63 protein-coding genes and 1 tRNA gene are annotated in these 57671 nt (G+C 40.0%); 40 read left to right on the top strand and 24 right to left on the bottom strand.

The features are described from left to right. The first annotated feature begins 308 nt into the window (after window positions 1-308). On the top strand, window positions 309-983 hold the full coding sequence (gene mecA, locus P4361_RS15085) for an adaptor protein MecA (protein ID WP_248252375.1): 675 nt from the start codon (window positions 309-311) through the stop codon (window positions 981-983). A 137-nt stretch (window positions 984-1120) separates the two neighbouring features. On the opposite strand, the gene P4361_RS15080 is transcribed toward mecA, so the two are convergent. Beyond that, window positions 1121-1324 (bottom strand): YjzC family protein, encoded by a 204-nt coding sequence (locus P4361_RS15080; protein WP_328089913.1) that lies wholly within the window; start codon window positions 1322-1324, stop codon window positions 1121-1123. Between the two features lie 159 nt (window positions 1325-1483). Here P4361_RS15080 and P4361_RS15075 point away from each other — a divergent pair, with 159 nt between their 5' ends. Together P4361_RS15075 and pepF are read left to right on the top strand one after the other, a co-directional pair. Beyond that, complete coding sequence (locus P4361_RS15075) at window positions 1484-2704, top strand: competence protein CoiA (RefSeq protein ID WP_328089911.1); 1221 nt, start codon at window positions 1484-1486, stop codon at window positions 2702-2704. 34 nt (window positions 2705-2738) lie between these two features. Further along, window positions 2739-4556, top strand: coding sequence for an oligoendopeptidase F (gene pepF, locus P4361_RS15070; RefSeq protein ID WP_328089910.1), 1818 nt, complete (start codon window positions 2739-2741; stop codon window positions 4554-4556). A gap of 311 nt (window positions 4557-4867) precedes the next feature. Here pepF and P4361_RS15065 read toward each other — a convergent pair whose 3' ends face one another. The 4 genes from P4361_RS15065 to P4361_RS15050 form a co-directional block, all read right to left on the bottom strand. Beyond that, window positions 4868-5776 (bottom strand): ClpXP adapter SpxH family protein, encoded by a 909-nt coding sequence (locus P4361_RS15065; protein ID WP_425590264.1) that lies wholly within the window; start codon window positions 5774-5776, stop codon window positions 4868-4870. Then, window positions 5773-6183: a globin gene (locus tag P4361_RS15060; protein ID WP_175501879.1), complete on the bottom strand. Its 411-nt coding sequence runs from the start codon at window positions 6181-6183 to the stop codon at window positions 5773-5775. The genes P4361_RS15065 and P4361_RS15060 overlap by 4 nt, the downstream gene beginning before the upstream one ends. Window positions 6184-6399: 216 nt before the next feature. Continuing rightward, complete coding sequence (locus tag P4361_RS15055) at window positions 6400-7023, bottom strand: lytic transglycosylase domain-containing protein (protein ID WP_328089909.1); 624 nt, start codon at window positions 7021-7023, stop codon at window positions 6400-6402. Window positions 7024-7081: 58 nt separating this feature from the next. After that, window positions 7082-7663, bottom strand: a complete 582-nt coding sequence (locus P4361_RS15050; protein ID WP_328089908.1) for a CYTH domain-containing protein — start codon at window positions 7661-7663, stop codon at window positions 7082-7084. 132 nt (window positions 7664-7795) lie between these two features. On the opposite strand from P4361_RS15050, the gene P4361_RS15045 reads away from it, so the two are divergent. From P4361_RS15045 to P4361_RS15030, 4 genes are read left to right on the top strand one after another with little or no spacing between them, the layout of a single operon-like run. Further along, window positions 7796-8179, top strand: coding sequence for a hypothetical protein (locus P4361_RS15045; protein WP_328089907.1), 384 nt, complete (start codon window positions 7796-7798; stop codon window positions 8177-8179). Between the two features lie 22 nt (window positions 8180-8201). Continuing rightward, a complete protein-coding gene (locus P4361_RS15040; RefSeq protein WP_053354744.1) occupies window positions 8202-8843 on the top strand; it encodes a GTP pyrophosphokinase in 642 nt (213 codons plus the stop codon). A gap of 26 nt (window positions 8844-8869) precedes the next feature. Beyond that, window positions 8870-9664 (top strand): NAD kinase, encoded by a 795-nt coding sequence (locus P4361_RS15035; protein WP_053354743.1) that lies wholly within the window; start codon window positions 8870-8872, stop codon window positions 9662-9664. A gap of 11 nt (window positions 9665-9675) precedes the next feature. After that, entirely contained in the window at window positions 9676-10578 is a 903-nt protein-coding gene (locus P4361_RS15030) for an RluA family pseudouridine synthase (protein ID WP_328089906.1), read from the top strand. A 41-nt stretch (window positions 10579-10619) separates the two neighbouring features. Here the strand turns inward: P4361_RS15030 and prpE are convergent, their stop codons facing one another. Further along, window positions 10620-11357: a bis(5'-nucleosyl)-tetraphosphatase PrpE gene (gene prpE, locus P4361_RS15025; RefSeq protein ID WP_328089905.1), complete on the bottom strand. Its 738-nt coding sequence runs from the start codon at window positions 11355-11357 to the stop codon at window positions 10620-10622. A gap of 73 nt (window positions 11358-11430) precedes the next feature. Continuing rightward, the gene (locus tag P4361_RS15020) at window positions 11431-12588 is read right to left on the bottom strand and encodes an FtsW/RodA/SpoVE family cell cycle protein (protein WP_053354740.1); all 1158 of its coding nucleotides are present in this window, start codon (window positions 12586-12588) and stop codon (window positions 11431-11433) included. Between the two features lie 207 nt (window positions 12589-12795). On the opposite strand from P4361_RS15020, the gene P4361_RS15015 reads away from it, so the two are divergent. The 10 genes from P4361_RS15015 (at window position 12796) to P4361_RS14970 (ending at window position 22563) form a co-directional block, all read left to right on the top strand. Next, a complete protein-coding gene (locus P4361_RS15015) occupies window positions 12796-14637 on the top strand; it encodes a monovalent cation:proton antiporter family protein (protein WP_328089904.1) in 1842 nt (613 codons plus the stop codon). 102 nt (window positions 14638-14739) lie between these two features. Next, window positions 14740-14886, top strand: a complete 147-nt coding sequence (locus P4361_RS15010; protein ID WP_091006588.1) for a hypothetical protein — start codon at window positions 14740-14742, stop codon at window positions 14884-14886. 136 nt (window positions 14887-15022) lie between these two features. Next, a complete protein-coding gene (fabI, locus tag P4361_RS15005) occupies window positions 15023-15799 on the top strand; it encodes an enoyl-ACP reductase FabI (protein WP_265407794.1) in 777 nt (258 codons plus the stop codon). Window positions 15800-16215: 416 nt separating this feature from the next. Then, window positions 16216-17268, top strand: a complete 1053-nt coding sequence (locus tag P4361_RS15000; protein ID WP_328089903.1) for a glycosyltransferase family 2 protein — start codon at window positions 16216-16218, stop codon at window positions 17266-17268. Window positions 17269-17321: 53 nt separating this feature from the next. After that, a complete protein-coding gene (gene galE, locus P4361_RS14995; protein ID WP_328089902.1) occupies window positions 17322-18368 on the top strand; it encodes a UDP-glucose 4-epimerase GalE in 1047 nt (348 codons plus the stop codon). Next, window positions 18362-19348: a glycosyltransferase gene (locus tag P4361_RS14990; protein ID WP_256225609.1), complete on the top strand. Its 987-nt coding sequence runs from the start codon at window positions 18362-18364 to the stop codon at window positions 19346-19348. Before galE (P4361_RS14995) ends, P4361_RS14990 begins: the two co-directional genes overlap by 7 nt. Before the next feature lie 122 nt (window positions 19349-19470). Beyond that, window positions 19471-20154 carry a PIG-L deacetylase family protein gene (locus P4361_RS14985; RefSeq protein ID WP_062231435.1) on the top strand — a complete coding sequence of 228 codons (684 nt, stop codon included), beginning with the start codon at window positions 19471-19473 and terminating at the stop codon, window positions 20152-20154. 39 nt (window positions 20155-20193) lie between these two features. Then, entirely contained in the window at window positions 20194-20814 is a 621-nt protein-coding gene (locus P4361_RS14980; RefSeq protein WP_328089901.1) for a methyltransferase domain-containing protein, read from the top strand. Window positions 20815-20958: 144 nt separating this feature from the next. Then, the gene (locus P4361_RS14975) at window positions 20959-21750 is read left to right on the top strand and encodes a glycosyltransferase family A protein (RefSeq protein ID WP_328089900.1); all 792 of its coding nucleotides are present in this window, start codon (window positions 20959-20961) and stop codon (window positions 21748-21750) included. Window positions 21751-21765: 15 nt separating this feature from the next. Next, window positions 21766-22563, top strand: coding sequence for a glycosyltransferase family 2 protein (locus tag P4361_RS14970; protein ID WP_062231441.1), 798 nt, complete (start codon window positions 21766-21768; stop codon window positions 22561-22563). A gap of 132 nt (window positions 22564-22695) precedes the next feature. Here P4361_RS14970 and P4361_RS14965 read toward each other — a convergent pair whose 3' ends face one another. The 5 genes from P4361_RS14965 to P4361_RS14945 all read right to left on the bottom strand — a co-directional run bounded on the left by P4361_RS14965 (window position 22696) and on the right by P4361_RS14945 (window position 28102). Beyond that, entirely contained in the window at window positions 22696-23652 is a 957-nt protein-coding gene (locus P4361_RS14965; RefSeq protein ID WP_328089898.1) for a UDP-glucuronic acid decarboxylase family protein, read from the bottom strand. Window positions 23653-23675: 23 nt separating this feature from the next. Continuing rightward, entirely contained in the window at window positions 23676-24965 is a 1290-nt protein-coding gene (locus P4361_RS14960; RefSeq protein WP_328089896.1) for a UDP-glucose/GDP-mannose dehydrogenase family protein, read from the bottom strand. An 80-nt stretch (window positions 24966-25045) separates the two neighbouring features. After that, window positions 25046-25945 carry a hypothetical protein gene (locus P4361_RS14955; protein WP_328089895.1) on the bottom strand — a complete coding sequence of 300 codons (900 nt, stop codon included), beginning with the start codon at window positions 25943-25945 and terminating at the stop codon, window positions 25046-25048. Window positions 25946-26043: 98 nt separating this feature from the next. Continuing rightward, window positions 26044-27063 carry a hypothetical protein gene (locus tag P4361_RS14950; RefSeq protein WP_328089894.1) on the bottom strand — a complete coding sequence of 340 codons (1020 nt, stop codon included), beginning with the start codon at window positions 27061-27063 and terminating at the stop codon, window positions 26044-26046. A gap of 13 nt (window positions 27064-27076) precedes the next feature. Then, window positions 27077-28102 (bottom strand): sugar phosphate nucleotidyltransferase, encoded by a 1026-nt coding sequence (locus P4361_RS14945; protein WP_328089893.1) that lies wholly within the window; start codon window positions 28100-28102, stop codon window positions 27077-27079. 203 nt (window positions 28103-28305) lie between these two features. Between P4361_RS14945 and P4361_RS14940 the strand changes: the two genes are divergently transcribed. The 6 genes from P4361_RS14940 (at window position 28306) to P4361_RS14915 (ending at window position 33519) form a co-directional block, all read left to right on the top strand. Next, window positions 28306-28962, top strand: coding sequence for a class I SAM-dependent methyltransferase (locus P4361_RS14940; protein ID WP_328089892.1), 657 nt, complete (start codon window positions 28306-28308; stop codon window positions 28960-28962). 37 nt (window positions 28963-28999) lie between these two features. After that, the gene (locus P4361_RS14935; protein WP_328089891.1) at window positions 29000-29800 is read left to right on the top strand and encodes a glycosyltransferase family 2 protein; all 801 of its coding nucleotides are present in this window, start codon (window positions 29000-29002) and stop codon (window positions 29798-29800) included. Window positions 29801-29896: 96 nt separating this feature from the next. Further along, window positions 29897-31024 (top strand): UDP-galactopyranose mutase, encoded by a 1128-nt coding sequence (glf, locus tag P4361_RS14930; RefSeq protein WP_256225621.1) that lies wholly within the window; start codon window positions 29897-29899, stop codon window positions 31022-31024. Between the two features lie 25 nt (window positions 31025-31049). Then, the gene (galE, locus tag P4361_RS14925) at window positions 31050-32039 is read left to right on the top strand and encodes a UDP-glucose 4-epimerase GalE (RefSeq protein ID WP_256225622.1); all 990 of its coding nucleotides are present in this window, start codon (window positions 31050-31052) and stop codon (window positions 32037-32039) included. Between the two features lie 55 nt (window positions 32040-32094). After that, the gene (locus P4361_RS14920) at window positions 32095-32766 is read left to right on the top strand and encodes a glycosyltransferase (RefSeq protein WP_256225623.1); all 672 of its coding nucleotides are present in this window, start codon (window positions 32095-32097) and stop codon (window positions 32764-32766) included. Window positions 32767-32796: 30 nt separating this feature from the next. Further along, window positions 32797-33519, top strand: a complete 723-nt coding sequence (locus tag P4361_RS14915) for a glycosyltransferase (RefSeq protein WP_328089889.1) — start codon at window positions 32797-32799, stop codon at window positions 33517-33519. A gap of 124 nt (window positions 33520-33643) precedes the next feature. On the opposite strand, the gene P4361_RS14910 is transcribed toward P4361_RS14915, so the two are convergent. The 3 genes from P4361_RS14910 to P4361_RS14900 all read right to left on the bottom strand — a co-directional run bounded on the left by P4361_RS14910 (window position 33644) and on the right by P4361_RS14900 (window position 35298). Beyond that, window positions 33644-34075: a hypothetical protein gene (locus P4361_RS14910; RefSeq protein ID WP_328089888.1), complete on the bottom strand. Its 432-nt coding sequence runs from the start codon at window positions 34073-34075 to the stop codon at window positions 33644-33646. A gap of 157 nt (window positions 34076-34232) precedes the next feature. After that, the gene (locus P4361_RS14905; protein WP_328089886.1) at window positions 34233-34397 is read right to left on the bottom strand and encodes a hypothetical protein; all 165 of its coding nucleotides are present in this window, start codon (window positions 34395-34397) and stop codon (window positions 34233-34235) included. Between the two features lie 34 nt (window positions 34398-34431). Further along, the gene (locus P4361_RS14900; RefSeq protein ID WP_328089885.1) at window positions 34432-35298 is read right to left on the bottom strand and encodes a hypothetical protein; all 867 of its coding nucleotides are present in this window, start codon (window positions 35296-35298) and stop codon (window positions 34432-34434) included. Window positions 35299-35414: 116 nt separating this feature from the next. On the opposite strand from P4361_RS14900, the gene P4361_RS14895 reads away from it, so the two are divergent. The 3 genes from P4361_RS14895 (at window position 35415) to P4361_RS14885 (ending at window position 38019) form a co-directional block, all read left to right on the top strand. Continuing rightward, window positions 35415-36581 (top strand): hypothetical protein, encoded by a 1167-nt coding sequence (locus P4361_RS14895; protein WP_053354722.1) that lies wholly within the window; start codon window positions 35415-35417, stop codon window positions 36579-36581. Window positions 36582-36700: 119 nt separating this feature from the next. Beyond that, window positions 36701-37594, top strand: a complete 894-nt coding sequence (locus tag P4361_RS14890; protein WP_265407778.1) for a hypothetical protein — start codon at window positions 36701-36703, stop codon at window positions 37592-37594. 65 nt (window positions 37595-37659) lie between these two features. Continuing rightward, complete coding sequence (locus tag P4361_RS14885) at window positions 37660-38019, top strand: hypothetical protein (protein ID WP_053354720.1); 360 nt, start codon at window positions 37660-37662, stop codon at window positions 38017-38019. Window positions 38020-38075: 56 nt separating this feature from the next. Here P4361_RS14885 and P4361_RS14880 read toward each other — a convergent pair whose 3' ends face one another. The 4 genes from P4361_RS14880 to P4361_RS14865 all read right to left on the bottom strand — a co-directional run bounded on the left by P4361_RS14880 (window position 38076) and on the right by P4361_RS14865 (window position 40602). Next, the gene (locus tag P4361_RS14880) at window positions 38076-38756 is read right to left on the bottom strand and encodes a DUF421 domain-containing protein (protein ID WP_328089882.1); all 681 of its coding nucleotides are present in this window, start codon (window positions 38754-38756) and stop codon (window positions 38076-38078) included. Window positions 38757-38852: 96 nt separating this feature from the next. Beyond that, window positions 38853-39287 (bottom strand): GNAT family N-acetyltransferase, encoded by a 435-nt coding sequence (locus P4361_RS14875; protein ID WP_328089881.1) that lies wholly within the window; start codon window positions 39285-39287, stop codon window positions 38853-38855. Window positions 39288-39289: 2 nt separating this feature from the next. Further along, on the bottom strand, window positions 39290-39808 hold the full coding sequence (locus P4361_RS14870; protein WP_091006638.1) for a 2'-5' RNA ligase family protein: 519 nt from the start codon (window positions 39806-39808) through the stop codon (window positions 39290-39292). Between the two features lie 65 nt (window positions 39809-39873). Next, window positions 39874-40602, bottom strand: a complete 729-nt coding sequence (locus P4361_RS14865; protein WP_328089880.1) for an alpha/beta hydrolase — start codon at window positions 40600-40602, stop codon at window positions 39874-39876. A 127-nt stretch (window positions 40603-40729) separates the two neighbouring features. Between P4361_RS14865 and P4361_RS14860 the strand changes: the two genes are divergently transcribed. From P4361_RS14860 to P4361_RS14830, 7 genes are all read left to right on the top strand, one after another. Continuing rightward, a complete protein-coding gene (locus tag P4361_RS14860; RefSeq protein ID WP_328089878.1) occupies window positions 40730-41284 on the top strand; it encodes a phosphatidylglycerophosphatase A in 555 nt (184 codons plus the stop codon). A gap of 136 nt (window positions 41285-41420) precedes the next feature. Next, on the top strand, window positions 41421-42140 hold the full coding sequence (locus tag P4361_RS14855) for a DUF6143 family protein (protein WP_328089876.1): 720 nt from the start codon (window positions 41421-41423) through the stop codon (window positions 42138-42140). Between the two features lie 111 nt (window positions 42141-42251). Continuing rightward, window positions 42252-42327: transfer RNA gene (locus P4361_RS14850), tRNA-Val, on the top strand. 728 nt (window positions 42328-43055) lie between these two features. Next, window positions 43056-44075 carry a zinc-binding alcohol dehydrogenase family protein gene (locus P4361_RS14845; RefSeq protein ID WP_256225842.1) on the top strand — a complete coding sequence of 340 codons (1020 nt, stop codon included), beginning with the start codon at window positions 43056-43058 and terminating at the stop codon, window positions 44073-44075. Between the two features lie 103 nt (window positions 44076-44178). Then, window positions 44179-44922, top strand: a complete 744-nt coding sequence (locus P4361_RS14840; protein WP_328089875.1) for a glucose 1-dehydrogenase — start codon at window positions 44179-44181, stop codon at window positions 44920-44922. Between the two features lie 88 nt (window positions 44923-45010). Next, a complete protein-coding gene (locus P4361_RS14835; RefSeq protein WP_328089874.1) occupies window positions 45011-45904 on the top strand; it encodes a cation diffusion facilitator family transporter in 894 nt (297 codons plus the stop codon). Then, on the top strand, window positions 45897-47420 hold the full coding sequence (locus P4361_RS14830; protein WP_328089873.1) for an MDR family MFS transporter: 1524 nt from the start codon (window positions 45897-45899) through the stop codon (window positions 47418-47420). Before P4361_RS14835 ends, P4361_RS14830 begins: the two co-directional genes overlap by 8 nt. Before the next feature lie 25 nt (window positions 47421-47445). Here P4361_RS14830 and P4361_RS14825 read toward each other — a convergent pair whose 3' ends face one another. Beyond that, the gene (locus P4361_RS14825; protein ID WP_062231525.1) at window positions 47446-47817 is read right to left on the bottom strand and encodes a VOC family protein; all 372 of its coding nucleotides are present in this window, start codon (window positions 47815-47817) and stop codon (window positions 47446-47448) included. 147 nt (window positions 47818-47964) lie between these two features. Between P4361_RS14825 and P4361_RS14820 the strand changes: the two genes are divergently transcribed. From P4361_RS14820 to P4361_RS14800, 5 genes are all read left to right on the top strand, one after another. Continuing rightward, window positions 47965-48825: a LysR family transcriptional regulator gene (locus P4361_RS14820; protein WP_053354661.1), complete on the top strand. Its 861-nt coding sequence runs from the start codon at window positions 47965-47967 to the stop codon at window positions 48823-48825. Window positions 48826-48903: 78 nt separating this feature from the next. Next, window positions 48904-49620: a 2,3,4,5-tetrahydropyridine-2,6-dicarboxylate N-acetyltransferase gene (gene dapD / locus P4361_RS14815; protein WP_053354660.1), complete on the top strand. Its 717-nt coding sequence runs from the start codon at window positions 48904-48906 to the stop codon at window positions 49618-49620. Window positions 49621-49645: 25 nt separating this feature from the next. Further along, the gene (locus P4361_RS14810; protein ID WP_256225843.1) at window positions 49646-50776 is read left to right on the top strand and encodes an N-acetyldiaminopimelate deacetylase; all 1131 of its coding nucleotides are present in this window, start codon (window positions 49646-49648) and stop codon (window positions 50774-50776) included. Between the two features lie 107 nt (window positions 50777-50883). After that, window positions 50884-51129, top strand: a complete 246-nt coding sequence (locus P4361_RS14805) for a YkuS family protein (RefSeq protein WP_053354659.1) — start codon at window positions 50884-50886, stop codon at window positions 51127-51129. Between the two features lie 149 nt (window positions 51130-51278). After that, on the top strand, window positions 51279-52589 hold the full coding sequence (locus P4361_RS14800; RefSeq protein ID WP_328089871.1) for a hemolysin family protein: 1311 nt from the start codon (window positions 51279-51281) through the stop codon (window positions 52587-52589). Between the two features lie 83 nt (window positions 52590-52672). On the opposite strand, the gene P4361_RS14795 is transcribed toward P4361_RS14800, so the two are convergent. After that, window positions 52673-52879: a ChaB family protein gene (locus P4361_RS14795; protein WP_053354657.1), complete on the bottom strand. Its 207-nt coding sequence runs from the start codon at window positions 52877-52879 to the stop codon at window positions 52673-52675. A gap of 64 nt (window positions 52880-52943) precedes the next feature. Further along, complete coding sequence (locus P4361_RS14790) at window positions 52944-53798, bottom strand: mechanosensitive ion channel family protein (RefSeq protein WP_328089870.1); 855 nt, start codon at window positions 53796-53798, stop codon at window positions 52944-52946. Between the two features lie 243 nt (window positions 53799-54041). Here P4361_RS14790 and P4361_RS14785 point away from each other — a divergent pair, with 243 nt between their 5' ends. Both P4361_RS14785 and P4361_RS14780 read left to right on the top strand, forming a co-directional pair. Next, a complete protein-coding gene (locus P4361_RS14785; RefSeq protein WP_062231533.1) occupies window positions 54042-54590 on the top strand; it encodes a peroxiredoxin in 549 nt (182 codons plus the stop codon). Window positions 54591-54751: 161 nt separating this feature from the next. Next, window positions 54752-55411 (top strand): TrkA family potassium uptake protein, encoded by a 660-nt coding sequence (locus P4361_RS14780; protein WP_328090029.1) that lies wholly within the window; start codon window positions 54752-54754, stop codon window positions 55409-55411. Between the two features lie 57 nt (window positions 55412-55468). Here the strand turns inward: P4361_RS14780 and rnjA are convergent, their stop codons facing one another. Both rnjA and P4361_RS14770 read right to left on the bottom strand, forming a co-directional pair. After that, on the bottom strand, window positions 55469-57139 hold the full coding sequence (gene rnjA, locus P4361_RS14775) for a ribonuclease J1 (protein ID WP_091006674.1): 1671 nt from the start codon (window positions 57137-57139) through the stop codon (window positions 55469-55471). Window positions 57140-57142: 3 nt separating this feature from the next. Continuing rightward, entirely contained in the window at window positions 57143-57352 is a 210-nt protein-coding gene (locus P4361_RS14770; protein WP_053354653.1) for a DNA-dependent RNA polymerase subunit epsilon, read from the bottom strand. Window positions 57353-57671: the final 319 nt, after the last annotated feature.

Genomic DNA, 57671 nt, shown 5'->3' with positions numbered 1-57671 from the left:
CAAACCCCTTTCAAGTGCTAAACGGGACTATGTATGTTAAAATGTACAAAACTTCTTTCAAATTAAGACCATTTATTTTTTCGAAAAGTCATTTAATCGTTAAAAGAGCCCGTTTAATCTAAAAAAAAGGGCAAAAAAATGGTCAGCATTTTTATTTCCAACTTCGATGTTTTGTCATAGAATAGAAGTACAAGAATGAGCCAGCTTTGGATTGAATTTTCTTTTTTTAGGGAAAAGTGACAATACATCATACCCAGGGGAAATTATCCCTTCATAGGTTACAATACGGTTAGAAGGGAGAGAACGAAATGGAAATAGAAAGAGTCAATGAATTTACAATTAAATTTTTCATAACGTATAGAGATATTGAAGACCGAGGTTTTGATCGTGAGGAAATCTGGTCCGACCGTGAGCGGGGGGAAGAATTGTTCTGGGAAATGATGGACGAAGCCCACCAGCAGGAACAGTTTCCTTTAGAGGGTCCGCTTTGGATTCAGGTGCAGGCCATGGATAAAGGGCTGGAGATTATTGTAACTAGAGCACAGATGTCAAAAGACGGCACCAAGCTTGAATTGCCTCTAGGTGATGAAAAAATCGATCTTCCTGTAGATAAAAATATCGAAAAGATGCTTGATCAGCAGTTTACGCCAGATGATCAAGAGGAAGCTGAAGATATTGAACTTGCAGACGAAGATTATTTGTCCTTTCTGTTAATCTTCAGTGATTTTGAAGATATGATCATGTTATCCCACAACATTGACAGTTCTTTATTCGCAAATTCCCTTTATCACTTTGATAATAAGTATTACTTGTATGTTACGTTCAATCCAGAAACAACGGATAGGGAGCAGGATGATTTATTATCTCAGCTGCTCGAATATGGCACAGATTCTGATGCATCCATCCATCGAATCCAAGAGTACGGAAAACAGATTATTGCTGAGCGGGCCCTTGAAGACATTTCGGCTCACTTTACATTGTAAGCACGCACCGATTTCATTACTTGGAATCGGTGTTTTTATTTTGAAGAAAGCCAGTTCCCTGTTTACTCCAACAAGAGCTGGAGCTGGACAATATATCTATGCAGTTCATTGAAAAAAACAGACGATGATCGCCTGTTTTACTTAACTAGCTTCCATTGGTGCTGCCGATTGCTGGTTTTGGTCTCGCCGCCGTGTGAAATTTCTATTGTGTAAGGTTTTAGTTCAGGAAACGTTGAACCTTCTTGAAGTTCCACACGCTGTCCTCTTTTTACTTTGCCGCCGCCATGGCCTGCTTCAGCATATGTCCCGTTTACGTTTACGGTTTCTCCGGATTTAAACATGATCATACCTTCTTTCTGTTCATCTTTAAGCTCACAAGTTGACTGATAGTCTGACAAATATAGTATAGCAATACATGAAAATATTTCCACTCTAAATCAACCATCTTCTTGAAAATGGGATTTCTTTACTATAAAATAAAAGAAAAAAGAGGTGATGCTATGCTTGTAGCCCATACGAGCACAGGTAAAAGAATCAGTCTTCATACCGGCTACTCTAAAGAAGAGCTGAGGTCTATTCAAAAAAGCAGCGGTTTTTATTGTCCTCAATGCAATGAAAAAGTTCAGATCAAAGCGGGAAACATAAAGATCTGGCATTTTTCACACGTTCCCGGCGTTACCAATTGTACTTTATCAAGAGGAGAATCAATGTACCATCTGCTCGGCAAAAAGCTCTTGTATGAGCATGTCAATAAGGAATTTCCCAATGCACTTCTGGAACCATTCTTTCCGGATATCTCCCAGCGCCCCGATATATGGATACCACCCCAGATTCCCATAGAGTTTCAATGCTCTGCTATTCCATCCCCCATTTTGATTGAAAGATCCAAAGGCTACATCAGCAGGGGAATGACCCCTTTTTGGATCCTCGGTAAGAAAAGGCTTAAAACACTTAGTTCCACTACTTTTCAGATCTCATCATTTGATTGGCTGACCGCCCGAATTTCTTCTGTTAACCACTTGCCCTCACTTTATTACTTCTGTCCTGTTGAAGCAAAAGTGTATCATCTCTCCTCCATTGTTCCTGTTACATCAACAAGAGTGTATGGAAAGCTTGATTCATATCCCCTATGTGAATATTCCTTTCAAACTCCTCATCATCTTCAACCATCAAAAAGAGATTCCCCATTGTTTCAAGTTAAATCCTGGCTGAACGCAAAAAAACAATGGAGACTCCACGCCTTTAAACAAAACCATCAAACCTACCTCCAACTGAAAATCCTTTTTTTTAAAAATCATTCAACGCTTACTTACTTTCCTTCTGAAGCAGGGATGCCTGTCCCTTTTGCTTATACTCTAAAGGAACCTTCATTTATATGGCAGTCATATGTGCTGCTGTACTCCATCATTCCTGTACAGATTGGTGAATCCATTCAGTTCTCCAGCGTATTAAACCATATGAAATGGCTTATCCATAAAAAAATAATAACTCTGCGGGAACTGCCGCTCATTGCAGATGTACATTATTCATTTGCTGTCATGCATTATCTTAACCTGCTTTGCTTTTATGGGATCATTAAACGAGTTGGAAAAAAAGAGTTTGTAAAGATCAGAGACCCCGTTTTCCCAAATACGATGGATCAGGCATTGGCCAATGATTTTATTTTAATGGAGTCAGGGGTAAAACATGGTGTGAATATTCTGTTTTCTGGTAAAATGTAGGTATGCACGAAATTAAAGCAGGAGGTGCCGCTGCATGGCTCAAACAAAATCAAAATCTCTTCCGAAACGAGAAGAATTATTACAGCAGGATACATGGGATCTTGAAGCCATTTACGCAACAAATGACAAATGGGAAGAAGAATTCAATGAAGTTAAAGGCCTTTTGCCTGAATTGAAGGAATTTCAAGGAAAACTTGGAGAATCGGCAGAAACGCTCTATCATTACTTTCAAAAACAGGACGAGCTCACAAAAAAGCTTGGGAAGCTCTATACATACGCCCATATGCGGTACGATCAAGACACAACAAACTCTTTTTACCAAGGATTGAATGACCGGGCATCAAATCTAGCAACTCAGGTAAGCAGTTCTTTATCATTTGCTGTACCGGAAATTCTGTCGTTGCCCGAGGAGACCATTCAAACCTATGTTAAAGAGTATAAAGAACTGGCCTTATACAAGCATGCCTTGGATGAAATCAACCGCCAGCGGCCGCATGTTCTTTCTAAAGAGGAAGAAGCTCTTCTGGCTGATGTCAGTGAAGTGACGGCAAGTGCCAGTACCACATTCGGAATGCTCAACAATGCCGACCTTAAATTTCCTGAAATCAAAGATGAGAACGGAGATGAAGTCGAGGTTACACATGGCAGGTACATCCGGTTTCTGGAAAGCAGCGACCAACGTGTAAGGGAAGATGCGTTTAAAGCTGTTTATGGAACGTATGATAGATTTAAAAATACATTTGCAAGCACGCTGGCAGGTACCGTGAAAAAAGATAACTTTTTTGCCAGGACAAGAAAGTTTGAGTCTGCAAGGCAGGCCGCTTTAGACAGCAATAATATTCCTGAAGAAGTGTATGAAAATCTCGTTAAAACAGTGAATGACCATCTTCATCTCCTTCATCGTTATGTCGACATCCGAAAGCGGGCACTGAATGTAGATGAACTTCATATGTACGATCTGTATACACCGCTAGTTCAGGATGTGAAGATGGAAGTTCCTTATGAGGAAGCGAAAAACCTTGTGTTAGAAAGCCTGAAGCCGATGGGCGAAGAGTATGTGGGTATCGTGAAAGAGGGCTTGGAAAAGCGCTGGATTGATGTACATGAAAATGCAGGGAAACGAAGCGGAGCCTATTCATCTGGAGCATACGGGACGATGCCTTATATATTGCTGAACTGGCAGGACAATGTAAATAACCTGTTTACATTGACACATGAAATCGGGCACTCGGTTCACAGCTATTATACGAGAGAATATCAGCCATATCCTTATGCTGATTATTCCATCTTTGTCGCTGAAGTAGCTTCTACCTGTAATGAAGCGCTGTTAAATCACTACATGTTAAATAAAACAAAAAATAAGCAGGAAAAGCTTTACTTGTTGAATCACCACTTGGAAGGCTTCAGGGGGACGGTATTCCGTCAGACCATGTTTGCAGAATTTGAACAAGCTATCCATGTTAAGGCAGCAAACGGTGAGCCATTAACACCAGAACTTCTCACCAAGATTTATTACGATCTAAATCTGAAATATTTTGGTGAGAATGTGGTGATCGATAAAGAGATCGGCCTGGAATGGTCAAGGATTCCACATTTCTATTACAATTTTTATGTGTATCAATACGCTACTGGCTTCAGTGCGGCAGCTTCTCTTTCAAAACAGATCCTGGAAGAAGGAGAAAGTGCAGTTTCCCGTTACATTGACTTCTTAAAAGCCGGAAGCTCTGATTATCCAATAGAAGTGCTGAAAAAAGCAGGAGTTGATATGACGACGTCTAAACCGATCGAGGATGCATTAAAAGTGTTTGAAGAAATTCTGGATGAGATGGAAGACCTGCTATTTGAGAAATAAAAACAAGAGGAGCTCTTTACCGATTAGACCGGTAAAGAGCTCCTTTAATTGTGAAAGGGTCTTTTCAATTTGTTTCGGTAATTGATACATAACATGAAAAAAAGGATGGAAAGAAAAAGCAAGGGAACGGATAAAGCAAGAGAAATCATTTTTAACAATGAAAGGAGAAAAAAATAAAAGCAGCCGGCAATAAAGAATAAGGACATCGTGAATAAGAACAAATACATGGCGACCCTCCTTGTCTCCATTGTATTCACCCTGTTCAGCCGCTATTCAAAAAAAGACGAACCTTTATGTGAAAGGTCCGTCAGTCAACCGACTTGTGATGAATTGTATCTCCAGAATGTACCGTACTTTACCGGAACACGTTCTACCACCTGTTGAAGAACGAGCTTTTTCATGGCTTTTTCTATCTCATTGGCTGCCAAGTTGTACACGACGGAAAGCTCTTTCGTTGCGACGAACCGGTAAATTTTCATGAACTCTTCAAGAGGGGGAGGGGATTTGGGTTCAGGATAAAACCCAAGCATCTCGCCAATAATTTCAACATAAATCGAATATTGGTAGCTGCCGGCAATTTTTATTCCGTCTTCTTCGGCCTTATCATTAAATATGATAAGGGTAGGAATCTGGTCGATTTCCATTTCATTTGTAAATTTCCAATCGCATTGAAGGGCTTTTATAGCCGATTGTGAATGCATATCTTTTATGAATTCATAAGCGTCCAAGCCAACGTTCTTGGCGATTTCAAAAAGCACTTCTTCTTTTGAAATGTTTTGCTTCTGCAAAAATAAATGCTCTCTAAGCTTGCGCAAAAATTTGTTTCCTGACTGCTTGCCTTGAAGTTCTGCTGCTTTAATGGCAAGGAATACAAGGTAGGGCGCAAGGATGGGATCTTCAAACCAGAGATCACCGTCACAGCTCATGCCCGTCATATTTGCTGTTTTTTCCCATCGGTCTGCAATTCGTTCAGCAGACTGATAGCCTTTCCGTCTTCGAAATGAATTTAAGGAGTCCAATTTCCCGCCAATGATGTGCCTTAATGTGAAATATTGTCCATACTCAACCTGCAATTTCTTTAAGATAGGTTCCAGCGCCCAGCATTCGGGGCATAATGGGTCAATGACAGAGTATAATTCCAAGGGCTTATGACAGCTGGAAGCAGTAAAGTTACCCTTGTGCTTCGCTTCATAAGGATATTCGGCTTCAAAAGGTGTCAATATTTATTCTCCTTTCCATGGCTATCATCGGACGTATTTACCATATGATAAGCAGTCATGGTTAGACGGCTGATAATAAAATCCCTGAGGGGGCCTTCAAGGGATACAGAATCCATTGCTTTCCCCATACACTCCAGCCAAGCTTTTGCATGGCGCTCTGTAATCGGAAAAGGCATATGCCGTGCTCTTAGCATAGGATGCCCATGTTCCATCGTGTATAATGAGGGACCGCCAAGAAACTGAGTAAGAAATTGAATCTGTTTACGTGCAGTTTCAGTAAGATCATCAGGAAACAGGGGCGCTAAATCCTCGTTTTGTTTGACATGTTGATAAAAATTGGTGACCATTTTTGTAAGAACAGCCTCTCCGCCCAGATGTTCATATGGGGTCATATCCATTTCATTCATGGTGAAAACTCCTTCAAGCATTTTTCACAAAATCAGATTCATAACTGGGATTTGGGTGACCGCTGATCACGTTCAAAAAATCCTCAGAGTTTGTTTGTTTTCGAACTCCGCATTTGATGATGCGATAAACTTATTGTAGCAAGGGTATAGCCGGATTAGCAAACAATAGGATTCCCGGAAAAGCCCATAAAAAAACCGCACCTTTCATAAGGGCGGTCAAGCATTCATGCTCTGGTATGATTCCATCACTTTATTTACATAATTTTGTGTTTCTTGAAAAGGAGGGATGCCTCCATATTTAGCTACATTGCCAGGGCCAGCATTATAAGCTGCGAGAGCAAGCTTTTCATCACCGTTATAGCGGTCAAGCATCTGTTTAATGTACTTCACGCCGCCTTCGATATTATCTTCAGGGTTATAGGGATTCTGTACACCAAGCGCCTTTGCCGTCTCAGGCATAAGCTGCATCAATCCCATGGCACCTGCCGGGCTTTTGCTTAATGGGTTAAAACCTGATTCATGCTGTATGACCGACCGGATCAGGCTGGGGTTTACATCATATTTAGCACTGATTCTTTCAAGAATTGAATCGATAACTTTTGCTCCGGATGGGTGCGTTAGCTGTAATGAAGGCTTGGTATTCGGAACAGCCGGCAATGCAGAGACTGTCTTCACTGGTATTACTGGTTCTCCACCAGGCTGATCTAACCCCGCGGCTTCACTCAACTGCTGAAGAATCATGGCAAAGGGTGAAGATACAGGAGCAGCTGCTGTCCCATTTACATTTAACTGCTGAAGCGCTTGAAGCTCCATCAGCATTTTTATAGCATCAATTTTCATTTTTGTTCTCTCCTCAAACTATATGTATAATCATATCAAATGAGGAAGAATTAAACAATTAGAGTTCGCTGTTTTTAGCTTCAAAAAAACGTTGTATCTTATTGAGTGTTTTTCTTTCAGGTATTCCGTATTGCTTCAAGAAAGTGCTAAATTCAAATTCACCTTTTTTTCTTTCTTTCGCTTCATATTCCAGTTCGTAATCGATAACGGAAAGATATTGATTTTCATCGAGGACAAGGAGGCCGTCGGTGGTTTCTTTTTCCGCTCGCTTCGTTGTCAGCGTTCCAAGGTAAACGATGCTTTTCGGATCAACGCCTAAATCGGACAGGATGGAATAAACATGGCCTTCCGCAAACTTTTCGTTATTCATGTAAGAGCTGTATTCTGCTTCGCTGAGTTGTTGATGCGTTTCGAGCAGTCCATCGGGATGAGGCTGCTTTAAGGTTAAAACAAAAGATCCGTTTTTTTCGCGGATTCGCAGGGCACACCGGTGACTTTTAAGTGAAAAATCGGGGGTATCAAAATAATGGTTCGTCTGTGTGGTAAAAGACTCTTCCTTGAGTGAAAGTTCATTAGATAACAGGAAGAATTCATCAGGGGTGAGCATATTTTTAAACTCTATTTCAACTTCTTGCTCCATATTTAGCACTCCTTCGTATATGTACTGCACGAATCCCATTATGACACAGCCTTATTTGATTCTCAAATGACAATCTGTCTCTAAAATTGTGTTAAACTAAAGAGTAGAATAATTGTTTTTAGGAGGTACAGCATGGCAATCAGACATAACATAAAGCAAGCAGAAATAGGTGAACAGCTTACGCTGAGCATAGAGAAGGGTGAAGGCTTTTCCGAATGGAAAGACGGCAGCAGGATGCTTGTTGATTCGGATCAGCTTTCATTCATCTATGTCATGGAAACAGAGGATGACCTCGTATATATTTCGCTGCCAGAGCAGTTTTGGGGACAATTGAGTGAAGCCCTTTCTAAAGAACTTCCCGTTGTACTAAAAACAGCTGAAGAAGACCATTCCTTCGAGCTGTCTGCTCTGCATTCTGAACTGTCTTATTTGCTCGAAAACATAAAAGGCAACAGCAATTATGGCGATAATATGCTTGAGGCTGTAGAACGATTGTTTCCAGCGAATAGCAAGTAATAACAGGAAGGTGGATGAGGCAATGGATTGGGAGACCCTTCTCGCCCCCTACAAACAAGCTGTAGATGAATTAAAAGTAAAATTCAGAGGAATAAGGGAACAATTTCAGAAGACCACAAAGCAATCACCGATTGAATTCGTCACAGGAAGGGTAAAGCCTATTAATTCTATTTTGAATAAGGCGTGGCAAAAAAATATACCGTTTGAAAAAATAGAAGAAGAAATTCAGGACATTGCCGGTTTGCGCATCATGTGCCAGTTTACGGATGATATTAAAAAAGTGACAGATATGCTCAGGAACCGCAAAGACTTCGAAATAGTTGAAGAGCGGGATTACATCACGAACAAAAAGCCAAGCGGCTACAGATCCTATCATCTGGTCATCCGTTACCCTGTGCAGACCTTGGAAGGGGAGAAGCCCTTGCTGGCAGAAGTTCAAATCCGTACGCTGGCGATGAATTTTTGGGCAACCATTGAGCATTCTTTAAACTATAAATATCAGGGACAGATCCCGAAAGACATTCAGCTGCGCCTGCAGCGGGCAGCGGAGGCCGCAGGCCGTCTGGATGAAGAAATGGCTGAGATCAGAGGCGAGGTTCAGGAGGCACAAATCGTATTTTCGGAAAGAACGGATGATGGGAAAGGATCCAGTCCGACTACATAATTTCTTCGAAAGAAGGTGATCCATTCGTGAATTTTGCCATTATTTCAAAAGGCGACCAAAAGTCAAATACGCTGAAACAAAAAATTAAGACCTATCTGCAGGAATTTGAGCTGCAATACAATGAGACGGAACCGGATATCGTGATTACGGTTGGCGGGGATGGCACATTGCTTCACGCTTTCCATCACTATGTACACCGGATTGACCAGACGGCATTTGTCGGGATTCACACGGGCCACTTAGGCTTTTTCGCCGATTGGGTGCCGGATGAAGTGGAAAAGCTCGTGATTCATATTGCAAAAACACCCTACCAAATTGTAGAATATCCGCTTCTTGAAGTGACAGTCCGCTATCTGGATGATGTTGATGAAAAAAGCTATCTCGCCCTTAATGAATGTACAGTCAAAAGCGGCGAGGGCTCTCTTGTCATGGATGTGGAAATTAAAGGTGATCTGTTTGAAACATTCCGCGGGGATGGACTCTGTATTTCTACACCATCAGGAAGTACGGCTTATAACAAGGCTCTTGGAGGAGCGATCATTCATCCTTCACTTCCATCCATCCAGCTTTCGGAAATGGCTTCGATCAATAACCGTGTATTCCGTACAATTGGTTCACCCCTGGTGCTTCCTCAGCATCATACATGCATGCTGAAACCGGTGAACGATGTGGATTTCCATATTACCATCGACCATTTGTTTCTGCTGCAAAAGAAAGTCAAATCGATACAATGCCGGGTAGCTGAAGAAAAGATCCGGTTTGCCCGATTCCGTCCTTTCCCATTCTGGAAACGGGTGAAAGAAGCCTTCGTTACCGATTAACAGGAGACATTATGACCACATTTACAATAACGTGGAAGGTTAAAGAAAATGAGGCTGGTTTGCTGCGTGAATTTTTGCTGCTTCATAAAAATATTTCTAAAAGCGCACTGGCTGATATTAAGTTTACTGGAGGAGAGCTACTCGTAAATGGAGTACCTTCTACTGTCAGAAAAAGTGTGAACACCGGGGATGAGGTTGAGGTCCGGTTTCCACCCGAGGAAATCAGTTCTCATATGGCGCCGATTCCTATGCTGCTTGATATCCTGTATGAGGATGAACATCTTCTCTTCGTAAACAAGCCTGCAGGGATTCCTACCATACCATCACGCTACCAGCAGAACGGCTCCCTGGCCCAGGGAGTCCTTTCCTATTATGAACAGGAAGGGATTCAGAGCACATTTCATGCCGTCAACCGTCTTGATAAGGATACTTCGGGTCTCGTCATGATTGCGAAGCACCGTTTTGCACATTCGTTATTGTCTCAGCAGCAGAAGATAAAAGCGATCAAGCGAACCTATCTAGCTGGTGTGGAAGGCAGGTTTGAAAGTCTGAGCGGGACAGTGGACGCCAGCATTGGAAGGAATCCTGATAGTCTGGTTGAAAGGATGGTCACAGATCAAGGTCAGAAGGCCATTACTCATTTTAAAGTGCTGAAGGAGTTAGCGGGGAACAGTCTTGTTTCTCTGCAGCTTGAAACCGGTCGGACCCATCAGATACGCGTTCATATGGCCCATATCGGACATCCGCTGCTCGGAGACGACCTATATGGTGGACAGGTAGATCTGATTGTTCGGCAGGCCCTCCACAGCTGGCAGGTCTCCTTCTATCATCCGTTAGAGGAGAAGATGATGAACGTAGAGGCACCGCTGCCGCAGGATTTACAGCAGCTTTTTGGAGACGTAGCAGAACAGTAAAAAAAAGCCCTTTTGGGGGCTTTTTTTTGTTGGTCCAGTTCTTACAAGAAACTCCGAAACTTTTCTTCAACAAATGGCATAGTCGAAGGTACAGAAACGGTCTGTTTCTCAGGATGGCGCAGGGCGGTCAGGCGGTTGCCAAACACGCAGCCGGTATCAATGTTAATGGTGCCATTCACTTCCCGCGGTTCTAAGACAGGAGTATGGCCATAGATGATGCAGGCATTCCCGCTATAATGACTTGCCCAATCCCTTCTAACGGGTGTTCCATCCGGATTGGTTTCACCTGTAATATCACCGTACAATACAAAGGTCTCAACTTTCTTCCCGGACTTCCCGATATAATCCTCTCGAATTCCGGCATGGGCAATCACAAGCTGGCCATGGTCAAGTACAAGATATAGGGGAGAGCTTTCATACAGCTCCATGAAATGATTTTTCACCTGATTAAACTCGCTGGGCGGAAGTTCATTTAGCTCAGCTACGGTTGTTTCCAGTCCGTGAGTAATCTTAACATTACGGCCCAGGAAATAGCGGTAAAGCTTATTGCAGTGGTTTCCCGGAACATACAAGGCTTGATCAGCCTTGAACAGCTGATAGACATGTTCCATCACTTTGATAGAGCAGGGGCCACGGTCCATAAGATCACCAACGAAAACCAGTTTACGATCCTCATCATGTACAGGCATTTCATTTTTCCATATGTATCCTAGCTTCATGGTTAGTTCATAATATTCATCCCAGCAGCCGTGAATGTCTCCGATTACATCGTATTTCATGTTCGTCACCTCAATTATCCTTTACTTACTATAACCTCAAGAGAAAAGAAAAACACCTGCAAAAACAGGTGTTTTACTCAAACATATATTTTCTTGTCCTTGATCGAACATTGAGCACGAGGCCAAAAGCGATCATCTGGGCCAGAACCGAACTTCCTCCGTAACTGATGAAGGGGAGTGGAATTCCTGTGATCGGCATAACCTGAATATTCATTCCGATATTTTGGAAAACCTGGAATGTGACCATCCCAATTACACCTGCACACAGGTAGCTTCCAAATGCTTCATTGCTTTCTAACGCTGTATTGATCATTCGGTAGATCATAAGGAAGAATAAAGAAATCAATACGCTTGTACCGATAAAGCCCCATTCTTCACCAACGATTGAAAAGATGAAATCCGTCTGTGCCTCTGGAAGGTAAACAGACCCATGGGTAAAGCCCTTTCCGAACAGCTGTCCTGAACCGATGGCCATTAAGGCGTTCCGGATATGGTAACCTTCATCTTTGTGTCCATAGGGATCAAGCCAGGCGTAAAAGCGTTCCAGCTGATATTCATCAAGGATATGATCCAGGAAAAATTGCGGGAAGGTAAAATAGATCCAAACCAGCAAGGTGATAAAAAGAACGCCTATTAAAATGATCACGGCAATAATCCGCCACCTGATTCCGGATACGAGCATCAGACTCAGTGTAAGGGCGATAAACACCAAACTTGTACCGAGGTCAGGCTGCATCAGGATGAGGAGCATTGGAGGCATGACGATCAGCGCAATTTTACCGATAAGCAGCAAATCTTCATGCAGGGTCCGCACAATATATTTTTCATTATGGGTTGCAATGGTATTGCTGATCGAAATAATCAAGGCGACCTTCATCAGCTCTGATGGCTGAAGAGCGAAGGGACCGAAGCGGAACCAAGCTCTTGCCCCATTAATATTCGGTACTAGAGATTCAGGAGCAATTACAATCCCGATCAAGAGCAGGATGCCGAAACCGTACAAATACCATGATAGTTTTCTAAACTGGTCAAAATCCAGAATCATTACACCGGCAACAGCGAAAGCGCCGACTACGTACCACATAAGCTGCTTGATAACAAAGTTAGAATCATATTGTGCAATTTCCTGGGCACTGTATATGGCCATACAGCTTATGCATATCATTAGAAACAGTAAAAATATTAAATTATAATCAATCTGCTGCAGAGGGGACTGCCTGTTATTTTCCATTGCATTCATACTCCTTATCTCGGATAACATGTTCTATCTTACCGAAAAATGAGAAGTTTGCATACTGAAAAGGGGGACATTAATTTGACAATTACATTACTTCTTTTTTATAGTGGACAAAATCAAGTGGTGCATACTGATATATAAGGAGTTTTTATGTCATACATCTTGGGTAAATAAGTACTTATTGTAAAAAAGGAGGTAGCTATGGGAGGCCATGCTTCAATTTCTTCACTCGTTATCGTCATTTTAACAGCATTCTTTATACCAATTCTGCTCAACAAGTTTAAGATCAGGTTTTTACCGGTAGTGGTCGCGGAGATCATCGCCGGAATCATCATTGGAAAAAGCGGATTTGATATTGTTCATGCGGGAACATGGCTGGATATCCTTTCCGTGCTCGGTTTCATCTTTTTAATGTTCTTAAGCGGGCTCGAGATTGATTTCTCGGTGTTTGCTCCAAGTTCAGAGAAGAAAAAGCTGGCGAACGGTAAGACAGAACCGAACCGGCTGGCTGTCTCCACCATTATTTTTACTTTGATTTTCGTCATCTCTTTTGCTTTATCCATGGTCTTTGTATGGACCGGGTTTACTGATAATGCGTTCTTTATGACGCTGATCATCTCGACAATATCATTGGGAGTAGTTGTACCGACTTTAAAGGAAGAGGAGTTGTCCAAGACTGGAATCGGCCAGATTATTCTTTTGATCGCGGTCATCGCCGATCTCGTCACGATGATCCTGCTCGCTGTATTCGTTTCTCTTCAATCGGGAGACAGCGGACAGATGTGGCTTCTGCTTATTCTATTCGGTGCTGGCATTGTACTGTATTTTATCGGAAAGTACATGCGCCATCATACGTTTCTTGAAACACTTTCTAAAGGGACAGTACAAATTGATACACGAGCCGTATTCACGCTAATCATCGTTCTAGTCGGTGTTTCTGAATCCGTAGGTGCTGAAAACATCCTGGGAGCCTTTTTGGCTGGGGTATTAGTCTCACTTCTTTCTCCGAATCAGCATATGGTCCATAAACTGGATTCCTTTGGCTACGGATTTCTTATTCCGATCTTTTTTGTTATGGTCGGTGTGGAGCTGGACCTGGTTTCTGTATTAAAGGACCCGAAAGTGCTCATCTTGATTCCGTTGCTGCTTTTAGGGCTCTTGATTTCTAAATTTGTTCCTATATTAGTGCTGAGAAAATGGTATGACTGGAAGACTGTACTGGCATCAGGATTTTTATTGACGTCTACCCTATCACTCGTAATTGCTGCGGCAAAGATTGGTGAAAGGATTAAAGTGATCGATTCTAGAACATCATCAGCCTTGATCTTGACGGCGGTCATCAGCTGTATTATCACACCGGTGTTCTTTAAGAAGCTCTTGCCGAGAAAAAAAATCGAAAACGCCAAAGAAAGATTGGCCATCATCGGTGCCAATCAATTTACACTGCCAGTTTCCAAAGAACTCGACAGCGGGCGCTATGAAAAGAAGGTCTATCACACGAGACAAGAAGAAAAAGATCCGAAGCAGCTGGAATCCTTTGAGATCATCGAACTGGAGGACTATTCAGCAGATACACTAAAAAACAGCGGTGCCTTTGATTCGGATATTCTGATCGTAGCTACGGGTGAAGACGGTGTGAACGAATCGATCGCCCATGAAGCCAGCAATTATGGCATCAAACGGGTCATCACCCGAATTGAGGATCCCTTGAAAAGGGAAGAGCTGGGCAATAAAAATATTGAAGTATACTCTGCCTTTTTCAGCTCTCAGGTACTGCTTAAGATGATGATTGAGAATCCATCGGTCGCGAGCTTTCTATCCCATAATGACAATTCTCTATATGAGATTTCAGTGAAAAATATGGATTATCATAAAACCGCACTCCGAAACTTCCCGCATTTTGGAGATGCGATCATCGTCAGGATTTTCCGAGGCAAGGATTCTCTCGTTCCTCATGGCGATACCGAAATTTTGTTCGGTGATAAGCTGATTGTGACAGGCAGCAGGGAACATATTAAAGAGTTAAAGCGTGTATTAAGGTAAAAGAAGACGTACGAAAGCATGCTGTTTTTTTTCAGCAGCCTGCTTTCGGCGTCTTTTTGTATGAAATTACGTCCATACTAACGATAAAAAGGAGTGATGAAAATGAGTTTGCCAATCGTTAGATGTCCTCAATGCCACAAAGAAGCAGAGATTGATGCCGTACTGACGGCTCAGTCCAATCAAAATGTAATCTTTAACTGTCCCGGCTGCGGTTACGAAGCCCGAAATATTGAAACGAGCAAAGGATAAAAAAGATAAGAGGGTTCTAGTATTTCCTTTCTTTTAAAATCTGTTATACTAATATTAGGACTAGGTACTAATAACAATTGCTAATATGGTCCGAATGAAATTTATCCTGCCATATTTAATAAGGAGGAACTACAAAATGAATCTATCACTTGAAAACCGTACATATGTCATTATGGGAGTAGCCAACAAACGAAGTATTGCGTGGGGGATTGCCCAGTCGCTGTCTAAAGCAGGAGCAAGGCTTATTTTTACATACGCTGGCGAGCGCCTCGAGAAAAACGTAAGGGATCTTGCTGAAACGCTTGAGCGCAAGGATTCCCTGGTTCTCCCTTGTGACATTACGAACGATGATGAAATTAAATCTGCTTTTGAGCAGATTAAAGCTGAAGTCGGGGTAATTCATGGGCTTGCCCACTGCATCGCTTTTGCGAATACAGATGAACTAAAAGGTGAATACCTCAATACGACGAGAGACGGGTTCTTACTCGCTCATAACATCTCTTCTTATTCGCTTACTGCAGTTGCTAAAGAAGCACGCGGCCTAATGACAGAAGGCGGAAGCATCGTAACATTAACTTACCTTGGAGGAGAGCGTGTCCTCCAGAACTACAACGTAATGGGTGTTGCCAAGGCTTCACTGGATGCGAGCGTGAAATACCTCGCGAGTGACCTTGGAAAAGAAAACATTCGTGTAAACGCGATTTCGGCCGGTCCAATCCGTACGCTCGCTGCGAAAGGAATCGGCGACTTCAACAGCATCTTAAAGCAAATTGAAGAAAAAGCCCCTCTCCGCCGTACAACGACTCCAGAAGAAGTTGGCGATACAGCTCTATTCCTGATGAGTGATCTTTCAAGAGGCATCACAGGGGAAACGATTCATGTGGACAGCGGGTACAGCATTTTAGGAAACTAATCCTTGTCATATCTTAATTTTTTCTGATTGAGAGCATAAAAAGCGATAAAACCGGTACAGATGCCGAAATAACCTTTACATTCGTGATAATAATTAATCCGCCAGCCAGTATACCCAGTATATTGGCTGGTATTTTTTTTACGGGGATTGCTGCAAACTGAGCATGAACCAACAGCCCTATCATAATAGGCAATACAATATATAGTTCATAGTTTTAGAATCCAATGAGATTAGAAAACCGATCGTAGCCGATAATGAAATGGCAAATTCACTGTAATTTACAGAACCGATTGCTTTTCTTGGTTCCAATCCTTTGAGAGCAGGACCGGAGTAGTGATCGGCCCCCACCCTCCACCGCCTATGGCGTCCAATAGGCAACGGTGAATAAATAACCGAGGACAAGCGGATAGCATAAAGTGATTGTAGGAAATGTATCTGGAAAGAGGGATGGTTTCGTTGAAGAGAATGAGCAGGGTTTTATGCTAGTATCTGTTGTAATGCCTGTTTATAATGGTGAAGCTTTTTTAAGGGAATCTGTTGATAGTGTCCTTAATCAAACCTATAAACATTTCGAATTAATCGTTGTAAACGATGGATCCACAGACCGTACGAAAGATATTCTGAGTTCATTGAATGATGATCGAATGAAGAGTATTCATCTGGAAAAAAACGGTGGAGCTGCAAATGCATTAAATATTGGCATCAAGGAAGCCAAAGGGGATTGGATAGCAATTCAGGATGCTGATGATATCAGTTTACCGAACAAGTTAGAGGAACAGATACGTTATATCTGTGAACATCCGGATGCAAACGCTGTAGGTTCCCTTATAGAATGTATTTCAGGCCATGCTGAAGTTCCTATGAGAAATCTGCAAATAGAAGCCACTAGAAATCACCTTTCTTCCAAAGAGCATATTTACGCTTATCGTTTTTATTTAAACCCTTTTTGCCACGGATCAGTTTTATTTTCTAAATCAATTTTTAATCAAATAGGGGGCTATGACCCTCAATATAAAATATGTTATGACTATGATTTATGGTTAAGGATGCTTGAGTTAACCCCCATTCATAAAATACCTATTGTGTTGTACCAGTATCGAGTTCACTCTGGGTCGATCAGCCGGAAAAACCAGCAAACGATAAATGAAGATTGGCTAGTAGCTTCTAAACATTTAAAAAAACAATTACAGGAGCGTTTTAAAAAAGCGCCGAGTTTTATCGTATTTGGCAAAGAAGAGGCCTGCGAAGATTTTAAACAAGTCAGTTTAATGAACAGAATAGACGTATCAGGATATTTTTATAAGGATTTTGACAATGATGATATGCTGCAGCTTTATTATGAGAGGAACACCGATGGGATTATTTTTTTGGAAGATATTAGCCTGATAAGCCTGTTTTATAAACTGCAGGAAAAAGGATTAGAGCTGAATAAAAACCTGTATAAAATTTGGGCAGGATATTATAAATAACACTTGCTGTAAGGATAAGAAAGTAACAATAGTTTTGAATGGGAGGCAGCAGCATGGCCATTTTAGTTACGGGAGGTGCAGGTTATATTGGCACCCATACGTGTGTGGAACTTTTAAATAAAGGCTATGACATTGTTGTGTTAGATAAATTGTCCAATAGTAAAAGAGAATCAGTCAACCGAGTAATGGAGATTTCAGGCAGAAGTTTTAAATTTGAGAATGTTGATCTTGTAGAGAAAAAGGAACTGGAAAGAGTTTTTACCGAGAATAAGATTGAAGCTGTCGTCCACTTTGCCGGATTAAAGGCAGTTGGAGAGTCAGTGAAAAAGCCTCTTGATTATTATCGAAATAATGTCATGGGTACGATTTTGCTTTGTGAGGCAATGCAGCAATTTGGTGTGAAAAATGTGGTGATTAGTTCTTCTGCCGCAGTTTATGGTACAACGAAGCAAATGCCAATAGCAGAAGATGCACCGCTTGGTCCGGATAACCCTTATGGCCGGACGAAGCTGATGATCGAAGAAATACTTCGAGATCTCTATGTTTCAGATAGCGAATGGAGCATTGCTCTCCTGCGATATTTCAATCCGGTTGGAGCGCATGAAAGCGGGCGAATTGGGGAGGATCTGAACGGAATTCCTAGTAACTTAGCACCCTATATCACACAGGTCGCTGTCGGGAGATTGAAGGAAGTTAATGTCTTTGGCAATGATTATCAAACAAAAGATGGTACAGGAGTCAGGGATTATATCCATATCACTGATCTGGCAAAGGGACACTTAAAGGCGTTAGATAAAGTGTTGGCCGGCAATGGTGTAGAGGCTTTTAACCTTGGGACTGGAAAAGGGTATAGTGTGATGGAAATGATTGCAGCGTTTGAAAAAGCAACTGGACAAAAGATACCTTACAAAGTGGTGGACCGCCGGCCTGGAGATGTTTCAGTCAGTTATGCAGACCCGGCAAAAGCCAAGAGGATGCTAGGATGGGAAGCCCAAAAGGGGATTGATGAAATGTGTGCTGATGCCTGGAATTGGCAGAAGAACAATTTATATGCTTCATTGATAAAAAATGACTCAGTTATAGGAGAGTATGAATGTTAGTTTCAGTTGTAATGGCTGTTTACAATGCTGAAGACTATGTTGAAGAGGCTATTAAAAGTATCTTAAATCAGACATATGACCAAATAGAGCTAATTATTGTTAATGATGCATCTATTGATCGGTCATATGAAATTCTTGAGTCAATAAAAGATCAAAAGGTAAAGGTTATCCATTTAGATAAAAATCAGGGAGCTGCTCATTGCTTAAATATCGGAATTAAGCAAGCTAGCGGAAGTTGGATTGCGATTCAGGATGCCGATGATCTAAGTCTTCCAAATCGCATTGAAGAACAGGTAAAGTATGTTACAAACCATGCCGGGATAGCAGCAGTCGGCTCGTTTATTCATTGTATACATGGAAAAGAATTAATCTCAAATGAATTATTATTAATGGAAGAGGAAGGATATAATGCCTCCAGTGAACATTTAAAAGAACACCGTTTTTTTTCCTGTTTTATGTGTCATGGTTCCGTTATGTTTTCTAAATCTGTTTTTGATAAATTGGGCGGTTATAATCCGGCATATAGAATCGCCTATGATTATGATCTTTGGATGCGTATGCTTGAAATATTGCCGATTCATAAACTGCCTAAAGTATTATATGAATACCGAATACACCCGGATTCACTTAGTCGATTAAAAAGGCAGGACACAGTTAATGAAGTTTGGCTGATTTCCAGTAAAAATATTCAAAAAAAATTAGTGGATGGTTTAAACCATAACCCCAATTTTGTTATTATCGGCGACCGAAAGACATGTAAAGAATTTAAAAACATTGCGTGTACAGAAAATTCTCTCTCAGTCTATGATTTTTACTATAAAAACAATAGAAGTTTAAGTTCTAAAATTTATAAACTTTATTGCACCGGTAAGGTGGATGCTGTAATTTTTCTTAACAGTTATAAATTATTAGGAATTTATGAGCAGTTAAAACAACAAGGATTGATTTTTAACGATAATTTGTTCAGGATCATGGTGTAAGATATCTTCTTACTATAATGCAATCATAGTAATGTATAACTCCGTGGTTTTTTGCCTATACATCCCCTTAATTGCTGAATAGATTAAACTAATACAATGTATTTAAGTTTCGGGGGTGTACGATGCTTAACACTGGGAATGAACGGATATTAATCATAGCACCACACTCCGATGATGAAGTATTGGGTTGTGGAGGATTGATTGAGAGAGCATGCAGGTTAGGAAATCATGTGAAAGTTGTCATTGCAGCATTAGGAGAAACAACATTCATCCATTCCGGAATGAAAGTGACAGCCGATATTAGAAAAAAGGAACTGTCCGATGCCTTATCGTTTTTGGGTTGTGAAGATTATGAAGTCTTGTTTGAAGATAAAGAAGGGATATTGGACACCATTCCGCAAAAACAATTAGTCTCAAAAATTGATGATATCTTGATGAGTTTTAAACCCTCAATGGTGTTCATACCATATCCGAGTTTTCATCAGGATCATAAGGCGCTTTTTCATGCCTGCATGGCCAGCTTAAGGCCACAGCCTCATCTAAATTATAAGTTGATTGCTATGTATGAGTACCCTTTAATCGTCTGGCAATATCCTCGAATTAACAATGCCGGTGAGCTTTTCTTGGATCTTGGTGAAAAAATAGATATGAAAGTAGAAGCAATGAAAATGCATGTTTCCCAAATCCGTGAGTCTCAACATCTTATTTCACCAGAAAGTATAAAGAAATGGGCAGAAAAAAGAGGGATGGAGAACGGGTCCCAATATGCTGAGAAATATTATATTTTACGTGCAAAGCTTTTTTAGCATTCTGCCAGGAATAAAAGAGTTATTAAGGAGGAATTTTTGCTGAATAACTTTTCAATAAGACCCAAAAGCAGAAATTTTGGATTCGATCGGGGAAAACCTATTGATAGATTTTATATTGAGAAATTTTTAGAGAATAACCGCGCAGAGATAAAAGGACATGTTCTGGAAGTAGGAGATAATTATTATACGAGTACCTATGGAACTAACGTTTTGAAAAGCGATGTGCTGAACCTCATTCCTTCACCTGAAGCGACCATTGTAGGTGACTTGGCAACAGGAGAAAATATTCCTCATGAGGTTTTTGACTGTATTATACTGACCCAGGTCATTCATGTCATATACGATATTAAAATGGCATTAAACAATACAATAAAAGCGTTAAAACCAGGAGGCACATTGCTGATAACGACGACTGGTTTAAGCCCAAGCTGCCGAACAGATTTTCATGGAGACTATTGGAGATTTACGGATACTTCATTGAGGATGCTGTTGAATGAGCTCGTTGATGAAGAAAAGATAGAGATAGATGTATTTGGCAATGTTGCTGTAGCGAAAGCATTTCTTGACTGTTTGGCCGTTCATGAAATCCCTGAAGCCATTTTAGGCATTAAGGATGAACATTACCAGGTGATTCTAACTGCAATAGTTAAAAAATAATGTTTAAAAGAGCAAATGATGAATTGCTCTTTTTTTTATTTGATACAAACATCAGTACAATCAGGATTGGAATTAAGTGCATATAAATTAATAAGGAATATTTTTTTTACAGGATATTATAAATTTTAAGAGGTGTTTAAGTAGTTGGATAAAGAAGTGACCATTTTAATACCTTCATTTAATTCAGGAATATATTTAAGAGAAGCTTTAGAGAGTGTGTTTAATCAAACATATCCCTATTGGAAAATTATTTTAGTGGATGATGCATCAACTGATGATAGCTTGTCCCATGCTGCTGATCTGTTGGAAGATCAAAGAATTACACTTATCAAGAATAAAAAAAACGTCGGCCAATCTATGTCACAAAACATTGGGCTTGAAAGAATAAATACAGAATTCTTTATGCAATTAGACGCTGATGATTGGCTTCCAGAAAACACACTGGATTTATTAATGGATACAGCAAGAAATTTACCTGAAGAAGTAGCATTGATTGTTGGCAATGTTATTGAAGTGACAGAAATGAGAAAAAGAAAAAGGTACAGATATGTTTCTAATGAATGGGACAATATTCTGCAGGAAAAATATGAACTGTTGCTTTCAAACTATATTCCCTGGCCAAAGTTTTACCGAACATCATTGATAAAAAAGATGGGCGGATGGGCAGTTAATGACCCGTTTAACGGCAGGCATGCAGAAGATCTTCGTATGTTTTTACGATTAATAGAAGAATACCGTTTTTACTATATACCACAAACCATTTTATACTATCGAATACATGCAAGGAATTCCACACATCAAAAAGACGTTTACAGAGAGGCTGTAGAGTGGATCGTACGCGATGCTCTTCACCGGTGGGGAAATGAATATGAACCAGTATTTAAGGAAATTAGAGGCGGTTGGAGAGTAGTTAAAAAGTTAAACCGGATTGAATAGGAAGGGTTGGTGAAAATGGACGAAAAAGTAACGGTTCTAATCCCCTCGTATAACCCTGGCAAGTATTTAAGAAATGCAATAGAGAGTGTAATTAACCAGACGCATCAAGGCTGGAAAATGGTCATCGTAGACGATGCTTCGACTGATGATAGTTTATCAACGATACAGGACTATCTATCCGATCCCCGTATAGTCCTTATAAAAAACAAGCAAAATTTAGGACAGTCCAAAACCCAAAACGCTGGTTTAGAGCAAATAGATACTCTTTTTACAATAATGCTGGATAGTGATGACTGGTTTTTTCCAGACACACTTGAAATTCTGATGAATGAGGCGGAAAGGTTGCCCGATGAGGTAGCATTGATCTGCGGCAAAAAAACAATCGTATTAGAAAATGATCAGGGTGAAGTGGTATATAAGATGCTGGATATAAAGGGTCGTTCATATGAAGATCCTTATGAATTTTTGTTGGAAAATTTTGTTCCATATCCCCGTTTTTACCGAACATCCGCGCTTAAAAACGTAGGAGGCTGGCCAACAGATGACCCATATGAGGGGCGTTATCTGGAAGACCGTCGCATGGATGTCCTTTTGATTAAAGATTATAAAATTCGATGGATCGATAAAATGCTTTATAATTATAGGAAACATATCAACAACGTAACCGTTAATAAGAAGGCTATTTTAAATGAGATGATTAAATGGAATATTCATTATGCGTTAAATAAATGGGGGAATGAGTTTGAGCCACAATTCTCAATAAATAAAAACGGCTGGGTTGAATTGAGTTCACTTATTCCAGTAAAAACATAGCATAGACCCCATTTTCCAATCCGTATAAAAAGACTGTCTCAAGAAGTTCGTTTAAAACGATCTGAATGAGGCAGCCTTCTTTTTTATTTGGTTGATTTCCGGAGTTGTCAGCTCTTCCACGTCTTGATTCATTTAGTTACTAAAAGAGGATTTATAAACATTTATTGTTCTTCGTAATCCTTCTTCCAGGCTTACCTTAGGTTCCCAATCAAGAATTTTTTTTGCTTTGTCAATGTTTGGCCGTCTTTGTTTAGGGTCATCTTTTGGCAGAGGGAGAAATACAATATCACTAGAGGAATTTGTGAGTTCTTTTATTAATTTAGCTAGATTTAAAACGGTAATCTCATTTGGATTACCTATATTTATAATTTCTCCGTTTGCGGCATCATTCTTCATCATTAACATAATTGCACGGATGGTGTCGTCTACATAGCAAAATGACCTTGACTGTGAGCCATCTCCATAAACTGTAATTTCCTCTCCCTTTATGGCCTGATTTACAAAATTAGAAATTACACGTCCATCGTCATTTCGCAAACCAGCAGAATATGTGTTAAATATCCGGGCAATCTTGATTTTCACCCCGAAGAGGCTGTGGTATAAATAGCAGAACACTTCCCCAAGCCGTTTGCTTTCATCATAGCAGGCCCTGGGCCCCCAGGTATTAACATTGCCCCTGTAATCTTCCGTCTGAGGATGGATTTCTGGGTCGCCATAAACTTCACTTGTACTTAAATATACCATTTTGGCATTGTGAATTTTACTCAGTTCTAACATGTTTTTAGTTCCAAGGGTATTGATTTCTATGGTTTCAAAAGGAAATTTTTGATAGTATTTGGGGGATGCGGGAGAAGCGAGGTGATAAATTTGGTCTATGTCTGTTATTTCCTTAAGTTGAAAGAGGTTTTCTGAGCAAACATCATGTTTTATAAAGCTGAAGTTTGGATGAACATTTAACTTATCAATATTTTGCATCCTGCCGGTAGAAAGATTATCAATTCCTAAAATGAAGCAGCCTTCGGATAAAAGTGTTTCTGCCAGCTGATATCCCAAGAAACCGGCCACTCCGGTAATTATTATTTTCTCCAATGCACCTATCACCTCTCAAGTGATTATTCGTAGCCTATTCCTTCATAAATATAGCCAATAGCCCTCATCTCTGCTGCATCGAGCATGTTTCTCCCGTCAAAAACAATAGGGGACTTCATTTTATTTTTTATATCTGACCAATCTATACTTTTATAATGAGGCCAGTCCGTACAGATTAAGATGGCATCTGCATTTGTCATTGCTTCTTCTGCAGAATCTTTTTGAAAAACCTTATCCATTAGATCGCCAGGGAGTTTGGCAATGGGATCATGGACTTCTACCATTGCTCCTTCATTTATTAAGTCTTGTATGATCTTCAAGGATGGCGACTGTCTTATATCATCTGTTTGAGCCTTAAAGGAAAGACCCAATACAGCCATTTTTTTTGCCGACAAACTTATTAATCTTGTTTTTATTTTTTTAAAGAGATAGCCTGGCTGATTCTCATTAACCGCATGAACTTTCTCCAGAATCGAAAGATCTACATTGTTTTTCTTTGCAGTATCGATCAAGGCCAGCACATCTTTTGGAAAACAAGATCCCCCATAGCCAATACCAGCATCTAAAAATAATTGGCCGATTCTTAAATCCAATCCAACCCCTTTAGCCACATCTTGGACATTAATTTGCAATTTGTCACAAAGTATGGCTATTTCGTTAATGAATGAAATTTTAGTTGCTAAAAATGAATTAGCAGTATATTTAATTAATTCTGCAGCACTTGGTGTAGTAACAATAAATGGTGACTTTATTCCCTTATAGAGTTCTTGAAGGAGTGCGGTTGCTTTATCATTTTCACTTCCAAGTATTATTCGGTCTGGATAAAGGGCATCATGTAAAGCACTGCCTTCTCTTAAAAACTCTGGATTTGATAATACGTCAAAAGAGACAGGATCTTTCTTTGTATATTCGATCCACCGCTTTACTTGTTTAGAGGTGCCCGCTGGCACAGTGCTTTTGATGACGATTATTTTGTATTCATTCAGATTAGAACCGATAAATTCAGAAGCTTCTCGTAAAAAGTCCAAATTGGCACTTCCATCTTGATTTTGCGGAGTACCGACACAGATGAAAATAAGGGGATTATCTTTTATAGCTTTTTGATGATCCATTTCAAATGTGATTTTTCCAGAAGCTAAGTGCTTAGTTAGCAGCGTATCTAAACCGGGTTCGTAAAAAAATAGTATTCCTTTCTGCAAATCATTAATTTTCTTTTGATCAACATCTATCACTGTTACCGAATGTCCCAATTCAGCAAATATTAAACCGGTAGTTGTTCCTACATAACCTGCCCCGATGATTAAAACATTCAATGAAACACCCCCGTTAAAATGTAACTATATTAAATTATGATTTTAAGCAATAAAACGAAACGGCTATAGTTTGTAATTAGTCAAATTTTATATTTTTTAAAGACACGCCGGTCTTCACTAAATGGGTTGATAATCTGAGATTGTGCTAAATGATTATTTTTATAAATATTTCGTATTTTATCACTTACAAGTCTTCCATTGTCAAAGTAATCATAACTCCATGGAATGTTTGATAAATCCCGATGGCCATGATCTTCTAACAATCTCTGATATTCATTGAGTATGTTAATGCCGTGAGTTGTTGTTTCATTGTTTATTAAATACAAGGTGTCAGATATATAAGGCAGTCCGGAAAAATGAAAAAATCGTAAAGGTTGGTCATTTACCTTATAGTTATCGCTTGTTTTTGTAATATTTCTTTCAAATAGATTCCAATACGCAACATTGTATCCCGGGTGTTTTAAATTCATGACTTTGTCAAAAAAAACAGGGACAAGATCCATCCACTTTTGTTCATTGAATAACCCTCTTGGAGGATCGGTATAACAGTATTGATTGAGCCGATCACACCACCAATCCAAAAAAAACTGACATTCTGTAGATCGCTTGAGCGCGATAAAACCAGTATTGAAATTTCCGGAGTTCAAGAGTGCGAATTCCCCAAATAAATGGGCTGGATTTTTTACTGGATTTAAAATATGTGGAGTTAAAGCAATAGAATGTAAGCGAAGGGTATCCTCAACCTCTATGAAAGGTCCAAAAACCAGGGTATCACTATCCAGGTAAATGACATGTTCTTCTTTTGGATACTTTTGAAAAATATATCGTAACAGCTGTCCTTTACAGAACCCTGCTGTTTCATATTGACTATATTTAAATATGGTATGTTCAAAATTAAGATATCCCATATCTTTCGCTAAAACGATTTCATCAAACAGGTCTAATCTCCTTATAGAAACAGGAAGATTTTTTTCGATCAAACAGACGACCATCTTTGATTCCGGAATATGCTTTTTAATGGATTGTGCTAATGTCTTGGCCATAGCAAGGTGGTTCATGCAAACAGAAGTACAGAAAATCAATGTTTTCTCACCTGCGTTTTTCGTATTTTTAACCGTTTAATGGCTTTATTGGTTAGTGAATAGGGGTTTGTAGTATGTGCCTCTAATTCAGAATTATATTTAAATACTGATCGTGATTTATCATCTATCCGTTCACCATGATCAAAAAAATTATAGCTCCATTCAAAATGGGTAGGATAGAGGTTTTCATTTTCCTCCATTAGAGCAATGTATTGATGTACAACTTTATATATAGACGGATTGTCTGGAAGGTTATCCCGGAGAAAATGTAATGTTGAAAAATGAAAAAATCGAAAAGGTTCACCGTTAGCATAATATACGCCATCTTTCATGCTGATGTTGCGCTGGTTTATATTCCAGAACGCCACATTATAACCGTCATGTTTCAGTACATAAATCTTATCAAACAACATTAAGGCTGCTGTTAGCCATCTCTGGTCGGTAAACAGTCCTTGTTCCGCATCATTAAAAGCATAGCGTTCAAGTCTTGCTGTCCACCAATCCAGCATTGCTTCTGCTTCCATTGAACGTTTAACTCCAATGTACCCGCCGTTAATGATCCCGACTCTCAGAATCAAAATTTCTGCATTTTCCCCCCAAATGGTGTATGTGTTTTTTGGCGGTTCATTATAATGGGGAGTCAATACAATGGAATGCGTTTTAAAGGCAGCAAATACTTCATCAAAACGGGAAAACACTTGAGTATCTGAATCAATATAACTGAAAAATTCCACATCTTTATACTTGTTGTAGACATATTTCATAAGTTGTCCTTTACAAGCACATGCCGCTTCGTATTGATTATATTTAAATATAGTGGTTTCAAAGTTTGTAAAGCCCATGTCCTTAGCCAATACCACTTCATGAAAATCTTGATCGTCCAATAAATGGGCAGGCAAGCTTTTTTCTAGTAAACAAATAACCAATTTACTTTCCGGCATATGCTCTTTTAGTGAATTGGCCAATACCTTTGCCTTTGCCAAATGATTTAAACAGACGGATGTACAAAAAACCATATTTCACATCACCTTACTTGGAAATTATTTTAGTGTCATCAAAAAAAATGCATTCAATGGAAGTGTTTTCTATGTGCAGTTTATCGATTTTTGTCCCTTTTCCGAAAATACTATGAGTTATTAAAGAAGAGACATCACTTACATAAACATTTTCCAGAATTATACTGTCTTGAATCCTGCAGTTATCTATAACAGCACCCTGTGAAACTGATACATACGGACCTATTGTCGAATTTGTTAGCACACAGTTTTTATCAATATGAACGGGCGGAATCAACTTGCAGTTTTTGATGATGGTTGAAGGGTCTGTAGTCTCCTCTGATCGATTCAGGGAATCTAAAACCCAACGGTTGGCTTCTAACCATCGTTCTATTGTGCCTACATCTGAATATTCCTTTTTTGTAATTTGGTAAGAGATATTATATTGATGATTAATTAACCATTGAATGGCGTCAGTAATTTCGTATTCTCCTCTTGAGGAGGGTTGTATATGGTTAATGGCAGTGAGCACATTGGAGTCAAACGCATAAGCTCCAATTATTGCAAGATTGGATGCTGAATTTTTTGGTTTTTCTTCCACTTTAATGATCTGGTTGTTTTCTACATGGGCGATTCCAAATTCACTAGGATTAGAGACCTTCGTAATCATAACAGCACCGTTGATTGAACTAGACAGGATAGCTTCTTTAATGGATAAAAGCGATTCATTGATCAGGTTATCTCCTAATAAAAGAATAAATGGTTCGGTCTTCAAAAAATCCGATGCTTGCCTTACCGCATCTCCAATACCCTTTGCTTTCGGCTGATAAATAAGTGTAATTGAAGTATTGTCGGCTCGTCGATTATCTATATACTCACAAATATCTTTTTGTAAAGGGTTTAATACAATACCAATTTCGTTTATGCCTATTTTTTTCAGGCTTTCAATACAATATTCTAGTAAGGGCTTATTAGCAACTGGTATTAAAGTTTTAGCCCTTGCTAGTGAAAATGGCCGAAGTCTAGTACCTTTTCCGGCTACTAATATTAATCCTTTCAATAAAAAAACACCACCAGACTGACTAAATAGTATTGTATCTATCATCAAAATATATGTTACATTATGCATTTATACTGAAAAACGTTACATAAATAGGTGATGTCATATGGATATAAAAATCTATTATATGCCCAACCAATTTGTAGCTTTTGGAATAATTTAAAAGAAAAAGAGGAATTTTTATTAGAGGTGAGAGCAAATAAATGTATTCAAAAGAGTTCTTTAAAAGTAAAAGAGAAGATTCATTATCATCCGCAAACGGGGTTGTTCCCATCGTAATGGAATTAATCCAGCCAAAATCAGTTTTAGATGTTGGATGTGGGACGGGAACGTGGTTAACGGTTTTTAAGAAGAAATATAGAATAAGAGATATTCTTGGCGTTGATGGTGACTATGTGGACAGGAGGCAGCTGGATATACCAAGAAGAAAGTTCTTCCCGTATAACTTGGAGAATCTTCTTGATTTGGGAAGAACATTTGATTTGGTTGTATCGCTTGAAGTAGCGGAACATCTCCCTGAGCATTGTGCTGAAACCTTTGTGCAATCCCTTGTGAATCATGGCTCAGTTGTATTATTTTCAGCAGCTATACCTGATCAGGGCGGTGATCACCATGTTAACGAACAGTGGCCAGATTATTGGATTGAAAAATTTAAAAAACATGATTTCCTGGTCATTGACTGTATACGAGATAAGGTGTGGAGCAGTGATACAGTTGGATGGTGGTATGCTCAAAATATGTTTTTGTTCGTAAAAAGGGAATATTTATTTAACCACCCGGTTTTATTGTCTTTTTATAAAGATGTAAACCCAGTATCTTTTAATAAAGTACACCCCAATAACCAGCTTTCAACTTTATGAAAATTAGAAAAGAATAATGAAGAACATGGAGAGGTTTATGGAAAATTATGATGTTACCGTTTTGATACCTTCCTATAATCCTGGAATATTTTTAAAGGATGCATTGGAAAGTGTGTTCCGGCAAACTTATGATAAATGGAAAATAGTTTTGGTAGATGATGCCTCCACAGATCAAAGTCTTGCTTTTGTCGAAGACTATTTAAATGAACCGAGGGTTACTTTAATTCGTTTGAACGAAAATGCAGGTCAGTCAAAAGCACAAAATGAGGGCCTTGCCGTTATTGATACGCCTTTCATAATGAAGCTTGATTCAGATGATTGGCTTTTTTTTGACACAATTGAAAAACTAAGAAATGAAGCAGAAAAGGTTTCAGATCACGTTGCACTTATTTGGGGCAATAAAACAGATATTTATGAGGATCGGGAAGGGAATAAACTATTGGAAGTACCGCGCATCGGGGGACGTTCCTATAGTGATAGGTATGAATTCTTATTATCTAACGATGTACCCTTTCCCCGTTTTTACAGAACGTCCGCTCTAAAACAAGTGGGTGGATGGCCAACCGATGATCCATGGGAAGGACGTCATCTTGAAGATAAACGAATGGATGCATTGCTTATTGAACATTTTGAAATTCACTGGATAAATGAGATGCTTTATAATTACAGGCAGCATGCAAATAATGCTACCAAAAAAATAGATCTATATAATGAAGTTTTTGAATGGCACATCTATAATACTTTAAAAAATTGGGGTGACTTGTATACCCCTGTTTTTAGAACATATTGTGGCTGGAAACAGCTGGCACAGCTTATTCCAAAGCAAAATCCTGTATAAAAAACAGGATTTTTTCTTTTATTTCCTTGGAAAATACATAGCAATCTCCTTTATTGCATACATAAATCATATAATCCCAATTCTGGGGAGGAAAAGATGAAATTCGATTATTTAATTGTTGGAGCGGGTTTCTCAGGTTGTGTTATGGCTGAAAGAATTTCCAGTAGATTGGGGAAAAGGGTTCTAATTGTCGAACAAAGGAATCATATTGCAGGTAATGCCTATGATTATTTTGATGAAAATGGAGTTCTCGTTCATAAATTTGGTCCACATATTTTTCACACGAATTCGAAGAAAGTGTGGGATTATCTTTCAGCCTATACGGAATGGATTCCTTATTATCACAGAGTACTTGGTATGCTTGATGGAGAAATGGTCCCAATCCCATTTAACCTCAACTCACTAAATATACTATTTCCTTCAACCAAAGCCAAAGCAATAGAAAACGCCCTGTTGGAACAATATAAGTTTGGGGAAAAGATAACGATTCTACAGCTTCAAAATAACAAAAATAAACAGCTGCAAAATCTCGCAGATTATATTTACGAAAAGGTATTTCATGGTTATACGGTAAAACAATGGGGGTTAAGACCCGAAGAGCTGGATGCGTCTGTAACAGGACGGGTACCTATTCTCATCTCCAGAGACAATCGGTACTTTCAAGATAAATATCAAGCGATGCCAAAGCATGGATATACTGAAATGTTTAGAAGAATGTTGAAAAGCCCAAACATCAAATTATTGTTGAATACTGACTACAAAGAAATCATAGCAGATGTTCAGTTTAACAAATTAATTTTTACAGGCCCTATCGATATGTATTTTGAATATAAATATGGCCAATTGCCATACAGAAGCTTACGGTTCGAATTTGAATTTCACAATAAGGAGGAATTTCAAGAAGCAGGCCAGATCAATTATCCAAATGAGTATGAATTTACGCGTATTACGGAATTTAAAAAATTAACACACCAAAAGAACATCCTGGGAACAACGATTGCAAGAGAATATCCGGAAGTCTACAAAAAAGGTATTAATGACCCGTATTATCCCGTTCCCAAAAAAGAATACAGGGAGCAATATATATTATATGAAACTGAAGCGCAAACCATTAAAGACAAAGTGATATTTGCCGGAAGATTGGCAGAATACAAGTATTATAATATGGACCAAATCGTAGCCAGGGCTCTGCACTTGTTCGAAAAAGAAATTAATACAGAATAGGATAATACAGAATAGGAGGAGTGCCATGATTCTTGTGACAGGAGGAGCAGGATATATTGGGAGTCACGTAGTCAAAGCTTTAATTATGAAAAATTATCAGGTTGTTGTTATTGATAATTTGTCAACAGGCAATCAGGAAGCACTTGATCCTAAAGCAATATTTGTAAAAGGGGATGTAAGAAACCCTAAAGATTTAGGAGAAATCTTTTCAAAATACCCTGTTCGTGCAGTTATGCATTTTGCAGCAAATGCATACGTAGGAGAGTCGGTTGAAAAACCTGCAGTATATTATAGCAACAACGTAAATGGAATGATAACTCTATTGAAGATGATGGTGCAATATAATGTTAAGAAAATTGTTTTCTCCTCATCATGTGCAGTTTACGGGAAACCGCCTTGCAAGATGATAAATGAAAGTACTCCTGCAATTCCCATTAATCCTTATGGTTGGACCAAATTAATTGGGGAGCAGCTATTAAGAGACTTTTCAACAGCATATTCGCTAAAATATATTGCTCTGCGGTATTTTAATGTAGCAGGCGCCATTGACTCAGGAGAATTGGGAGAGGACCACACACCTGAGACCCATTTAATTCCCAATATCATAAAACATTTACTCGGAGAGACGAAAAAAATTTTTGTGTATGGTAATGATTATGAAACAAGAGACGGTACATGCATAAGAGATTATATCCATGTTACAGACTTAAGTAATGCCCACATTCTTGCACTTGAAGCACTGCTGGATAGTAAGGCTGCCAACAGAGTTTATAACGTAGGAAATGAAAAAGGAATAAGTGTGAATGAAATAATAAAAATGTGCGAAACGATAATCGGCAGAAAAGCCACTGTGGAATATGCAAAAAGGCGTGATGGAGATCCTCCTGCTCTCATAGCCAGTGCAGATTTGTTAAAAAAAGAGTTTAACTGGAAGGCACAGTTTGACCTGAAAGATATGATTGAATCTGCATGTCAATGGTTTTTAAATAATCCAAAAGGTTATAAAAAACCGTAAAAAGAAAGGGGATTATATGGTATCTGTCATTACCTGTACAATTAGGGATTCGTGCATGGATAATATATTTGATAATTACAAGAATCAAAATTACGATCATAAAGAACTGATCATTGTGCTTAATCAAGACAGTATGTGTTTGAAAAAATGGCGTGAAAAAGCAAAAAATTATGATAATGTTTCTGTTTTTCAACTCCCGGAACATACCTCCTTAGGTAATTGTATCAATTTTGCAGTGGGGCAGGCTAAATATGATATAATTGCAAATTTTGAGGATGACGATTATTATGCACCAGCATATCTGCAGCATTCTATTTCTGTATTGAATTCTATGAAAGCGGATGTTATAGGAAAGACATCGGTATATATATACTTGAAAAACAAGCAAGTATTAGCTGTTTTCAATCCAGGCAATGAAAATCAATATGTCAATCATCAAAACAGTTTTGCAAAGCAATATTTACAAGGAGGAACATTAGTTTTTTATAAAGCAATTTTGGACCTAGTAAGGTTTCCCGATCAGGTTAAAGAAGTAGACCGGATTTTTTGCAGGGACTGTGTGAAGGCGGACTTAAGGGTTTACTCAACAACAAAAGAAAATTTCACCTATGTAAGGAATGATGATCAGGAACAGCATACGTGGAAGGTGCCTGTGGAAGTTATTTTAAGCATAAGCCAATTTATTACAAAGACAGATGATTTCAAACCGTTTGTATCAAAGTTTTGATGTCACTTATGAGGAACAGGGGAGGCTTGTATGGTTTCCGTCATCACTTGCACGATAAGGGATAATTGTATGGAAGAGGTTTTCCTTAATTTTGATCGGCAGCAAGATGTAGAAAAAGAATTAATTATCATTTTAAATAAAGATAATATGGATGCTAAAAAATGGAAAGAAAGAGCAGCTGATTCTTCTAACATTTCTATCTATCAATTACGATCTGATACTACGCTGGGAGAATGTTTAAACTTTGGTGTAGAAAAAGCAAAGTTCAGCCAAATTGCTAAATTTGATGATGATGATTACTATTCGCCTTATTACTTGTTGGATTCACTTCAATCTTTAAGAAATTCTCAAGCATCCGTAGTTGGAAAAACCTCCATTTTTATGTACTTTAAAGATCAAAGCCTGCTTACCGAATTTAATCCGAATAAATTTGGGGGGGCAGTTGCGAAAAATGAGGAGACATACAATAATCATTTATTAATGGGAGGGACGCTGGTTTTTAAAAAAGAAGTTTTTAATACGGTAAAATTCAGTTCCACCAATATTGCTGAGGATTCAGCTTTTTGTAAATCATGTATTGAGAATGGAATTCCTCTTTACTCAGCAACTAAAGATAACTATGTTTATTTAAGAAGCTATGAACCAGAAAGTCATACATGGAGGATTAAAAATAACACGATTTTGAAATTCTGCAGCGTGATCGCTAAAACCGATGACTTCCGGCCTTATATTACTAAAAAACCTATTCTCTAATGGTTAGAAAATCAGGCAGGCTGCCAGCCTGTTTTTGAATTTTTCATTATCTAAAGAGATTGTCGAACAACAATAAAAAAAATCAGGCTTTTTAGGCCTGATTTTTGCGTAATAACCTAACCTATTACGTGAATAGTTGGATCGCAGTAATTTGACGGCAGTCAATGATGATAGGATATCCGTCTAAGATGAAAGTCGCACAGCAAGTTTTATGATCGAAACAAGCGAATGTTAACTCGTCATTAAAGAAGTCCTCTCCGCCTTTTAGTACGATTTGTACTAATGAACCAGGTGTTAGCTTTCTGATCTGATCACACGCACAACCTTTACATTGGTTATGAGAAGAAGATGAAGATGAAGAGCTTTCTTCTTTTCTTCTTTTCTTTTTGTGTTTAAAGCTTGAGCTTGAGCTTGAGCTTGAGCTAGAGCTAGAGCTTGAGCTAGAACTAGAACTAGAGCTTTCGTGTTTTTTTCTTTTCTTGTGTACAAAGCTGGAGCTAGAACTAGAACTTTCTTCGTTGCAGCCGCACCCTTGTTTTTTAAATAATGAACCCATTACTTTTCCTCCTTATTTGTCTTTCGTACTCCTGATCATTCAGGGGTAATATAGTATATTGAGTTTTTTAAAATTTGCATGGATAAGTACCTACTTGTACAAAAAATAGGTTTTTCTACTAGAAAAATAGAAAAAAAGAAGGGTGAGATCCTTCTTTTTAGCGGCCATCATTGTTTTTTTTAGGTTTCCACGTTACTTTTCCGCACGTTTTGCAGCCCTTCTTTTTTTTCACAGGTTCAAACAATGACGGTCTGCTTGCCGCTTTTTTTGATTTTTCCTGCTGGCGATCACGATATAGCTTTCGCATTTGAGATTTGTCCATTCCACCCACACCTTTTCAGTAAGTTGCTTCTATACTATTCTTTACTTCTCCGAGTGGTATAGGTATTTGGCTGAAAGGGATTAATGGCTGTTGAAGTTTTGCTATTTTTTTGTTTAAACGGATTGATAGTAGATTCAGGGGTTTGTACGCTTTTAAAAGGGTTTATGGCTGGCCCGTTATGGAGATTTTTATTTCGTGTTACTGTTGCGGGTCTGCTTCGGACAGGTATAAGCTGCTGAGGAGCGATGAAGGTGTCAGGCACCTTAAATTCAGGCTCAATTTTTGGCTTTTTCATTTTTTTTGTTTCTTTTTCGCATTGCAGATCAGCGAGCATGGGATTTATCGTTCTTAAGATGTGGTTTATCCCTGTCTGGTATTCTCCAATAGAGAGGGAAGCGAGTGATGAAAATGTCTTGGAGAGTCCAATCTGCAGGATGAGGTAGCTGATCCATTCAGGAATACATTCTTTTTCTCGCCATCTGAAGGAAAAAGAATAGTGATTTGCTTTTCTTTTGCATAGGATGCTCTTATGAATCATGTTTTGAACAGCATTTTCGGTATTCTCGGCTGGAGTAATATAGAGGAGTTTGGAATTTTCCGTTTGAATGATGATGGGTACAGGCTGATCCGCAACAAATGAAACCGATATTGAGGCTGTTGTACTCATTCCCGAGGGATTTTCTTCTATAATAACATCTGTATGCTTAAGAAATTCTTTAACTCTATCCAAGTCCCTTTGCTCAAGACCAGAAATCACAAAACACTGGCCATACATAGCCGGTTCAATTTCATGATAGTTTTCATTCCAATCCAATCCCCAATAATTTAATAATGGTTTTATATGCTGAAAAAAATTGGTGTCCATCTGTCCGATCTGTTTGCCCCCAAATGTAAGAATCATGATGTCTTTCCTCCTAGCTGCCCGAAAAATAGGCATTCATTCTTGTGTCATAACCTATCGTATTCCCATAGTATGTAGGGAATCTTCAGAACATGATGAGGAAAGGAAGGGAAACTATGGGTTTAAATCATAAGAAATCTATACCAAAGGCTGCCAATAGTCTCCAAGAAGAATGCATAAGAGTACAGAAAGTGTATGATTGGGTTACTGATACATTTTCAGTAACGAAACAAGTTAGTTTCAATCCGGAGCAGCTCAGAAAGATCGAGGAAGCATTAGAAGATCCGGCACGGCGTCCTTTGCGACTGACTTGTCAAACACCGGCGGCTCCGCCTCCATTCCCGTTAAACGGAGAAGAAACGAGGGCAGAATGCGAGACCTTCCTGTGTGAGCAGGTTGGTGAGAAAAGAGATGTAACGGTTTCGCTAAACGGTAATTTTGTTGATGCTCAGCTCGTGGAGCTGTTATTCACTTCTGAGGTAAGGGTAGCTGTTGTGGACCGTAACGGAAGAGTCGTAACACACCTTACAACGGATGCATCTGTGCTCGAACCGTTTGTACTTTGTTATCCAGACGGAACAGACCTGTTTTGCAAAATCACCAGAATTCTTTGCAAAATCCAAACAGGAACTGTACTCCTAAACGCTCCAGCACCACGATCTTTTAACCTCACCATTACATTCTGTGTGGATATCCAAATCGAAGCTGAAGTGAAACTCGAAGTACTTGCTAAGTTCTGCTCACCTCGAAATAATGACCTTTCAGCTGAAGAAGCTGAAATGGATTCTTGTCCGGAGGTCGAATTCCCTGCACAATGTCCGGATATCTTCCCTCGCCCTAACTGCGATTGCAGTGTCAGCGGTGAAGCGAGCGGACGCACCGGAAGCAATTCTACTGAAAAAGGCCGCCTTAGCGTGCTTGCTGATATCTGCCAAAACTGCAGCCTGAGTGACAGTTCACTTCACTTTACGTTTGAAGATGAAAACGGGGGATTAAACAACTTCGACTTCACGGCGGATAGCTTTGAACAGGATTCTCTAACTTGCGAGCCTTGCGAAGGCAAGGGACTCAAGCTGATGGTCTCAGGTGTAGGTACGACAAATGAGGGTGAAGAATTTGACTTTAACTTCGCAGCCGTAAGCCGCCACTCTGGAAGCCGTTTCCAGCTTCAGCTTATTGATGAAAGAGGGGTCACTGTATTCGAATCAGGAATTGTGAAAGTAGATGAAGGAAGCCTTGAGGTTGAAGATTGCGTGACTTTCGATGATATCAAATTAAAATAATATCCTTAAGCGCAATAAAAGAGCAGGGAACCATCCTGCTCTTTTTTCTTTAAAAAGTGAACGAATCAGTGAAGCCTACATAAGATAAAAGATGGGAGCCTATTTAGGGGGGGACACGTATGCATTCTCAAAAAGAACGGTTAAGCTATGACCGTCTTATCGCTCGGGCCCAGTTTTATCAGGAAAAGTCTTTAGAGTTGGAAAAAAAATTAGTGTTTGCAGAGGAACTTATTGAAAAACTTGAAAAAGAAGCAGCGGATTCTTCAAAAGATACAACGATACAGGCACTTGAAGCTGAACGGGTGCGGCTGACAGAAGAGGTCGCACACTTGAAAAATGAGCTGGGGCAAGCCAAAAGCATTGATTATGACAAAAGAGCAGCGGATTATGAGGCATTGCTGGCTGAAGTGCAAAAGGAGATTAACGATAAGGAGAACAAACTGGATCTCAGCCAGCAAAAAATAAGGGCATTAGAAAAAAAGCTTTCACTTCAAGGAAGGCCTGATCCCTTTATGAAGAAAGCAGAGGAAGACGAAGAAGAGAATATTTTCGTTAAGAAGGATTATGAGTGTCTCTGCCTGTTTGATTACTCCATCATCATGAATGAAAATCAATCAGGCTTTATTAAGGGATCATTTATCATTGAAAACACAGGATTAATTACACTTCAGAATCCATCTGTTTGTCTGCGCTTCAATCCAGGTGAAGCCAACGTCTTAAAAGGGAAGATTTACTCCAGTGAAAATCATGAGGTTAATCAAGACAACCTCGCGAACTTTCATTGGATGTTTATCGACAACGACTGGGCGCAAGAAGCGAAAGAGCGCGGAGAAATCTGGATCTGCCCGATAAGAGAAATGACGATAGAACCTGGTGAGAAATCCGTGATACAAGACTATCAGATTCCATTTAAGAAAGAAATCATAGGCAATCTAACGGTTGAAGCCTTTGTTTTCTTCAATAAACAGCAATATAAAGTAAAAGCGGCCAATCATATTTCTATCAATTTTTGATAATTAAGCCTATGTCCCTTCTCTATAATCTTGCATACTATGGGAATTATAGAGGAGGTTAGTGTATGTCTTGCGAGAAAAAGAAAAAGAAAGTGATCAAAGCAGATAAAGTTTTTATTAAAGCAGAGAAAGTGATCGTAGTTGAAGAAAAAAAGAAGAAGTACGACTATAAAGAAACATGGACTCCAGATCACGTATATTCTCCTAAGAAGAAAGAATCTTCCAGCTGTAAAAAACATGAATCTTCCAGTTCCCACGGCAAAAAGAAAGAATCTTCTTCATCCTGTTCCAAACATTTTAAGTCAGAATCCAGCTTCAAAAAACACGAATCTTCTTCAAGCTATATTTGCTTTAAAAAGAAGCATAAAAAGCATAAAAAGCATAAAAAGCATAAAGATTGCGGCTGTGGCGGTTCCTGGATCTAAGCATGCAAACAAAAAAAGAACACGCAAAGTGTTCTTTTTTGCTTTACAAAAAACAATTAGTCCTTTTCTTTCATTACTAGCAGTTCATGTCCCTTTTTCCATTCCGCATAGAGAACATCTTGAGCGGAGTTTATTTTTCTTTTTAAAAGCTGTGCCCTCAGCCACTCCTCATCAACTCCCGCTGTATTTAAATTGTCATGAATAATTTTACCATCCAGGATCAAAGTGACAGGAAGTGTAACCTCAACTTCATGAAGCTTTAAGTCTTTGCGGGTGACCGGCTGTACATTGGATTTAGGGAGTACAGAAATGGAACCGTTCGTCTCCAGAATGGCATATTCTATTTCTCTCATGCTAAAATGGCCTTTCTGCCGGATGAGATCCTGAAGCTGGTTGATATCAAGCTTGTTCTTCTTCAGCTGTTTACGGTCAATGATGCCTTTTCGGACGATGATAGAAGGAGAACCTTCGAGAACCTTACGCAGCGTAATTGATTTTTGTGTCAGCATCTCCAATGAATACATAAGTACTCCCCATACGCTAATCGCAAATAAGATCATCCAAATGTGCACATCAGGGTCATACATCGCATTTCCGACAAGTTCTCCGAGGATAAGAGCTGAAATAAAGTCGAAAGGTGTAAGCTGTGATAATTGTGTTTTTCCTAATAATTTAGTTAAAAAGAAAAGAGCAAAAAAACCAATGATCATTTCAATTGTAATTGTACCAAGCCTCATGACAGCCCCCACTGGTGCGAAGTTAAAGTTAGTGTTCTCCTGTTTGTCCAAAATAAACCGATCGTAAACATAAAAAAGCATCAAACTGACTCAAGATCAGTTCAATGCTTTATTCATGGCAACATGCCAAATATTGGCGTCTAGAAAGGGTTCTTTTGAAGTTGTAGCATATCCTAATTTTTTATAGAAATCCTCTGCATGGACCTGTGCATATAATGTAAGGGATGGATAACCGGACTGTTTGGCTGCCTGTTCCATCTTTTTCATCAGCAACTCGCCGAGCCCCTGTTTACGGCGGCTGGCCAGAATACAGACTCTTTCAATTTTCCCTCCGCCTTCTATCGGGCGTAAACGGCCTGCGCCAATTGGTTCACGACGGTCATCGTAAAGGACAAAATGGGCAGATTTATTTTCATGCGAGTCAATCTCTTCTTGCTCGGAGACGTTCTGTTCATTTACAAAAACCTGTTTTCGAACGAATAAAGCGTCCTTGTAAGATGGATCTTCCGTTGTTAGTACTTTTACTTCCAAAATTAAACATCCTTCCCGAGCGCAAAAGTCTTGTAGACTTTCCAGCGGTCAGATTCTTCATCCATTTTTAACAAATGAAATTCTGTTACGGTTTCTTGGTATTCTGCTTCCACCATTTTTAACCGTTCCAGCACATCCGCATGCTCCACGTCAGAAAGCTTTTGGGCTAAGGTGAGATGAGGAACGAAATTATACGGATGTTCGTGTTCGAGCGGCCCTTCATAGAGAAGCTCGTGCAAGGAGTTTAGTTCATCATTGTTATCCACTTTCAAGTAAATAACATTGTTGACAGGATGAAAAGAACTTGCTCGGGTGATATGAATATTGATCGGAGGAATATTCTTGGCGACTGTTTCGATATATTCAACGATTTCTTCGATTTCTGCATCGTTGGCTTCAAATGGATCTTTGAGTGTAATATGCGGTGCAATGATAGAATAATGAGGATCATAGCGTTTGCGGTAAGAATTTATTTTATCTTTGAGTTCTTCTGATGGGAATATAGCAATACCGTATTTCATTGAAAACTTCCTCCCTTATCTTTTGAATTAGTATATCAAAAATTCTTACAACTTCACAAATCGAATTATTTTCCGTAGATAAATTTTAAAGCAGGCCTAAGGTTTACTTGCCAGTCTGACCATAGATGACTTCCTTCAAATTCTTCATAATAATAATCAAATCCTTTGTTCATAAACCAGTCCGAAAGTTCACGGTTCGGCGATAAAAAATCTTTTATAAAGCCATCAACAGATTCAAAGCGGCTTTCTTCTTTTCCGACGGAATGATAGAGCGTCAGCAGTTCATACCCAGTGAAAGAGCGGACATCGTTCAAGATTTGCTGCTCAACGTACGGAGACTGTACGATCAGCTTGCCGAAAGTACGGGGAAAAGATATCCCGCATCTGAGGGATACATAGCCTCCAAGCGAGTCTCCGAGAAGGCACATCCCGGATCCCAATAAGTAAGTATTAAACTTCTCTTGAACATAGGAAGGCAGATCCAGTGACATGAAACGAATATAAGCGTTATGTTTTTCTCCTTTTGGGTGATATTTATGATGCCTGTCCTCTCCGCGTTTATGGGAAATACCGATGATGATCATTTCCTCGATCTCATTCGCCTGAATCATATCATCCGCTGTAGATGCAAGCCGTCCGAGCTGAAAATAATCAGGTCCGTCCTGTGCGATCAATACAGGATATTTTTTTAGTGTGGTAAACGCTGGAGGCAAATAGATCAATAAAGGAATTTCTTCATTAAGTTCTTTACTATGTATGGTTTCTTCATAGACGGTTCCTTGAAAAGTGGGCATAAAAATTCTCCTATCTAAAAACAGCGCTTTCATTGTATCCGTTCCATTCTATCATACAGTGGTATAATGTAATCAAGATATAAGTATTATTTGGGAAAAATCCAAGGAAAATACAGAGGTGAGCCCAATGGCAAAACGAGTCCATAGCCGTGATGTTGAGTCTGCAGCCAGAGCCCTGCTTGCAGAGCGGGGTGTAACGATTCCGGAAATCGCTGAAATTGTGTTTGAAATGCAGTCTCCCTTTTCTCCTCAATTAACGATGACAGAATGTATTGAAAGTGTTGATGCCGTGTTAACAAAACGAGAGATCCAGCATGCTTTATTGGTTGGAATTGAGCTCGATAAATTAGCAGAAAGAAGGATGCTCTCTGAGCCATTGCAATCCATTGTGGAGATGGATGAAGGATTATTTGGTGTAGATGAAACGATTGCCCTTGGAGCAGTCTTTGGATATGGGAGTATTGCGGTTACGACGTTTGGACACCTTGATAAATATAAAATGGGTATCATTCGAAAGCTGGATACGAAAACATCCGAAGGCATCCATACGTTTCTGGACGACCTCGTTGCAAGCATTGCAGCGAATGCTTCCAGCAGGCTGGCGCACCGTCTCAGAGATCAGGAGGAAAGACTTTCAAAGCAAGAACTGGAACAGCATGATCAAGAAGAAAAGATAGGATGAAGAAAAGCTGCCTCTATACTGGGGCAGCTTTTCTTCGTCAACCACAGCTTTGACCCATTTTTACAAATTGAAGGACCAAGTATAGCTTATCTACATATGGTAGTAATGTGTAAACTTTATAGAAGGGAAAATGCATATGCAAAATAGAATGTACCCGTATGGTCCTGGGGCGGGTTACGGCTATGGGCAAGGCAACTATGGGAACCCAAACGTGAATCCCAATATGAATTATCCGAACCCTAACATAAGCCCAAACATGAATTATCCTGTCAGCCCCAATATGAATTATCCGGTAAGTCCTAATATGAATGTAAATATCCCGTTCAGCCCCCAAATGAAATACCTTAAAGAAGAAAAGCCGACAGAAGTAAGTCCGGCAGAGGTGACGAAAGCCAACAATTTTCTAGGGATCACAGAGACGCTTTCCGTCTGCCCATGTCCTCCAGGAGAGAACGTGTGGGCGGCCCTCGTTAATCCGGAAGGTTCAGGTGTAGATCTGGCGTTACAGCGAATCACCATCTCCAATATGACGTGCAGCCCGATAAACGCTCAAATCTATTTTAAGCCAACGCTGCCGTTCAATGGAAGAATGTCAGGAAATGTTACTCCTGCAGACTTGTCAAAGACTCCATCCGCCCGGCCAAAAGGACAGATTCAGTTTGGTTCGCTTCCTAACTCTCCAGTGAACGGAGTTTTAGCAGCATCCAGAATCATTCCTCCATACAAAAGTATTACCGTTGATCTGGATGGATTGTGGGTCATCGCATCAAGAACAAATGTAATGGTTTTCCTTACTTCTACATGCGATGACAGCAGCCTGAAATCTACTGTAGCTTTTGAATGGGAAGAAAAGTGATGGTTTACAAATTAGGCCCTTTTTTAGGGTCTTTTTATTAATTTTAAAAAAGCAGTTGCAAACTAAGTGAAAAATGAGGTATACTTCTATTTGTCCGATACATAATCAATTGATCCGATAGCTCAGCTGGGAGAGCGCTACCTTGACAGGGTAGAGGTCGGGGGTTCGAACCCCTCTCGGGTCACCATAACAGTTTATTCAAAGTCCTTGATTTTCAAGGTTTTTTTTGTATTACAGAGTATTGAAATTTTTATACTACAATAAATCGAAACACGTTAAAGGAAAAACGATAACCGTCTTTTCGTAAAATCGAATGTCAAAAGGACAGCTAATTTCAGCTGTCCTTTCGTGATATTCTCTGCCATTTTTGTTAGTGCCAAGTTGGTCTACCTAAGCACGAGAACCTTCATGATCGCAATAACTTCAGGTTCGCCCTTCAATGAACCAATTCTGAGACGGAGTCTTTTTGATAGAGTTTACGTCACAGCAATTAAATTTTACAATACTCCCATCAGCAATCTCTCCCGTAACAAGACCCTTATTAGAGTCATAATGTCTAAAGGTAATTTGAACCGATGTATCATGTAAACGAACAGTCACTTTGTTTCCCGATTTAAGGTGTTTAAATCGTTTACAAGTTTGTGAATGTTTTGAGGAATTCATTTTTCAACCACCTTCTTAAAAATTAGAACTTGTACTTGTCATAGTTTATGCGTTCCGATCATTGTTGGTTTGGACGGGCAGCAAAATTTGGACAAATACACGTTGGTAAACATAAAAGAAGCTGACCTTAAAGGGCTTTTCAGCTTCTTTTTTTCGTTTAACCAGTCTTTTTTAATGGTGTCCCGCTGTTTTTTTCTGTATCGTTGAGGGAAACATAAACAGAAAGAAAGGATGATAGTTTTGAGGGGAAAAATGAAGGCGGTAGGTTTGTATAAGTATTTACCGATTGATAATCCTGAGAGTCTGTTAGATGTAGAAATTGATAAACCAACTCCAGGTAAAAGAGATCTTCTCGTAAAAGTAAAAGCAATCTCTGTTAATCCCGTTGATACGAAAGTGCGCAGCCCGAAAAACGCCATAGAAAAGGAACCGAAAATTCTTGGCTGGGATGTTTCGGGCATAGTGGAAGCGACGGGTTCTGGAGTAAGTATGTTCAAAGCTGGAGATGAAGTATACTACGCTGGTTCCATTGGTAGACCAGGAGGAAATAGTGAATTCCATCTTGTGGATGAACGTATTGCGGCCCATAAACCAAAAACGTTCAGCTTTGAAGAAGCTGCCGCAATGCCGCTCACAAGTCTTACAGCCTGGGAAGGTTTATTTGAACGCCTCGGTATTGCTATGAAGAAGGATAAAAATAAAGGTCGATCCATATTAATTATAGGTGCAGCCGGTGGAGTAGGTTCTATTGCGCTTCAGCTTGCAAGTTGGGCAGGATTGACCGTGGTTGGGACCGCCTCACGAGCAGAGACCGAAGTCTGGGCTAAAACACATGGAGCGGACTATACAATCAGCCATTATGAGGACTTTTTACCGCAGCTGAAAAAAATAGGGATGTCTGAAGTGGATTACATATTTTGTCTGAACAGTACAAATCAGCATTGGGAAAGTATGATGGAAGCAATTGCTCCCCAAGGTAAGATTTGTTCGATTGTAGAAACGAAAACACCACTGAACATAAGCTTACTTCAGCAGAAGAGTGTAACGTTTGTCATGGAATTCATGTTCACGAGATCGCTCTTTGAAACGGAGGATATGAAAAGGCAGCATGAGATCCTGACAGATATGGCCAACATGTTCGATGAAGGGATATTAAAGGCAACATTAACGGAAACACTTCAACCGATCGATGCAGAAACGATGAGAGAAGCACATTCGAAATTAGAATCCGGTAAGACGATAGGAAAAGTAGTAGTAAGCCGCAATGAATAAACCCTTCAGTTAGACGGGTTTATTTTTTTGTTTTTTTAAGCTGTGAGAAGGGAATATTTTAAAAATCTAATTTATAGTAAATGAAGATGAAAGGATGATGCAGGTGTTTAAGAATAAAGTTGTCATCGTTACTGGAGCAGGACAGGGAATTGGCAGGCAAATTGCCATTGATTTTGCGGCTGCGGGAGCAAAAGTGGTGCTGGCTGACCAAAAGGAAATGGAAGCAAAAGAGACTTTGGAAAAGATACAGTCCAATGAAGGAAAAGCTCTCTTTATTCCAACAGATGTACGCAAGCCTGAAGATATTATCTCACTTATGGGGCAGACAAAAAGGGAATTTGGGCCAGTTGATATTCTGATCAATAATGCCGGCAAAGGGATTTGGAAGTCTCCGTTCGATTTGGACGTGGAAGAATGGGATAATGTCATTCAAACCAATCTTCGAAGTGTATTTCTATGTTCGCGGGAAGCCGCGAAACAGATGAAAGAAACTGGGGGAGGCTCCATCGTCAATATCGCATCGACCAGAGCGTCCATGTCAGAACCTAACAGTGAGGCATACGCGGCAACAAAAGGCGGTATTACAGCTCTCACTCATGCATTGGCCGCTTCGTTCAGCGAACATGGCATTACGGTTAACGCCATCAGCCCAGGTTGGATTGAAACTCAAGACTATGAAGGTTTAAGAGATGTTGACCATCAGCAGCATTGGTCAAAGAGGGTTGGAAAACCATCGGATATCTCTAGCGCCTGTTTATATTTAACAGCCCCTGATAATAACTTTATTAATGGTGAGAACCTGGTGATCGATGGAGGAATGACAAGAAAGATGATCTATCACCATTAAGATAGAACCGAACGGATGAATTCATCCAGTTAAGGAATGCTATACGTAGCCTTTTTTAGGTGAATGAAGAATAAGAGGGTGAGAGGCTGTGCCAGCTGAAAAGACACAGAGTAAAGTTGAGAGAGGGGTATATCTCAGTTTATCGGCATACATCGTCCTATCCCTGCTGAAGCTCGGGGTTGGCTGGTTCTATTCCTCTGAAGCTTTGGTTGCAGATGGATTAAATAACTCAACGGACATTTTGGCCTCCGTCGCAGTTCTGGTCGGTTTGAAAATTTCAAGGAAACCCGCGGACCGTGACCATCCTTATGGACATCTTCGTGCTGAGACCATTGCATCCATGATTGCATCCTTTATAATGGTGGTTATCGGGCTTGAAGTTTTTATTTCTGCAGTAAAGAGTATCGTGGAATTTAAAATAAAGCCTCCATCAACCATAGCCGGGTTTACTGCCATTGTTTCAGCGTTTGTTATGCTTGCGGTCTACCGTTATAACATTAAACTTGCAAGAAAAACAGACAGCCAAGGGTTAAAGGCGGCAGCCCTTGATAACCGCTCCGATGCGTTCGTAAGCATTGGAGCGGCTGTTGGCATATTCGGAGCTCAATTTGGCATTGTGTGGCTGGATCCTCTTGCTGCTGTGCTTGTGGCACTAATGATCATCAAAACCGGCTGGGATATTTTTTACGAAACCTCACATAATCTTTCGGACGGATTTGATTATGAAGAAGGAAAAGAGATGGAAAAAAAGATCTTGCAGGTAATTGGTGTAAAGCAAGTAACAGACTTAAAAGCAAGAAATCATGGGAGTTCTGCTATTATTGATGTAACCATCCATGTAAATCCTTCGCTGAATGTCATTGAAAGCCACGAGATCACTGAGAATATTGAAGCAATGCTCAAGCAGGCGTATAAAGTGGGAAGCATATCTGTTCATGTAGAGCCGCATGAGATGAAGAAAGAGGTAGAGAGAAATGAATGAGAGTTTCAGGCAGACTGTACCTGACAGGAAAGAAGAGAGGCAGACAATAAGGCCATTGGTCCTTGCGTCGGTGATCATCGCCATGTTTATGGCAGCGATTGAAGGAACCATTGTTTCAACAGCTATGCCGGGAATCGTAGGGGACCTGGGTGGTTTTGCATTATATAGCTGGGTTTTCTCTGCTTATCTGCTCATGCAGTCGGTGACCATCCTTATTTATGGCAAATTGTCTGATTTATACGGACGGAAACCTGTTTTTATTATTGGAATTATTGTTTTTTTAATCGGTTCATTGCTGTGCGGTTTTGCGGCATCTATGAAACAGCTGATTGTTTACCGGCTTCTTCAGGGACTTGGAGCTGGAGCTGTGCAGCCGATAGCCACAACCATCGTAGGTGACATGTATTCCATGGAGGAACGTGCAAAAATACAAGGATATCTGGCAAGTGTGTGGGGAATCTCTGCTATTCTTGGGCCATTGCTTGGAGGCTTTTTTGTCACATTTTCTCATTGGTCCCTTGTTTTCTGGATGAATATTCCCCTGGGAATTCTGGCGATGATAGGTGTCGGTAAATATCTGCATGAAAACATTGAGAAAAAGAGAGTACATATTGATTACCTCGGATCTTTGTTCGTTTTAGTCGGTGTAAGTGCTTTGATGGTCCTGCTCCTACAGGGAGGAACCGCCTGGCCGTGGAATTCTTGGGAGACCTATTTTTTGGGTATTTTATCCGCGGGCGTACTGTTCTGGTTTTTGATTCATGAATCAAAGTTTCCTGAACCGCTGATGCCTGTATTCCTGTGGAGCAACAGGCTGATTTCTCTTTCAAACGCTGCATCGCTTACCAATGGTGCAATCCTGATCGGCATTTCCAGCTTTCTTCCCGCGTATATTCAAGGGGTAATGGAACAGCCTCCTGTCGTAGCAGGATTTGCTCTCACTGCTATGTCAATCGGCTGGCCGATCTTTTCAACCATTGGTGGAAAGCTTCTGCTTAAAGTAGGCTTCCGGCCGGTGGCAACTGCTGGCGGCATCGCATTAATTGCTGGCTCGATCGTCTTCGTGTTTATGGATCCTTCCAAAGGGCCGGTCTGGGCAGGAGCTGGATCATTTCTTATCGGCTGCGGTATGGGGCTGACAAATACGACTTTTATCGTTGCCATACAGAATAATGTGGATTGGAGAACAAGGGGTATTGCTACTGCTTCTAACATGTTTATGAGAATCGTAGGCAGTGCATTGGGAGCTGCTGTACTTGGAGGCATATTAAATACCAGATTGAGCACTTATTTTGAAGAACATGGGGACAAAAAGGTATCCCTGGATGCAGCAAACATTCTTTTGGATGAAGAAAAACGAAGCAAACTGAGCAGCTCTGTTATTGATCTTCTGCAGCACGGACTTTCGTTTTCCTTGGACGATGTTTATAAAGGGGTTCTTGTGCTGTCCGTGTTAAGCTTTCTTCTCTCGGTACTGCTTCCTAAACCTACCCATAATAAAACAGGAGATCAATAGTTCTCCTGTTAGATTGATTCCTGGTTTATTGTAATGTTTCCAGGAGCTCGATACGGTTGCCGAACGGATCACGAAAAGAAAAACGGATGATTCCAGGGATTTCAGTTTCATCTTTCACCACTACTTCTTTGGATTGGAGATACTGTTTTACGAGCTCTAGCTGAGCCACCTCAAATGCGGGGTGGCTTTTTCCTTTGGACGATTCTGGGTTTTCTACTCCGATATGCAATTCCTGGTTCCCTGCTTGATACCAAAGCCCGCCGTTTTTCTTTAAACTCTCTGGTTTTTCAATTTCGCTGAAACCAAGCACACCAGTATAGAAATCTCTTGCCCTTTCTTCTTCTCCTGGAGGAATGCACAGTTGAACGTGATGAATCCCTTTAATATTTAATTTCATCCTGGTACTTCCTTTCTATATATGGAATGGTCTACCATTATCATAAATATTTCGTCAAATAATTGAAAATAGAATATAATAGTAAAAACTCATAAGTTTTTCTTATTGTTTAAATTGTGACGATTGCTATTGTAAAGGAGGGACAGCATGCAGCTTTCTGAATTTAAAATTCTTCAAGTCCTTGCACAGGAATTGAATATGCGAAAAGCATCTGAACGGCTGTATGTTTCACAGCCGGCTTTGAGCCAGCGTCTTCAGACGATTGAAAACAGCTGGGGAACAAAAATCTTTTTACGGTCACAAAAGGGACTAGCGATTACAGCAGCTGGAGAGAAGATCATTGCGCACGTAAACGATACATTGAAAGAAGAAGAGCGTGTGAGAGAAGACTTGCAGTCATTGACCAAGGAAGTCTTTGGTACGTTAAGGCTGGCGGTAGCATCAATCATAGGGCAATACTGGCTTCCAAATGCTCTTAAGCAGTATGTCAGTTTATATCCTCAAGTAAATATTTCCTTGATCACAGGCTGGAGCAGTGAAATTATCAAACATCTTTATGAGGATCAGATCCACATTGGTATCGTGAGAGGAAATCCTGAATGGCGTGGAGAGAAGATTCATCTGTTTTCAGACAGCCTTTATTTGACGGATACAGACATTTCCACCGTTGAAGAGCTGCAAACAACAGATAAGCCTTTTATTCAATTCAAAAGCCATTCTACCTATTATCAGGATATTCAGGAATGGTGGCAGGATCATTTTAGTATTCCCCCAAAGAAGACCATCATCGTGGACCAGATTGAAACATGCAAGCAGATGGCTCTCCACGGAGTCGGCTATGCCATTCTTCCTTCGATTTCTCTGCGTGAAACAGACGAATTCTATAAGGTTCCGCTGCACAATAAAAATGGAGAATCAATGAAGCGCGACACTTGGATGATCTCTCATGGAGGTACACTTGAGCTCAAACAAGTGGAGGCTTTCATAAAACTGGTCAACAGAGCTTAAAAAAGGATTTTTGGTTTGAATGTTGTTTGAAATAATGGTTTAATACAAGACAGAACGTATTTAAGGAGGAGCACACACATGAAAATGATGGATGCAAATGAAATTATTTCATTTATACAAAACAGCAAGAAATCAACACCTGTAAAAGTATATGTAAAAGGTGATCTGGAAGGGCTCCAATTTGGGGAAAACACCAAGTCATTCCTAAACGGAAGTACTGGAGTGCTTTTCGGAGAATGGAAAGAGATCGAACAAATATTGAAAAACAATGAAGGCAAAATTGAGGACTTTGTGGTAGAAAATGACCGCCGCAATTCAGCGATCCCTCTTCTGGACATGAAGCATGTGAACGCGCGTATCGAACCGGGCGCCATTATCCGTGACCAAGTAGAAATTGGGAATAATGCCATTATCATGATGGGCGCTTCCATTAATATTGGTGCGGTAATCGGCGACGGCACTATGATCGACATGAACGTAGTTCTTGGCGGCCGAGCAACAGTCGGAAAGAACTGCCATATTGGAGCTGGATCCGTACTTGCAGGAGTCATCGAACCGCCATCTGCAAAGCCTGTTGTTGTTGAAGATGATGTGGTCATTGGCGCAAATGCGGTTGTGCTCGAGGGAGTGACCGTTGGTAAAGGTGCTGTTGTGGCAGCGGGAGCTATCGTAATTGAAGACGTGCCTCCTTATACTGTTGTGGCAGGTACGCCTGCACGCGTAATTAAAGAAATTGATGAAAAAACAAAATCAAAAACAGAAATCAAACAAGAACTTCGCCAGCTAAACGACTAATTTGTCAGGTGCTGATAAAATGAATATGGATACAGAGCGTTTTATAACGATCAGAAGACAGCTTCACCAGATTCCGGAACCTGGTTTTCAGGAGTATAAAACACAGCAATTTATTCTGGATTTTATTAAAGGCCTTCCAAAGGAAAGGATGGAGGTTCAGACATGGAAAACGGGTGTGCTCGTAAAAGTTCCCGGGCTTAATCCGAGAAAAACCATCGGTTACCGCACTGATATGGACGGCTTGCCGATCTCAGAAGAAACAAGTTATGATTTTACATCTGTTCATAACGGCTATATGCACGCCTGCGGGCATGATCTGCATATGACCATTGCTTTAGGTCTCCTTGATCACTTTGTGCATCATCCGGTAGACGATCATCTGCTGTTTATCTTTCAGCCAGCAGAGGAGGGTCCGGGCGGAGCGTTGCCCCTTCTGCTAAGTGAAGAGTTTCAAGCTGTAAAGCCGGATATGATGCTGGCATTGCATATTGCGCCAGAATACCCGGTTGGAACTGTGGCTGTTAAAGAAGGTCTTTTGTTTGCGAATACGTCGGAGCTTTTTATTGATTTGAAAGGGAAGGGCGGACACGCGGCTTATCCTCATCTTGCGAATGATATGGTCGTGGCGGCGAGCCACCTTGTGACACAGCTTCAGTCTGTTGTTTCAAGGAACATAGATCCTCTTGATTCAGCCGTGATAACCGTCGGAAAAATTACAGGCGGCACAAAGCAGAATATCATTGCTGAAACAGCTCGATTAGAAGGCACGATCCGCACTCTTTCCTCAGCTTCAATGATCAAGGTTAAATCACGTATTGAAGCCATTATAAAAGGAATTGAAGCTTCTTTTGAATGTGAAGCGGCCATTGATTATGGATCCAACTATTACCAAGTCTATAATCATGAGGAGCTGACCAAAGAATTTATTTCATTTCTCGAGTCCAGCAAACCTGCGGATTTCTATCGATGCCGAGAAGCCATGACAGGAGAAGATTTTGGCTATTTCTTAAAAGAAATACCTGGGTTTATGTTCTGGCTGGGAGTGGACTGTGAATATGGTCTGCATCATTCCTGCATTGAACCAAAAGAAGAGGCTATACCTGTTGCAATGCGCACGCTGTCCTCTTATATTGAATGGAAAGCTACATCCCAATGATCAGATTGAATTTAAAAAGCGGCCCCTGGCCGCTTTTTTATTTGTGTGAAGAGGGATAAGCAGGCATTTCATTGGACAGATTAAAAAATGCTAAGGAGGTGGAAACGATGGCTAGAATTGGTGTGGAGGAATCCTTAACTAATGTTTCCGATGCTTTAAAAGCTAAAGGCTATGATGTAGTGGCACTTCGCCAGGAAAATGATGTGAATGGATGTGACTGCTGCGTCATCTCAGGGCAGGATGAAAATGTCATGGGAATGCAAAATGCAGTAGTGCAAGGTTCTGTTATTAACGCGGATGGAATGAGCGCAGACGATGTTTGCCAAGCGGTAGAAAGCAAACTTCAGCAATAAAACGGAAGGGGAACAGCCGGTATCGGGCTGTTCCTTCGTCTTGTCTGTGCGTTTATCTGTAAGGTAGAGAGGGTAACCTTTATTATCCCTACTCTAATTCTATTGGCAGGAGGTGACGATCCTTAATCAGTCTGGTTAAGGATTATCAAATGGCACTATTCAATATTGTAATGATTATCGCACTAATTCTTATAACCGCTTTTTTTGTAGCTTCTGAATTTGCCATCGTAAAAGTTCGTGCAACTCGAATCGATTTTCTGGCAGAGCAAGGCAATGGAAATGCAAAAGCAGTTAAAAAAATTCTCTCCAACTTAGATGGCTATCTATCGTCGACCCAGCTGGGGATTACCATTACATCACTTGCTCTTGGCGGACTTGGAGAACCGACAGTAGAGACGCTGCTGAAGCCGTTATTTCATCACGTAAATCTGCCTCCCCAGGTTCTTCATACCATTTCCTTTATCATAGCTTTTACGGCCATCACTTATTTTGAAGTGGTACTGGGTGAACTGGCGCCAAAATCATTTGCCATCCGAAAAGCTGAAGAGATCAGCCTTGCAGTAGCCAAGCCCTTAATCGCTTTCAGTTATGTCATGTTCCCGTTTATTTTTGTCCTTAACCGCTCAGCAGCAGTGCTGACAAGGATGTTAGGACTGAAAAGAAGTGAAGAACATGAAATTGCTCATAATGAAGAAGAATTGCGCCATCTGCTCTCAGAAAGTTTTGAAGGCGGAGAGATCAATCAATCAGAATATCGTTATGTAAACAAGATCTTTGAGTTTGATGACCGCCTGGCAAAAGAAATCATGGTGCCGCGGACAGAGATCGTATGCTTATATAAAGAAAACAGTTTTAAAGAGAATTTAAATGTTATGAGGGAAGAGAAATTCACTAGATATCCGGTAGCCGTGGATGATAAAGACCATATTGTCGGTCTTGTCAACATTAAGGAATTCTTTAATGAGCATGTTACGAATGAAGAAGAAGAATTAGAAAAATACATAAGGCCTATCATTTCCGTTCATGAATCATATCCTATCCAGGAGCTTCTTGTAAAAATGCAAAAGGAAAGAGTACACATGGCTGTATTAATGGATGAGTATGGAGGAACCTCCGGAATCGTTACAGTTGAGGACATTATTGAAGAAATTGTCGGAGAGATACGGGATGAGTTTGATGAAGATGAAGAGCCAAGAATTAAAAAGATAAATGACAATGTGACGATTTTGGATGGAAAAGTACTCATCTCGGAAGTAAACGAATTATTCCATTTGGATTTAGATGATACTGATTTAGATACGATCGGCGGATGGATACTGAGCCAGCGTGGAGAGGTTGGGCTGGATGAAGAAATAGAGCATGAAGGTTATTCATTTAAGGTGATTGAAACAGATGGCCACCAGATTAAAAAGTTAAAAGTACTGAAAAAATCAGAAGAAGAAGCACAGACGGAATCTTAACCCGCAGAATGGGAAAGGTCCCGTTTTTATTTCCGGCGCAAAAAGCTGACTTCCCGCATGATGCGGACTTAGTCAGCTTCTTTTTATTGGTCTTCTTTTTTTACCCATTCATCGTTGTCATTTTTTTTATATTTCTTTTTAACAGCACTCCAGGCCACTTTAAAGGCAGTTTCTTCTTCTTTATATTCGTCTGAAGCTGAATTAAAAGCCTCTTTAAAAATTTCCTGCGCATGATGGGGCAAGTTGTCTTTCACTTGGTCGGGCAATTCTTTAATGGAATCATATGGCATCAGTTAACCTCCCTAAAAGTCATTCTTACTGAAAGGAATACCCGAAGAACTGCCTGTTTAATCATCACACCCCGGGCTCGCTGGACCCTTCATTTGAATCTTCTTCAGGTGATGGAAGGCTGATGCCAGCATGTCTGAATCTTTGCTGAAGCCGATCCTTGATCTTTTGTTCCATACTCCATTGCTTTAGATTTTCGGTCCTTGCAAGAATTCGAAGAACCGTCAGGCCAGTATCGGCTTCAACTACCGGCAGTACGTTAGGCCCTTCGAGGATCGCAGGTTCTTCCTGCTGTAATAAGCGGCTTTCTTCTTTAACGATCTGCAGCGCTTCTTCTACCTGAGGAGTAGAGGGGATTTTGAAATCCACAAGAGCTCTCATATTGCCTCTTGAGTGATTGCTTACACTTGTTATTAAGCGGTTAGGAATATAATGAAGGGTTCCGTCAAAGCCGCGTACCTTGGTTGTACGGAGTTCTACATTTTCAACGATGCCATTAAAGGTTCCGGTCGTAATATAATCTCCAACATCGATTTGTTTTTCGAGCAGAATAAAAAATCCGGTGACAACATCATTGACAAGTCCTTGGGCACCAAAACCAATCGCGAGTCCTACGATTCCGGCACCTGCAAGCAAACCGCGGATATCTATGCTAAACAATCCGAAAACGGCGACGAAGGCCATAAATATCAAAGCATATGTATACACGCTGATCACAAGCGTTGCAAGGGTTTTTGCCCTGAAATTTGACATGCCTTTCCTGTTGGACATTCGTCCAAAGGTCGTACTGATGATCTTCCTTCCTATATTTCGTACAACAATATAAACAATAAAGATGGCTAAAAGCTTTAAAACTAAAATTCCAGTACTTAATGAAAGTGCGCCAATGTCAATCTCCGTAAAATTTTTGTAATCTGGCATTAAAATAATGTCCTCCTTTAGTCATTGTATCCTTTTTATTATGCATAACAGTATAACTGACTAAACGGTGTAATCCAATTATTTCACTTCTTTTGATTAACTTGTTATGATATTGGGGAAAGTAATGTTGGATTGTGAATAAAACTCCTTATTTAAATTAATTATTATTTAATATTGACTAAAAAGTAAGGTTGTTTTATAATAACAACGAAGCAATAACACAATTAGTTGGAGGGATTTAGTATGGCAGAACGTATGGTAGCAAAACAAGCTCCACGATTTGAAATGGACGCAGTATTACCAAACAAGGAATTCGGAAAAGTAAGTCTTGAAGAAAATATGAAAAATGACAAATGGACCGTGCTTTTCTTCTACCCAATGGACTTTACGTTCGTATGTCCTACTGAAATTACATCTTTAAGCGATCGTTTCGATGAGTTTGAAGATCTGGATGCAGAAGTTATCGGTGTTTCTACAGACACTATTCATACTCACAAAGCTTGGATTAACACTCCGCGTGATTCTAACGGTCTCGGTGAACTTAATTATGCATTGGCTGCTGACACGAACCACGCAGTTGCGCGTGACTATGGTGTTCTAATTGAAGAAGAAGGTGTCGCTTTGCGCGGACTTTACATTATTTCACCAGAAGGCGAACTAATGTATGCCGTTGTTAACCACAACAACATCGGCCGTGATGTTGATGAGACATTGCGTGTTCTTCAAGCATTACAAACTGGCGGACTTTGCCCTGCAAACTGGAAGCCAGGACAAGAAACACTGAACGTTTAATACAATCAATGTGAGGACGGCCAAGGATTACTCTTGGCCGTCTTTTTCATTTTCTCATTTGAAAACTCTCTTGTTGATAGAGATGTTGTTTTCTTTTTCCAATTCAGAATCTATACTAAAATAAAAGACATTACATAAATAAATAGTTGGGGGAATAGATGGTGAAACGCCAATATGCAGTTATCGGCCTCGGCCGCTTTGGTGGAAGCATCTGCCGTGCGTTAAGCGATCAGGGGATGGAAGTGCTGGGCATCGATATGGATGAAGATCGCGTTAATGAGTATTCATCCATTGCCACTCATACAGTCATTGCGGATTCAACAGATGAGGGCGTACTTAAAAACCTGGGTATCCGAAATTTTGAACACGTCATTGTTGCGATAGGGGAAAACCTTCAATCCAGCATACTGACGACTTTAATACTTAAGGATATGGGGGTTTCAAAAATTACTGTGAAGGCACAGAATGATTACCATGAAAAGGTATTACTGAAAATCGGAGCTGACCGTATCATACATCCTGAAAGAGACATGGGAATAAGAATCGCTCACCAGGTCGTTTCAAAAAATGTTCTGGATTACCTGGAATTGTCTGATGAGTATAGCATTGTCGAGATGGCAGCAGGTGAGAAGATGAGCGGAAAGTCATTACAGGAGATGAACATCCGCGCTAAGTACGGTTGTAATGTGGTGGCCGTAAAGCGCAGCAATGAAGTAATCGTCTCACCTCATGCCGATCAGAAGGTGGAGGAAGGGGATGTATTGATTGTCATAGGAGGCGAAAAGGACATCAGCCGGCTTGAGAAAGATTTAATGGCTTAGCGGAAAAGTTATTACATAAAAAAAGCATGAAAGGTTGTCCTTTCATGCTTTTTCTATTTAGATTTCCATGATGATCGGCAGGATCATCGGACGTCTTTTTGTTTTTTCATAAAGGAAAGGAGAAAGTACATCAGTGATCTCGTTCTTGATCTCAGACCATTGCCTTGTCCGTTTTTCCTCCATAAGCCCGTTCAAATGCTGGTTCAGCAGGTTTTGTGCATCATTGATTAAGTCACCTGACTCTCTCATATACACAAAACCGCGTGAGATGATATCAGGTCCTGCTTCAATTTTGAATTCCTTCATATTCAGGCTGACGACAACAACAACCAGTCCTTCTTCAGATAGAATTTTTCTGTCCCTGAGTACGATGTTGCCAATATCCCCGATGCCGCTTCCGTCGACATATACTGAACCAGAAGGGATCTTGCCGGCAACCGCTGCCTCATTGCTTGAAAGAGCAAGCACATCGCCGTTATCCATTGTAAAACAATTTTCAGGCAGAACATCGCAGGATGTTGCGAGATTGATATGCATCTTTAACATCCTGTATTCCCCATGGATAGGGAGGAAGTATTTTGGTTTCATCAGGCGCAGCATGAGCTTTTGCTCCTGCTGTCCTCCGTGGCCGGAAGTATGAATATCGTTTAATGATCCATGAATCACTTCAGCGCCTGCCCGGAACAGCTGGTTAATGGTTCTATTAACGCTCAATGCATTACCAGGAATCGGCGATGATGAGAAAACAACGGTGTCTCCTGGAATGATCTGAATTTGACGGTGAGTACCGTTGGCTATCCTTGATAATGCAGCCATCGGTTCTCCTTGGCTTCCTGTACACAGGATGGTTACCTGGTTGTCAGGAAGTCTGTTAATCTGTGAAGATTCAATAAACGTATTTTTCGGCGCCTTGATGAATCCGAGTTCTTGTCCGATCGTTATGGCAGAATCCATGCTTCTTCCAAAAACAGCGATCTTCCTGTTATTTTGTACAGAGGCTTCGACTACCTGCTGAAGTCGATAGATGTTTGAGGCAAACGTTGCGAAAATGACCCTGCCGTTGACCTTACGGAAAATATCATTAATGCTCTCGCCAACCTTTCGCTCAGAGAGAGTAAAACCCGGAACTTCAGCATTTGTACTGTCTGAAAGCAGACACAGTACGCCTTCCTTTCCGATTTCCGCCATCTTCGTTAGATCGGCAGGTTCTCCTACAGGAGTAAAATCAAATTTAAAATCTCCCGTATGTACGATGTTGCCTGGCGGTGTCTTGACAACAATTCCGAAAGATTCCGGAATGCTGTGTGTTGTCCGGAAGAATGAAACAGACGTTTTTCTGAATTTAATCACTTGGTCTTCTGAGATTTCATAAAGTTTGGCTCTGCGCAATAGACCGTGTTCTTCAAGTTTGTTTTTGATTAGGGCGATGGCTAGTTTTCCGCCGTAAATAGGAATGTTCACTTGTCTGAGCAAGTATGGAATACCGCCAATATGGTCTTCATGTCCATGGGTAATAAACAGACCTTTAATTTTATCTTCATTTTTTACCAGATACGTATAGTCTGGGATCACATAGTCAATTCCAAGCAGCTCGTCTTCAGGAAATTTAATACCTGCATCAATCAGGATGATTTCATCCTGGAATTGTACGCCGTATGTGTTCTTTCCGATTTCTCCCAAGCCGCCCAGAGCAAACACTGCTGTTTGATGGTTTTTTACAAATTTCATATATTATCTTTTCTCCACTTCAAAAGAGTCTGATTGTTGCTCATACTCAAGAAATTTCCCTTTGATTTCTTGAACAAACTCAATATTGTAATTGGTATTAGACAGTTTTTTTCTGACTTCCTCGATTGAATTGGCATCCATATAGATGGATTTTGTGTTCTCTCGGATAGGTACCTCGTTTTTGTTTTCCTGGAAATAAACTTTAAAAATCATCTTTTCGTCTCCTTACCGTGCTAGTATTATCAATATCTTCGTTTTATTATAAATGAATTAGGTATGTTTTTCATGTTTTTTTCATCTTATCATGATAAATCGGACAATCTAAAGCCGGTAAAAGCCAGTTTATTGCAGACAAAAAGGTTTTTTTGCTCTTTTTAAATAAGGATATTCTTGCATTAGTTTTTTTAGCTTGTTCATAAATCTTCGTTTTCGTTTCATTTCAGCCGACCATCCTTTTTATGCGTAGTTTGTAGTAGTATGCCGCTGGTCTGTTTTCTCTTGCTAGGTAAATAGTGGATGAAGTCAAGTAAAA

This window comes from Fictibacillus sp. B-59209 (assembly GCF_036216745.1).
GTDB lineage: Bacteria > Bacillota > Bacilli > Bacillales > Fictibacillaceae > Fictibacillus_C > Fictibacillus_C marinisediminis.
Note: the sequence above shows the minus strand (reverse complement) of the source record. Positions and strands in the feature narration are given on the sequence as shown.

Bases quoted from the DNA above. Each gene is read 5' to 3' on its own strand.
- mecA (WP_248252375.1), top strand. From the start codon at position 309: ATGGAAATAGAAAGAGTCAATGAATTTACAATTAAATTTTTCATAACG.
- P4361_RS15080 (WP_328089913.1), bottom strand. From the start codon at position 1,324: ATGTTTAAATCCGGAGAAACCGTAAACGTAAACGGGACATATGCTGAA.
- P4361_RS15075 (WP_328089911.1), top strand. From the start codon at position 1,484: ATGCTTGTAGCCCATACGAGCACAGGTAAAAGAATCAGTCTTCATACC.
- pepF (WP_328089910.1), top strand. From the start codon at position 2,739: ATGGCTCAAACAAAATCAAAATCTCTTCCGAAACGAGAAGAATTATTA.
- P4361_RS15060 (WP_175501879.1), bottom strand. From the start codon at position 6,183: ATGAATGAAATGGATATGACCCCATATGAACATCTGGGCGGAGAGGCT.
- P4361_RS15055 (WP_328089909.1), bottom strand. From the start codon at position 7,023: ATGAAAATTGATGCTATAAAAATGCTGATGGAGCTTCAAGCGCTTCAG.
- P4361_RS15050 (WP_328089908.1), bottom strand. From the start codon at position 7,663: ATGGAGCAAGAAGTTGAAATAGAGTTTAAAAATATGCTCACCCCTGAT.
- P4361_RS15045 (WP_328089907.1), top strand. From the start codon at position 7,796: ATGGCAATCAGACATAACATAAAGCAAGCAGAAATAGGTGAACAGCTT.
- P4361_RS15040 (WP_053354744.1), top strand. From the start codon at position 8,202: ATGGATTGGGAGACCCTTCTCGCCCCCTACAAACAAGCTGTAGATGAA.
- P4361_RS15030 (WP_328089906.1), top strand. From the start codon at position 9,676: ATGACCACATTTACAATAACGTGGAAGGTTAAAGAAAATGAGGCTGGT.
- prpE (WP_328089905.1), bottom strand. From the start codon at position 11,357: ATGAAATACGATGTAATCGGAGACATTCACGGCTGCTGGGATGAATAT.
- P4361_RS15020 (WP_053354740.1), bottom strand. From the start codon at position 12,588: ATGGAAAATAACAGGCAGTCCCCTCTGCAGCAGATTGATTATAATTTA.
- P4361_RS15015 (WP_328089904.1), top strand. From the start codon at position 12,796: ATGGGAGGCCATGCTTCAATTTCTTCACTCGTTATCGTCATTTTAACA.
- P4361_RS15010 (WP_091006588.1), top strand. From the start codon at position 14,740: ATGAGTTTGCCAATCGTTAGATGTCCTCAATGCCACAAAGAAGCAGAG.
- fabI (WP_265407794.1), top strand. From the start codon at position 15,023: ATGAATCTATCACTTGAAAACCGTACATATGTCATTATGGGAGTAGCC.
- galE (WP_328089902.1), top strand. From the start codon at position 17,322: ATGGCCATTTTAGTTACGGGAGGTGCAGGTTATATTGGCACCCATACG.
- P4361_RS14990 (WP_256225609.1), top strand. From the start codon at position 18,362: ATGTTAGTTTCAGTTGTAATGGCTGTTTACAATGCTGAAGACTATGTT.
- P4361_RS14985 (WP_062231435.1), top strand. From the start codon at position 19,471: ATGCTTAACACTGGGAATGAACGGATATTAATCATAGCACCACACTCC.
- P4361_RS14970 (WP_062231441.1), top strand. From the start codon at position 21,766: ATGGACGAAAAAGTAACGGTTCTAATCCCCTCGTATAACCCTGGCAAG.
- P4361_RS14950 (WP_328089894.1), bottom strand. From the start codon at position 27,063: ATGGTTTTTTGTACATCCGTCTGTTTAAATCATTTGGCAAAGGCAAAG.
- P4361_RS14940 (WP_328089892.1), top strand. From the start codon at position 28,306: ATGTATTCAAAAGAGTTCTTTAAAAGTAAAAGAGAAGATTCATTATCA.
- P4361_RS14935 (WP_328089891.1), top strand. From the start codon at position 29,000: ATGGAAAATTATGATGTTACCGTTTTGATACCTTCCTATAATCCTGGA.
- glf (WP_256225621.1), top strand. From the start codon at position 29,897: ATGAAATTCGATTATTTAATTGTTGGAGCGGGTTTCTCAGGTTGTGTT.
- galE (WP_256225622.1), top strand. From the start codon at position 31,050: ATGATTCTTGTGACAGGAGGAGCAGGATATATTGGGAGTCACGTAGTC.
- P4361_RS14920 (WP_256225623.1), top strand. From the start codon at position 32,095: ATGGATAATATATTTGATAATTACAAGAATCAAAATTACGATCATAAA.
- P4361_RS14915 (WP_328089889.1), top strand. From the start codon at position 32,797: ATGGTTTCCGTCATCACTTGCACGATAAGGGATAATTGTATGGAAGAG.
- P4361_RS14910 (WP_328089888.1), bottom strand. From the start codon at position 34,075: ATGGGTTCATTATTTAAAAAACAAGGGTGCGGCTGCAACGAAGAAAGT.
- P4361_RS14905 (WP_328089886.1), bottom strand. From the start codon at position 34,397: ATGGACAAATCTCAAATGCGAAAGCTATATCGTGATCGCCAGCAGGAA.
- P4361_RS14900 (WP_328089885.1), bottom strand. From the start codon at position 35,298: ATGATTCTTACATTTGGGGGCAAACAGATCGGACAGATGGACACCAAT.
- P4361_RS14895 (WP_053354722.1), top strand. From the start codon at position 35,415: ATGGGTTTAAATCATAAGAAATCTATACCAAAGGCTGCCAATAGTCTC.
- P4361_RS14890 (WP_265407778.1), top strand. From the start codon at position 36,701: ATGCATTCTCAAAAAGAACGGTTAAGCTATGACCGTCTTATCGCTCGG.
- P4361_RS14885 (WP_053354720.1), top strand. From the start codon at position 37,660: ATGTCTTGCGAGAAAAAGAAAAAGAAAGTGATCAAAGCAGATAAAGTT.
- P4361_RS14880 (WP_328089882.1), bottom strand. From the start codon at position 38,756: ATGAGGCTTGGTACAATTACAATTGAAATGATCATTGGTTTTTTTGCT.
- P4361_RS14870 (WP_091006638.1), bottom strand. From the start codon at position 39,808: ATGAAATACGGTATTGCTATATTCCCATCAGAAGAACTCAAAGATAAA.
- P4361_RS14865 (WP_328089880.1), bottom strand. From the start codon at position 40,602: ATGCCCACTTTTCAAGGAACCGTCTATGAAGAAACCATACATAGTAAA.
- P4361_RS14860 (WP_328089878.1), top strand. From the start codon at position 40,730: ATGGCAAAACGAGTCCATAGCCGTGATGTTGAGTCTGCAGCCAGAGCC.
- P4361_RS14855 (WP_328089876.1), top strand. From the start codon at position 41,421: ATGCAAAATAGAATGTACCCGTATGGTCCTGGGGCGGGTTACGGCTAT.
- P4361_RS14845 (WP_256225842.1), top strand. From the start codon at position 43,056: ATGAAGGCGGTAGGTTTGTATAAGTATTTACCGATTGATAATCCTGAG.
- P4361_RS14830 (WP_328089873.1), top strand. From the start codon at position 45,897: ATGAATGAGAGTTTCAGGCAGACTGTACCTGACAGGAAAGAAGAGAGG.
- P4361_RS14825 (WP_062231525.1), bottom strand. From the start codon at position 47,817: ATGAAATTAAATATTAAAGGGATTCATCACGTTCAACTGTGCATTCCT.
- P4361_RS14820 (WP_053354661.1), top strand. From the start codon at position 47,965: ATGCAGCTTTCTGAATTTAAAATTCTTCAAGTCCTTGCACAGGAATTG.
- dapD (WP_053354660.1), top strand. From the start codon at position 48,904: ATGAAAATGATGGATGCAAATGAAATTATTTCATTTATACAAAACAGC.
- P4361_RS14810 (WP_256225843.1), top strand. From the start codon at position 49,646: ATGGATACAGAGCGTTTTATAACGATCAGAAGACAGCTTCACCAGATT.
- P4361_RS14805 (WP_053354659.1), top strand. From the start codon at position 50,884: ATGGCTAGAATTGGTGTGGAGGAATCCTTAACTAATGTTTCCGATGCT.
- P4361_RS14800 (WP_328089871.1), top strand. From the start codon at position 51,279: ATGGCACTATTCAATATTGTAATGATTATCGCACTAATTCTTATAACC.
- P4361_RS14795 (WP_053354657.1), bottom strand. From the start codon at position 52,879: ATGCCATATGATTCCATTAAAGAATTGCCCGACCAAGTGAAAGACAAC.
- P4361_RS14790 (WP_328089870.1), bottom strand. From the start codon at position 53,798: ATGCCAGATTACAAAAATTTTACGGAGATTGACATTGGCGCACTTTCA.
- P4361_RS14785 (WP_062231533.1), top strand. From the start codon at position 54,042: ATGGCAGAACGTATGGTAGCAAAACAAGCTCCACGATTTGAAATGGAC.
- rnjA (WP_091006674.1), bottom strand. From the start codon at position 57,139: ATGAAATTTGTAAAAAACCATCAAACAGCAGTGTTTGCTCTGGGCGGC.
- P4361_RS14770 (WP_053354653.1), bottom strand. From the start codon at position 57,352: ATGATTTTTAAAGTTTATTTCCAGGAAAACAAAAACGAGGTACCTATC.